General features: G+C 69.9%; 50 protein-coding genes, 1 tRNA gene and 1 riboswitch (2 of these 52 cut by a window edge). Of the genes, 13 read left to right on the forward strand and 38 right to left on the reverse strand.

Features of this window, described 5'->3' with window-relative positions; genetic code table 11:
• Positions 1 to 1192, reverse strand: partial view of a 30S ribosomal protein S1 gene (gene rpsA / locus JLI01S_RS00260; RefSeq protein WP_068258372.1) — the 5' portion only. 326 nt of this gene lie to the left of the window's left edge; the window shows 1192 of its 1518 coding nt (coding positions 1-1192); it begins with the start codon at positions 1190 to 1192; the stop codon falls past the left edge of the window.
• Between the two features lie 148 nt (positions 1193 to 1340).
• Here rpsA and JLI01S_RS00265 point away from each other — a divergent pair, with 148 nt between their 5' ends.
• Positions 1341 to 2168: a class I SAM-dependent methyltransferase gene (locus JLI01S_RS00265; protein WP_068258373.1), complete on the forward strand. Its 828-nt coding sequence runs from the start codon at positions 1341 to 1343 to the stop codon at positions 2166 to 2168.
• A 4-nt stretch (positions 2169 to 2172) separates the two neighbouring features.
• Here JLI01S_RS00265 and JLI01S_RS00270 read toward each other — a convergent pair whose 3' ends face one another.
• From JLI01S_RS00270 to JLI01S_RS00290, 5 genes are read right to left on the reverse strand one after another with little or no spacing between them, the layout of a single operon-like run.
• A complete protein-coding gene (locus tag JLI01S_RS00270; protein WP_068258375.1) occupies positions 2173 to 3168 on the reverse strand; it encodes a UDP-glucuronic acid decarboxylase family protein in 996 nt (331 codons plus the stop codon).
• 12 nt (positions 3169 to 3180) lie between these two features.
• A complete protein-coding gene (gene pgfA / locus JLI01S_RS00275) occupies positions 3181 to 4338 on the reverse strand; it encodes a cell envelope lipid trafficking protein PgfA (RefSeq protein WP_084349066.1) in 1158 nt (385 codons plus the stop codon).
• Positions 4307 to 4876 (reverse strand): D-glycero-alpha-D-manno-heptose-1,7-bisphosphate 7-phosphatase, encoded by a 570-nt coding sequence (locus JLI01S_RS00280; protein WP_068258379.1) that lies wholly within the window; start codon positions 4874 to 4876, stop codon positions 4307 to 4309. Before JLI01S_RS00280 ends, pgfA begins: the two co-directional genes overlap by 32 nt.
• A gap of 29 nt (positions 4877 to 4905) precedes the next feature.
• Positions 4906 to 5508 carry a D-sedoheptulose-7-phosphate isomerase gene (locus JLI01S_RS00285; protein ID WP_068258381.1) on the reverse strand — a complete coding sequence of 201 codons (603 nt, stop codon included), beginning with the start codon at positions 5506 to 5508 and terminating at the stop codon, positions 4906 to 4908.
• Entirely contained in the window at positions 5505 to 6548 is a 1044-nt protein-coding gene (locus JLI01S_RS00290) for a GHMP family kinase ATP-binding protein (RefSeq protein WP_068258383.1), read from the reverse strand. The genes JLI01S_RS00285 and JLI01S_RS00290 overlap by 4 nt, the downstream gene beginning before the upstream one ends.
• Before the next feature lie 55 nt (positions 6549 to 6603).
• On the opposite strand from JLI01S_RS00290, the gene JLI01S_RS16535 reads away from it, so the two are divergent.
• Positions 6604 to 7803, forward strand: coding sequence for an acyltransferase family protein (locus JLI01S_RS16535; protein WP_169797262.1), 1200 nt, complete (start codon positions 6604 to 6606; stop codon positions 7801 to 7803).
• Here JLI01S_RS16535 and JLI01S_RS00300 read toward each other — a convergent pair.
• From JLI01S_RS00300 to JLI01S_RS00310, 3 genes are read right to left on the reverse strand one after another with little or no spacing between them, the layout of a single operon-like run.
• Positions 7694 to 11740 (reverse strand): alpha-(1->3)-arabinofuranosyltransferase domain-containing protein, encoded by a 4047-nt coding sequence (locus JLI01S_RS00300; RefSeq protein WP_068258395.1) that lies wholly within the window; start codon positions 11738 to 11740, stop codon positions 7694 to 7696. The two genes, JLI01S_RS16535 and JLI01S_RS00300, sit on opposite strands and share 110 nt — an antisense overlap.
• Positions 11737 to 12459 carry a class I SAM-dependent methyltransferase gene (locus tag JLI01S_RS00305; protein ID WP_068258583.1) on the reverse strand — a complete coding sequence of 241 codons (723 nt, stop codon included), beginning with the start codon at positions 12457 to 12459 and terminating at the stop codon, positions 11737 to 11739. The genes JLI01S_RS00300 and JLI01S_RS00305 overlap by 4 nt, the downstream gene beginning before the upstream one ends.
• 13 nt (positions 12460 to 12472) lie before the next feature.
• The gene (locus JLI01S_RS00310) at positions 12473 to 13285 is read right to left on the reverse strand and encodes a class I SAM-dependent methyltransferase (RefSeq protein ID WP_245634472.1); all 813 of its coding nucleotides are present in this window, start codon (positions 13283 to 13285) and stop codon (positions 12473 to 12475) included.
• 115 nt (positions 13286 to 13400) lie between these two features.
• Here JLI01S_RS00310 and JLI01S_RS00315 point away from each other — a divergent pair, with 115 nt between their 5' ends.
• On the forward strand, positions 13401 to 14639 hold the full coding sequence (locus tag JLI01S_RS00315) for a glycosyltransferase family 4 protein (protein ID WP_068258402.1): 1239 nt from the start codon (positions 13401 to 13403) through the stop codon (positions 14637 to 14639).
• 74 nt (positions 14640 to 14713) lie between these two features.
• On the opposite strand, the gene JLI01S_RS16815 is transcribed toward JLI01S_RS00315, so the two are convergent.
• From JLI01S_RS16815 to JLI01S_RS00335, 5 genes are all read right to left on the reverse strand, one after another.
• The gene (locus tag JLI01S_RS16815; RefSeq protein ID WP_157074763.1) at positions 14714 to 14869 is read right to left on the reverse strand and encodes a DUF2613 family protein; all 156 of its coding nucleotides are present in this window, start codon (positions 14867 to 14869) and stop codon (positions 14714 to 14716) included.
• A gap of 90 nt (positions 14870 to 14959) precedes the next feature.
• On the reverse strand, positions 14960 to 16633 hold the full coding sequence (locus tag JLI01S_RS00320) for an MmpA family trehalose lipid delivery protein (RefSeq protein WP_157074764.1): 1674 nt from the start codon (positions 16631 to 16633) through the stop codon (positions 14960 to 14962).
• Positions 16634 to 16655: 22 nt separating this feature from the next.
• Entirely contained in the window at positions 16656 to 17765 is a 1110-nt protein-coding gene (locus JLI01S_RS00325) for a glycosyltransferase family 4 protein (protein ID WP_068258406.1), read from the reverse strand.
• Complete coding sequence (locus JLI01S_RS00330; protein WP_068258407.1) at positions 17762 to 18592, reverse strand: glycosyltransferase family 2 protein; 831 nt, start codon at positions 18590 to 18592, stop codon at positions 17762 to 17764. Before JLI01S_RS00330 ends, JLI01S_RS00325 begins: the two co-directional genes overlap by 4 nt.
• Positions 18579 to 22805, reverse strand: coding sequence for an alpha-(1->3)-arabinofuranosyltransferase domain-containing protein (locus JLI01S_RS00335; protein WP_084349069.1), 4227 nt, complete (start codon positions 22803 to 22805; stop codon positions 18579 to 18581). Before JLI01S_RS00335 ends, JLI01S_RS00330 begins: the two co-directional genes overlap by 14 nt.
• A 125-nt stretch (positions 22806 to 22930) precedes the next feature.
• Between JLI01S_RS00335 and JLI01S_RS00340 the strand changes: the two genes are divergently transcribed.
• Positions 22931 to 24181, forward strand: a complete 1251-nt coding sequence (locus JLI01S_RS00340) for an MATE family efflux transporter (protein WP_157074765.1) — start codon at positions 22931 to 22933, stop codon at positions 24179 to 24181.
• A gap of 19 nt (positions 24182 to 24200) precedes the next feature.
• Here JLI01S_RS00340 and JLI01S_RS00345 read toward each other — a convergent pair whose 3' ends face one another.
• Positions 24201 to 24881 carry a hypothetical protein gene (locus tag JLI01S_RS00345; RefSeq protein WP_157074766.1) on the reverse strand — a complete coding sequence of 227 codons (681 nt, stop codon included), beginning with the start codon at positions 24879 to 24881 and terminating at the stop codon, positions 24201 to 24203.
• A 65-nt stretch (positions 24882 to 24946) separates the two neighbouring features.
• Here JLI01S_RS00345 and JLI01S_RS00350 point away from each other — a divergent pair, with 65 nt between their 5' ends.
• Genes JLI01S_RS00350 through JLI01S_RS00360 form a run of 3 tightly spaced genes read left to right on the forward strand, consistent with a single transcriptional unit; the run spans position 24947 to position 28892 of the window.
• Positions 24947 to 26980: an acyltransferase family protein gene (locus JLI01S_RS00350; RefSeq protein WP_084349070.1), complete on the forward strand. Its 2034-nt coding sequence runs from the start codon at positions 24947 to 24949 to the stop codon at positions 26978 to 26980.
• On the forward strand, positions 26980 to 28014 hold the full coding sequence (locus tag JLI01S_RS00355) for a nucleotidyltransferase family protein (protein ID WP_068258419.1): 1035 nt from the start codon (positions 26980 to 26982) through the stop codon (positions 28012 to 28014). Before JLI01S_RS00350 ends, JLI01S_RS00355 begins: the two co-directional genes overlap by 1 nt.
• Positions 28011 to 28892, forward strand: a complete 882-nt coding sequence (locus tag JLI01S_RS00360; protein ID WP_084349071.1) for an FkbM family methyltransferase — start codon at positions 28011 to 28013, stop codon at positions 28890 to 28892. Before JLI01S_RS00355 ends, JLI01S_RS00360 begins: the two co-directional genes overlap by 4 nt.
• 12 nt (positions 28893 to 28904) lie before the next feature.
• On the opposite strand, the gene polA is transcribed toward JLI01S_RS00360, so the two are convergent.
• Positions 28905 to 31571 (reverse strand): DNA polymerase I, encoded by a 2667-nt coding sequence (gene polA / locus JLI01S_RS00365; RefSeq protein WP_068258423.1) that lies wholly within the window; start codon positions 31569 to 31571, stop codon positions 28905 to 28907.
• Between the two features lie 84 nt (positions 31572 to 31655).
• On the opposite strand from polA, the gene JLI01S_RS00370 reads away from it, so the two are divergent.
• The 3 genes from JLI01S_RS00370 to JLI01S_RS00380 are packed head-to-tail and all read left to right on the forward strand — an operon-like array spanning position 31656 to position 34516.
• On the forward strand, positions 31656 to 32081 hold the full coding sequence (locus tag JLI01S_RS00370) for a PaaI family thioesterase (RefSeq protein ID WP_068258428.1): 426 nt from the start codon (positions 31656 to 31658) through the stop codon (positions 32079 to 32081).
• Complete coding sequence (locus tag JLI01S_RS00375; RefSeq protein ID WP_068258430.1) at positions 32082 to 33746, forward strand: hypothetical protein; 1665 nt, start codon at positions 32082 to 32084, stop codon at positions 33744 to 33746.
• Between the two features lie 17 nt (positions 33747 to 33763).
• Positions 33764 to 34516, forward strand: coding sequence for a DUF554 domain-containing protein (locus tag JLI01S_RS00380; protein WP_084349072.1), 753 nt, complete (start codon positions 33764 to 33766; stop codon positions 34514 to 34516).
• Between the two features lie 15 nt (positions 34517 to 34531).
• Here JLI01S_RS00380 and JLI01S_RS00385 read toward each other — a convergent pair whose 3' ends face one another.
• The 14 genes from JLI01S_RS00385 to hisI all read right to left on the reverse strand — a co-directional run bounded on the left by JLI01S_RS00385 (position 34532) and on the right by hisI (position 50547).
• A complete protein-coding gene (locus JLI01S_RS00385; RefSeq protein ID WP_068258587.1) occupies positions 34532 to 35131 on the reverse strand; it encodes an ANTAR domain-containing response regulator in 600 nt (199 codons plus the stop codon).
• A gap of 28 nt (positions 35132 to 35159) precedes the next feature.
• A tRNA-Leu gene (locus tag JLI01S_RS00390) sits at positions 35160 to 35245 on the reverse strand.
• Between the two features lie 45 nt (positions 35246 to 35290).
• Positions 35291 to 36787: a pyruvate kinase gene (pyk, locus tag JLI01S_RS00395; RefSeq protein ID WP_068258435.1), complete on the reverse strand. Its 1497-nt coding sequence runs from the start codon at positions 36785 to 36787 to the stop codon at positions 35291 to 35293.
• 73 nt (positions 36788 to 36860) lie between these two features.
• Positions 36861 to 38318 (reverse strand): glutamate synthase subunit beta, encoded by a 1458-nt coding sequence (locus tag JLI01S_RS00400; RefSeq protein ID WP_068258436.1) that lies wholly within the window; start codon positions 38316 to 38318, stop codon positions 36861 to 36863.
• On the reverse strand, positions 38311 to 42873 hold the full coding sequence (gene gltB / locus JLI01S_RS00405; RefSeq protein WP_439645556.1) for a glutamate synthase large subunit: 4563 nt from the start codon (positions 42871 to 42873) through the stop codon (positions 38311 to 38313). The genes JLI01S_RS00400 and gltB overlap by 8 nt, the downstream gene beginning before the upstream one ends.
• Before the next feature lie 130 nt (positions 42874 to 43003).
• Positions 43004 to 43879, reverse strand: a complete 876-nt coding sequence (gene lgt, locus JLI01S_RS00410) for a prolipoprotein diacylglyceryl transferase (RefSeq protein ID WP_068258438.1) — start codon at positions 43877 to 43879, stop codon at positions 43004 to 43006.
• Positions 43876 to 44679 carry a DsbA family protein gene (locus JLI01S_RS00415; RefSeq protein WP_068258439.1) on the reverse strand — a complete coding sequence of 268 codons (804 nt, stop codon included), beginning with the start codon at positions 44677 to 44679 and terminating at the stop codon, positions 43876 to 43878. The genes lgt and JLI01S_RS00415 overlap by 4 nt, the downstream gene beginning before the upstream one ends.
• Positions 44676 to 45158 carry a MauE/DoxX family redox-associated membrane protein gene (locus JLI01S_RS00420; RefSeq protein WP_068258442.1) on the reverse strand — a complete coding sequence of 161 codons (483 nt, stop codon included), beginning with the start codon at positions 45156 to 45158 and terminating at the stop codon, positions 44676 to 44678. The genes JLI01S_RS00415 and JLI01S_RS00420 overlap by 4 nt, the downstream gene beginning before the upstream one ends.
• Positions 45155 to 45952: a tryptophan synthase subunit alpha gene (gene trpA / locus JLI01S_RS00425; RefSeq protein ID WP_068258444.1), complete on the reverse strand. Its 798-nt coding sequence runs from the start codon at positions 45950 to 45952 to the stop codon at positions 45155 to 45157. The genes JLI01S_RS00420 and trpA overlap by 4 nt, the downstream gene beginning before the upstream one ends.
• On the reverse strand, positions 45949 to 47196 hold the full coding sequence (gene trpB, locus JLI01S_RS00430; RefSeq protein ID WP_068258589.1) for a tryptophan synthase subunit beta: 1248 nt from the start codon (positions 47194 to 47196) through the stop codon (positions 45949 to 45951). The genes trpA and trpB overlap by 4 nt, the downstream gene beginning before the upstream one ends.
• Before the next feature lie 11 nt (positions 47197 to 47207).
• Positions 47208 to 47999, reverse strand: coding sequence for an indole-3-glycerol phosphate synthase TrpC (gene trpC, locus JLI01S_RS00435; protein WP_068258446.1), 792 nt, complete (start codon positions 47997 to 47999; stop codon positions 47208 to 47210).
• Between the two features lie 9 nt (positions 48000 to 48008).
• A complete protein-coding gene (locus tag JLI01S_RS00440) occupies positions 48009 to 48599 on the reverse strand; it encodes a Trp biosynthesis-associated membrane protein (RefSeq protein ID WP_068258448.1) in 591 nt (196 codons plus the stop codon).
• Positions 48596 to 50167 (reverse strand): anthranilate synthase component I, encoded by a 1572-nt coding sequence (locus tag JLI01S_RS00445; RefSeq protein ID WP_068258453.1) that lies wholly within the window; start codon positions 50165 to 50167, stop codon positions 48596 to 48598. The genes JLI01S_RS00440 and JLI01S_RS00445 overlap by 4 nt, the downstream gene beginning before the upstream one ends.
• Positions 50164 to 50547 (reverse strand): phosphoribosyl-AMP cyclohydrolase, encoded by a 384-nt coding sequence (gene hisI / locus JLI01S_RS00450; RefSeq protein WP_068258455.1) that lies wholly within the window; start codon positions 50545 to 50547, stop codon positions 50164 to 50166. The genes JLI01S_RS00445 and hisI overlap by 4 nt, the downstream gene beginning before the upstream one ends.
• Positions 50548 to 50675: 128 nt before the next feature.
• Here hisI and JLI01S_RS00455 point away from each other — a divergent pair, with 128 nt between their 5' ends.
• On the forward strand, positions 50676 to 51314 hold the full coding sequence (locus JLI01S_RS00455) for a TIGR03085 family metal-binding protein (RefSeq protein WP_068258459.1): 639 nt from the start codon (positions 50676 to 50678) through the stop codon (positions 51312 to 51314).
• Between the two features lie 4 nt (positions 51315 to 51318).
• On the opposite strand, the gene hisF is transcribed toward JLI01S_RS00455, so the two are convergent.
• Positions 51319 to 52107, reverse strand: a complete 789-nt coding sequence (hisF, locus tag JLI01S_RS00460; RefSeq protein ID WP_068258461.1) for an imidazole glycerol phosphate synthase subunit HisF — start codon at positions 52105 to 52107, stop codon at positions 51319 to 51321.
• Between the two features lie 40 nt (positions 52108 to 52147).
• On the opposite strand from hisF, the gene JLI01S_RS00465 reads away from it, so the two are divergent.
• On the forward strand, positions 52148 to 52726 hold the full coding sequence (locus JLI01S_RS00465) for a nucleoside/nucleotide kinase family protein (RefSeq protein WP_068258463.1): 579 nt from the start codon (positions 52148 to 52150) through the stop codon (positions 52724 to 52726).
• Here JLI01S_RS00465 and JLI01S_RS00470 read toward each other — a convergent pair.
• The 4 genes from JLI01S_RS00470 to pnuC are packed head-to-tail and all read right to left on the reverse strand — an operon-like array spanning position 52713 to position 54973.
• Complete coding sequence (locus JLI01S_RS00470; protein WP_068258464.1) at positions 52713 to 53081, reverse strand: PH domain-containing protein; 369 nt, start codon at positions 53079 to 53081, stop codon at positions 52713 to 52715. The two genes, JLI01S_RS00465 and JLI01S_RS00470, sit on opposite strands and share 14 nt — an antisense overlap.
• A 53-nt stretch (positions 53082 to 53134) precedes the next feature.
• Positions 53135 to 53974 (reverse strand): ATP phosphoribosyltransferase, encoded by an 840-nt coding sequence (gene hisG / locus JLI01S_RS00475; RefSeq protein ID WP_084349073.1) that lies wholly within the window; start codon positions 53972 to 53974, stop codon positions 53135 to 53137.
• 10 nt (positions 53975 to 53984) lie between these two features.
• Positions 53985 to 54248 carry a phosphoribosyl-ATP diphosphatase gene (locus JLI01S_RS00480; RefSeq protein ID WP_055995812.1) on the reverse strand — a complete coding sequence of 88 codons (264 nt, stop codon included), beginning with the start codon at positions 54246 to 54248 and terminating at the stop codon, positions 53985 to 53987.
• A gap of 11 nt (positions 54249 to 54259) precedes the next feature.
• A complete protein-coding gene (gene pnuC, locus JLI01S_RS00485; RefSeq protein WP_068258466.1) occupies positions 54260 to 54973 on the reverse strand; it encodes a nicotinamide riboside transporter PnuC in 714 nt (237 codons plus the stop codon).
• 16 nt (positions 54974 to 54989) lie between these two features.
• Positions 54990 to 55120, reverse strand: a riboswitch (FMN riboswitch).
• A gap of 76 nt (positions 55121 to 55196) precedes the next feature.
• On the opposite strand from pnuC, the gene JLI01S_RS00490 reads away from it, so the two are divergent.
• A complete protein-coding gene (locus JLI01S_RS00490) occupies positions 55197 to 55823 on the forward strand; it encodes a hypothetical protein (RefSeq protein ID WP_068258469.1) in 627 nt (208 codons plus the stop codon).
• A 175-nt stretch (positions 55824 to 55998) separates the two neighbouring features.
• On the opposite strand, the gene rpe is transcribed toward JLI01S_RS00490, so the two are convergent.
• The 3 genes in view from rpe to JLI01S_RS00505 are tightly spaced (at most 23 nt apart) and all read right to left on the reverse strand, a layout consistent with a single transcriptional unit that may run on beyond the window.
• A complete protein-coding gene (gene rpe, locus JLI01S_RS00495; RefSeq protein WP_068258471.1) occupies positions 55999 to 56655 on the reverse strand; it encodes a ribulose-phosphate 3-epimerase in 657 nt (218 codons plus the stop codon).
• A 23-nt stretch (positions 56656 to 56678) separates the two neighbouring features.
• Positions 56679 to 57062, reverse strand: a complete 384-nt coding sequence (locus JLI01S_RS00500; protein ID WP_068258474.1) for a VOC family protein — start codon at positions 57060 to 57062, stop codon at positions 56679 to 56681.
• Between the two features lies 1 nt (position 57063).
• Positions 57064 to 57671: the end of an RsmB/NOP family class I SAM-dependent RNA methyltransferase gene (locus JLI01S_RS00505; RefSeq protein WP_068258476.1), read on the reverse strand. It continues 877 nt past the right edge of the window; only the last 608 of its 1485 coding nucleotides appear in the window; the start codon falls outside the window, past its right edge; the stop codon is at positions 57064 to 57066.

The raw sequence follows: 57671 nt of genomic DNA on the forward strand, positions 1-57671 counted from the left end.
GGTACTTGTAGTTGCCCTGCTCGTCGTACTCGGCAGCCATGCCGTAGAGCGTCGGGTCGAACTCCGTGAGGTTGGCGCCGTCCTCGTTGGCCTGCTTGAGGCTCAGCGAGATGCGACGACGCTCGAGGTCGATGTCGATGACCTTGACGAAGATCTCCTGGCCGACGTTGACGACCTGCTCCGGCAGCTCCACGTGGCGCTCGGCCAGCTCGGAGATGTGGACCAGACCCTCGATGCCGTCCTCGACGCGCACGAACGCACCGAAGGGAACCAGCTTGGTGACCTTGCCCGGGACGACCTGACCGATCGCGTGGGTCCGGGCGAAGTGCTGCCACGGGTCCTCCTGCGTCGCCTTGAGCGACAGGGAGACGCGCTCGCGGTCCATGTCGACGTCCAGGACCTCGACCGTGACGTCGTCGCCGACCTCGACGACCTCGGACGGGTGGTCGATGTGCTTCCAGGACAGCTCGGAGACGTGGACGAGACCGTCGACGCCGCCCAGGTCCACGAAGGCACCGAAGTTGACGATCGAGGAGACGACGCCCGTACGGACCTGCCCCTTCTGGAGCTCCTTGAGGAAGGTCGTGCGGACCTCGGACTGGGTCTGCTCGAGCCAGGCACGGCGCGACAGGACCACGTTGTTGCGGTTCTTGTCGAGCTCGATGATCTTGGCCTCGATCTCCTTGCCGACGTACGGCTGGAGGTCGCGGACGCGACGCATCTCCACGAGGGAGGCGGGGAGGAAGCCACGCAGGCCGATGTCGAGGATGAGTCCACCCTTGACGACCTCGATGACGGTGCCGGTGACGACGCCGTCCTCTTCCTTGATCTTCTCGATGGTGCCCCAGGCGCGCTCGTACTGAGCCCGCTTCTTGGACAGGATCAGTCGGCCTTCCTTGTCCTCCTTCTGGAGGACGAGGGCCTCGACGAGGTCGCCGACGGCGACGATCTCCGAGGGGTCGACGTCGTGCTTGATGGACAGCTCACGCGAGGGGATGACGCCCTCGGTCTTGTAGCCGATGTCGAGAAGCACCTCGTCGCGGTCGACCTTGACGATGTGGCCCTCGACGATGTCGCCATCGTTGAAGTCCTTGATCGTGGCGTCGATGGCAGCGAGAAGATCTTCCTCAGAGCCGATGTCGTTGATGGCAACCTGAGGGGCGGCGGTCGTGTCGACCGTGCTGGCAGTCATGTAGTAGGAACTCCGATTGTGGACAGATGATTGTGCGGGACGGGTGCATCGCACCCGCGTGCCCGGGTGGGCACACAAATACGCTCCCTCATCGTAGTGCTACCAAGCCGCAGGGAGCAAAGCCGGGTCGTCGGCTAGCGTCCGGCCCATGGATGAGTGGCAGGTCGAGTACACCGAGGCGGTCGCGCGCCGAGAGAGCAGCCAGGCGGAGACCGTCACGGCCAACCGTGGCTGGTGGGACCGGGAGGCCACCGACTACCTCGCCGAGCACGGCTCCTTCCTCGGGGACTGCGATCTCGTCTGGGGCCCGGAGGGCTGGACCGAGGAGGACCTCCACGTGCTGGGCGACCCGGCAGCGCTGGAGGGTCGCACCGTGCTCGAGTTCGGCGCAGGTGGCGCTCAGGGGGGCCGCTGGTGCGCTTCGCGAGGCGCGCGGATCGTCTCGACGGACCTCTCCGCCGGCATGCTCGGCACGGCCCGGACCATCGACGACCGCACTGACGGTCCCGCTCCCCTGCTCGCTCAGGCCGATGCCACGCGGCTGCCCTTCGCCGACGCATCCTTCGACATCGTCTTCTCGGCATACGGGGCCACCCCCTTCGTCGCCGACTCCGCGGGGCTCATGGTGGAGCTGGCCCGGGTGCTGCGACCCGGCGGGCTGCTCGCCTTCTCGACCACGCACCCGGTCCGCTGGGCCTTCCCCGACGTGCCGGGCCCAGAGGGCCTGACGGCCAATGCGTCCTACTTCGACGAGCGGCCGTACGTCGAGGCCTCCTGGGACGAGGCGAGCTATGTCGAGCACCACCGCACCATGGGGCACCGCATCGCGGAGCTGGTGGAGGCCGGTCTGGTGCTCCGTGCCGTGCACGAGCCGGAGTGGCCGCAGGACAACACCGAGGTGTGGGGCGGCTGGTCTCCCCTGCGGGGCCAGCACCTGCCCGGCACAGCGATCTTCGTCGCGACCCGTCCGGCCTGAAGGGTCAGTGCCCGGCGAGGATGTGCGCGGTCTCGCGTGCGTCGAGCGGGGGCTCGGTGATGTGCGCCGTGGCCACCTCGGCCCGGAACCAGTCGATCGTGCGCAGCAGGGCGTCCTCGATGGCGACCTGAGGCTGCCAGTCGAGCAGCTCCTGCGCGAGCGTCGTGTCGGGTCGACGCACGGAGGGGTCGTCCACCGGTCGCGGGATGTACTGGATGACCGAGGACGACCCGGTCAGCGAGATGATCCACTCCGCGAGGTCCTTCATGGAGATCTCGTGCGGGTTGCCGATGTTGACCGGCCCGGCGTGCCCGCTGTCAGCCATCGTCAGGATCCCGGTGACGAGGTCGTCGACGTAGCAGATCGATCGCGTCTGCGACCCGTCACCGGCCACGGTCACGGGCTCCCCCGCCAGCGCCTGGCGGATGAAGTTGGGGATGGCCCGCCCGTCGTTGGGGCGCATGCGCGGACCGAAGGTGTTGAAGATCCGCACGATGCCGGTGTTGACCCCGAGGGTGTTGCGGTGGGCCAGCGTCACGGCCTCGGCAAAGCGCTTGGCCTCGTCGTAGACCCCTCGCGGGCCGATCGGGTTGACATTGCCCCAGTAGGTCTCCGGCTGCGGGTGGACCTCGGGGTCGCCGTAGACCTCGGACGTCGATGCCAGGACGAGCCGGGCACCCTTGTCCTTGGCCAGCGCGAGGGCGTGCATCGTGCCGATCGAGCCGACCTCGAGGGTCTCGATCGGTAGCTCAAGATAGTCCACCGGACTCGCCGGTGACGCGAAGTGCAGAACCAGGTCGACGTCACCGTCGACGGTGACGTCACGGGTGACGTCGACCTGGTGCAGCTCGAAACGTGGGTTGTCCTGCAGGTGCGCGACATTGGCCGCAGCGCCGGTCACGAAGTTGTCGAGGGCGACAACTCGCTCCCCGCGCTCGATCAACCGCTCGCAGAGGTGGGAGCCGAGGAACCCGGCTCCTCCTGTGACGACGACGCGCATCTGCCTCGATCCTCAGCGACCGTGCAGGTCACGCCGCGGCGTGGTGTGGTCATCCGGACCCGCCGACCCGAAGACCGGGTCGTCATCGCGACGCTCGTCCTCACGCGGCGTCTCGGAGTCCGCCGAGCGGCGACGCCCGATGACCAGCGAGAGCAGCAGACCCGCAAGAAGCAGGAGGATGCCGAGGATCGTGAAGACCAGCGGGAAGGTCGAGTTGACCATGTGGAGCAGCGAGGACTTCGACTTGTACTCCTCGACGTTCTTGTCGACCGTCTCGGGGGTGAAGCGCGAGGTCGTCTCGAGGGCATTGAGGGACTTGCCGTTGTAACGGAACTCCTGCTTCTGCTCCTCGACCCGGTCCAGGACGACGCCGGTGACGGGGTCGACCCAGAAGGTGCGCTTGTTGGAGTAGTAGCGGTCTGCCTCGACGGCACCGGAGTCGTCAGCGCCACCGAAGAGGTTGCCCGGGAGCTCACGCGTCGCGTACTTGGTCTCGGGAACCACCTGGGTGAACTTGTAGGCGTTCATGCCCTGGAGGTCCTCCTCCCCCTCGAACTTGACGGGGAAGGACTTGCCGACCGTGCTGTCCCACCACGTGTAGGTGTCGACCGGCTTGGTGTCGAAGGGGAACTTCACGAGCAGGCCGTCACGCTTGACCTCTTCGCCGTTCTTGGACTCGCCGCAGCAGTTGACGGCTTCGCCGGTGTGCCGGTCGAAGACGAGCACCTCGGTGCTGCCGTCCATCGGGATGTTGTCACCGTTGTTGTCGCTGACCTGGCCGCTGTTCCAGACGGCGACGTCCTTGCCGGACTCCTCGGAGGCCTGCTTGGACGCCTCGGGGTCACCGATGATGCGTGCCGTGGTCGTCAGCTCGCCCTGGCCGGGCTTGACGTTGTCCGCGTCGAAGAACTTCGCGTCGGCGTCCTGGACGATCTGGGTGGTGTTCTGGTCGTTGGGAACGACCGCCAACCGCGGGTAGGCATAGAACTTGAAGAGCAGTCCCATGGTCAGAATGAACGCGCCGACACACATGATGATTGTCGGCAGCAGGTACTTGCGCACGAGAGAACCCTCCTTGGACCTGAATAACTTACCGGACAGTAGCACCTCGTGAGCGCCGCTTCCGTACGAGCACAGACTAGGGGACGTGGCCTTCGCCACGTCGGACATCGCACGCCGTGCCCCACGGACCGTCGTCCCCGAGGAGCCGGGCCACGGCGCGTCGGATCGGCTCGTCCTGCCGGACCTGCTGAGTGCGCATCCCCAGACCGTCGGCGGGGGCGAGGTCCGAGGGCATGTCCCCCACCATGACGCTCCGACGTGGGTCCGCCCACGGAGCTCGCGAGAGGACCTCGCGGAAGAGCCCGTCCAGGGGCTTGCGGCACTCGCAGGCGTCACGGTCGTGCGGGCACACCACGATGGCGTCCAGTCGACCGCCCTCGAGTGCGAGCAGGTCGTGCAGGCGTTGGTGGACCGCCTCGAGACCGGCGCGGTCCAGCAGGCCGCGTGCGATGGCGCGCTGGTTGGTCACCAGCACGATGGGCATGCCTGCCAGGGTGAGTCGGGCCACCGCCGCGGCGGCTCCGGGAAGCAGCTCCAGATCGTCAGGCCGCGTGACATAGCCATCGGGGACGCGCACGTTGAGCGTCCCGTCACGATCGAGCAGGACGAGGTCGAAGGGGGTGTCCTCCCCCGGCGCGGTCAGCACCGGGGGCCCGAACCACCACGGGCGAGGGGTCAGGACTGCTCCTGCATCGCCAGGTCGACCGCCTCGCACCAGGCGTGCGCCCAGAGCATGTGGACCTCCTGGATCCGCGGGGTCTCGCTGGAGGGCACGACGAGCAGGTGATCGGCGAGGTCCCCCTGCCCTGCGCCCTTGGTCCCGGTCATGAGGATCGTCGCCAGGCCACGCAGTCGGGCCTCTGCCAGCGCCGCGACGACATTGGGACTCGTCCCGGACGTGGACATGGCGATCAGGACATCGCCGGGCCGGCCGAAGGCCTGCACACCGCGGAGGAAGACCTGGTCGAAGCCGTAGTCATTGCCGATCGCCGTCAGCGAGGAGTGCGACTCCGCGAGGCTGATGGCGGGCAGCGGGTGGCGGTCCTGGATGCACTTGCCGAGGAACTCCGCCGCGACGTGGCTGGCGATGGCGGCCGAGCCGCCGTTGCCGGCGACGAGGAGCGTCCCCCCGGCACGCAGTGCCTCGAGCACCGTCTGACCGGCCGCCCCGACGCGCTCGCGCATCTGCGGCGCCGACACCTGCTCCGCGAGCGCTGCCCACGCAGCGATCCCGGCATCGAGCTGCTGAGCCACCAGGTCGGTCTCGGTGGATGTCATTGCTGGCCCTTCCAGGTCGTGACGCCGTGCTTGGTGAAGGTGAACTCGGAGACCGACAGGCCCAGCCGGATGAGCTCGTCAGCGACGACGTGCCGCTTCTCGAACTCACAGATGAAGATCATGTGGCCACCGCCTCCGGCACCGGTGACCTTGCCGCCGAAGGCACCACAGCCGAGTGCCGTGTCCACGGCCTCGGCGATGAGTGGGGTGGTGATGCGTGAGGACATCTTTTGCTTCTGCTGCCAGGCCTGGCCCAGGAGATGCCCGATCTCGTCGACCTTGCCCCGCAGGAGGGCCACCCGCATCGCGTCAGCGAGATCGCGCTGTGCCCGCAGTCCCGCCACGGCGTCCTCGTTGCCCATCTCGTACCGCGAGACCTGGTCCTCGATGATGTGGTCGCTGACCCGGGTGCGGCCGGTGTAGGCGAGCAGCATGTTGTGCTCGAGCTCGTGGACGGTGTCCGGTCGGATCCGCAGAGGATTGACCACGACATCGCCGTCCTGGCGGAACTCCATGAAGTTGAAGCCGCCGAAGGCGGCTGCGTACTGATCCTGGTACCCGCCGGGGATCTGCAGGTCCTCACGCTCCAGGCGATAGGCCAGCTCGGCGATCTCGTGCGGCCCCAGATCCAGGCCGCAGTGCCTGGCGACCAGGTCGATGACCGCCACCATGACCGCGCTGGAGCTGCCGAGGCCCGAGCCGGGTGGCGCGTTGGTGTGCAGGAAGAGGTCGAAGCCGTCGGAGCGGATGGCGCCCTCGAGCGTCATGATCCGGGCGATGGCCGCCTTGGGCAGGTCCAATGTCCCGTCGAGCACGAGGGGCGTACCCACGTCGTACCCGATCGAGGTGCCGTAGTCGTGAGACTCGACCGTGATGTGTCCGTCGGAGCGGGGCCGCAGGGTGGCGTAGGCGTAGCTGCCGATCGTCGCACTGAGGACGGCTCCCCCTTCGCGCTGGGGAAATGGGGCGACATCTGTGCCGCCACCAGCGAAACTGACCCGCAGGGGCGCGCGTGCGCGCAGCACCGGACGCACGGTCATGGATGTCCTCCCCAGAGTGAAAATCAGCGATTATTACCGAATGGTAGGCGACGACTTGAGTACGAGGCACCGTCCGGGACGCATCCTGGGTCTCGACCTGCTGCGTGCTGTCGCCGCGTGGCTCGTCCTGCTCTCGCACGTCGCCTTCTGGACCGGCGCGGGGGCACAGGGCACTCTCGGGGGGCTGGCCGTTCGGGGCGAGCTGGGGGTGGCGGTCTTTTTCGCGCTCTCCGCCTTCTTGCTGTCCGCCCCCTTCGTCCGTCGAGGGCTCGGCGGAGCGGCCCACTGGTCCGCACGTCGCTATCTCACCCGTCGTGCGGCGCGCATCCTGCCGGCCTACCTCCTCGCCCTCGCAGCGGTCGTGGCCGTCGCCGCCTTCCTCGGTGGGGCCGCTGCCAGCGGGCTCGACGTCCCCACCGTGCTCGTGCACCTCGTCATCGGCCAGGGGTGGACGGGGAGGACCTTCCAGTCCTTCACCCAGTCGTGGAGCCTGACCACCGAGGTGACCTTCTACGTCCTGCTGCCCCTCATCGCGGCGGCGGCCGCGCCGCTCACGCGAGCGCCCTCCCCCGTCCAGCGAGCACGTCGGATGCTCCTGCTGTGCGCTCTGGTCGCCGTCGGTGGGCTCGCCCTCCAGACTGTCTCCGCCCTGGTCGCGGATCCTCACTGGGCCGGGGTGCTGGCGACGAGCGCAGCCGGGCACGCTGCATGGTTCGCCATCGGGACGGCGGTCACCGTCCTCGTCGAAGCCGACCGGGCGGGCATCGAGGTCAGCTCCCGACCAACCCTGGCCGTCGTGCGCACCAGTCCGGGAACCCTCGTGCTCCTGGCCCTCGTCCTCTGGGTCGTCGCCTCGACCCCGGTCGCCGGACCGCGGGGCATCGATCCCTCCACCGCGAGCGAGGCACTGGCCGCCGAGCTGCTCTACGGAGCGGTTGCCGCCTGTCTGCTGCTCGCGGCGACATCACGCGGACTCACCGACGCGCTCACGTCCTCGCCCGTCGCGCGCGGGCTGCGCTGGCTCGGAGACATCTCCTATGCCATCTTCCTCTGGCACGTCCTCGTGCTCCAGGTGGTCTTCGCGGCACTGGACCTGCGACTCTTCGCCGCGCCCTTCGCCCCGACCCTGCTGCTTGTCACGATCGTCAGCATGGGTCTGGGTCACCTGTCGTGGGTGCTGCTGGAGAGTCCGGTCCTGGCTCGGGCCCACCGCGGGACGGACGCACCAGCGCCGCAACCAGCACCCCGAGGGTGAGGGCCCCGAGGAGCTGGGAGGCGAGCGAGCCCGTGGACTGACGGTCCGCGACCCCGAGCACGGCCAGGACGACACCAGCGCCCGAGAGGACGAGGGCGACCGCGAGCGCACGATGTCGCGCCGAGACCAACGCGCCGACGGTCGCCACCAGCATCCCCGCCGGACCGGCCACGAGGAGCCCGACCGCTGCGGCACCGAGGAGCGCGACCATCCACAGCCCACGGCCCCTGCTCGGCCGCGGTGCGGTCGAGGCGGCATCGGTCACCTCCTCCGGCTCCTGGTCCGACGCGATGGTCCCGGCGATCCTGCCGCGACGCCCCAGGAGGAGCTCGAGCAGGGCCCACAGGCAGAGGACACCGATGAGGAGCGCCCCTCCGGCGAGTGCCAGCCGGTGCTGGGTGTTGGGTGCGAACTCCACCAGGACCCGGGACCGGCTCCCTGCCGGCATGACGAAGGCCTGCCGCCACCCGTCGACCGTCACCGGCTCGAGGCGGTGACCCTGCTCGTCCGTGGCCCGCCATCCGGCGTTGGCTCCCTGGCTGAGCGCCAGCACGGATCGCTCGCCGGAGCCGACGTCGAACACCCACCGGCCGACGTGGTCACGGTGGCTCGTCACCGTGCGATCGACCGCAACCTCGGCGCGGGTCCACCCGGTCGGCACGAGCGAGACCGATTGGGGGACCAAGCCGGCGACGGCACGAGCACTGATCCGGCCGTCACCGGCGGGGAGGTCTCCGCAGGCTGTCGCCGCCACCGGGTCCCCCGCGATCAGCGACCGTCGCGCTGCCGTGAGGGACAAGCCGATGCGTCCGTCGTCCCGGCCGACCTCCCCGGCGCCGCTGCAGGGCAGGGTGAGTGACTGCGTGGGTCCGGCGAGGCCCGCGAGACGCACCTCGGGTGCCGACCACGCCGCTCGTCCGGGCGGGCGGGTGAAGCTCAGCGAGATGCTCCGGGTGCGCTGTGGGGGGATCTGCAAGGTCGTCCCGCTCGCAAGGACGTACCTCGCAGTGTCGGTGGCGACCGTCACGGGGCCGACCGCCCGGTCCAGGGTGATGGTGCCGACCTGGGTCTCCTCCCCCAGGTCGATCGCGAGCACGGGTTCGGCGGCACCGGCGGAAGGACGCCAGCGGGTCGACGGGTCTCCGTCCACCGCCGCAACCGGCCACGCGGTCAGGCCGCGGGCGGTCTCCGAATCATCGGGCGGGGTACTGCCGGACAGGCTCCATGGAGCGGAGACGACGGCCTGGCCGGACTCGTCCGTGCGGACCCGGACGGACGCCGCCACCCGGGTGGCCGGCAGCGGCCCCACTCGGCGGACGAGGTCGGACGGGTCCTCCCCCAGGCCCGGGCGCACGGCACCGCGAGGATCCCGGGTGAGCAGGACCGGGCCGGGTCCTGCGGGAGCCGTCAGACCGGTCGACAGGCTCGGACCTCCCTCGAGCTCGACCTCACGCACCCCGATGGCCGGCGGGTCCTCGCCCTCGCCGGGCGGTTGCCCCGTCAGCGAGATGGTCAGGCTCGAGCGCTCCCGCCCGTCGAGCGAAACACGCCACGTCATCGACCCGTCGGGCAGGTGACCGACGCTCCCGTCGACCTCGACCGCAGCGAGTCGGCCGATGTCCCCACCCCAGGCCTCGTGGACCAGCACCGCGTTCGGGCGGCTGCCCGCAGGGAGGTCGAGGGTGATGGTCTGCGCCGGCGAGCCGTCGCCACTCACCCATGCCGTGCGCGAGTCCCCGTCGAGCATCGCGGCCGGACCGCTGCCGGCGCCCAGCCATGCGGGGGCGAAGGGGTCGGCGGCACTGGAGCTCGTGTGGAGACCGTCCAGCCCCTGGTAGAAACGAGTCGTCCTGGCAGTGTCGGCACCACCCGGTTGCAGGTCGCGTGTGCCGACCACCGCCGGGCGGCGATCCCCTGCAGGCAGCGTCGGGCCGTGGCCCCGGGCGGGTGGTCGTCCGGAATTCAGGGCCTGCCAGCGCAGGGTGTCGGTGCGGATGTCAGCACCTGAGCCGTCGGACAGGGTGGTGACCGCATCGGGGTCGAGCAGTCCGGATGCGACCAGCGCAAACCAGGCCTCGGGTGCGCCGGCCACGGGGATGACTCCCTGGCTCGGCACGAGAGCCACGGGCTCGGCGGGCTCGTCCAACCGCCACACGCTGATCCGGTCGGCGCCCTCGCCCACCGAGCTGGCGAGACTCACGCCCGGGCTCGCCGCGAAGGTGGCCGCCACCTGTCGGGAGTCGGCCGCGCCCACGTCCGGGTCCAGGCCTCCACGGACGACGACCCGCGAGACGCCCAGACGGCGCAGCCCTGCAGCGAGCTGGGGCTGGCTGCGGCCCGTCGCCGTCAGGTCATCGAGGCCGTCGAGGATGCGCGTGGCGCCGGGGTGCCCGAGCGGAGCGGCCGCTCGGACGAGGACCGGCGAGCTCGCGAGTGCGGTCAATGGCTCGTCGGTCAATCTCCCCCAGGTGAAGTCCGCAGTGCGGGCGCCGGGCAGGACGAGGGTGCTGCCCCCGTCGACGGCCGCCATCTCGTCCACCTCGGCGGCGACGCCCTGCCACACCGTCGGCACACCGTCGGCTGCCCAGGCATCACCGACGCGGGAGGCCCACAGCGGCGCCAGGGAGCCCACGAGAGCCAGCACCGTCCCGACGACGACCACCTGACGAGCAAGGGCTCCGGCACCTCGCTCGACACGAGTCGCCCAGTGCGCGAGCAGACCGACACCGATCGCGATCGGGAGACGGATGAGGAGGTCAGCCTTGTGCACATTGCGGAAGGGAGCCAGCGGCCCGTCGAGCCATCCCTGGACGGTGCTCGCCAGCGGACCCGAGGCTGACCCTGAACGCCCCGCGGCCATGACGACGACACCGACGAGGACGAGGACGAGCGCCCATCGCGTGAGGTGGCGTCCCTCCGCTGCCGCAGGACCATCGCAGGCGTCGTCATGGCCGGAGCGGCGACGCACGAGACCGGCGAGCCCGAGGCCGGCCACAGTGGTCGTCGCGAGGATCCCGGTGAGCGACTGGGCCAGCAGCCAGCCGCTCTGCCACGTCGGGTGATCCCCGTCGGTGAGGATGTACGCGATCCAGTGGTTGGCCCCCCTCAGGACATTGGTGACGGAGGCGACCGCCGTCGTCGTCGACGCCAGCTCGATGTGGTCGAGGAAGGGGTAGGAGTAGCGCCCGAGGACGAGCAGTGGGCCGAGCCACCAGGCTGAGCCGAGCCCGGCACCCAAGCACCACCACGCCAGGGCCCGGCCACGGCGACGCCCGCCCGGCGAGAGCATGATCCACGCGGCCGCCGGCACGAGCGCGACGAGCGAGACGGTCGCATTGACGCCACCGAGGCTGGCGGCCAGCAGGCCCGTGGCGACAGCCATCCGCCGACGGTGCGATGGTCGCCCTCCCGGGGCCACCCCCCTCGCTGCGACGAGGACCAACCAGGGCGCGAGCGCCTGCGGCCACACCTCGACCGAGATCTCCGACAGGACCGTGAGCACCCGCGGCGACAGCGCAAAGACCGCCCCGACGAGGAGCGCCGGGACCGTGGGCAGGCCGCCGACCCGACGGGCCAGCCGTTCGGCACCGACGAAGGAGACGACGAGGATGAGCATCCACCACACGCGCTGGGTCGCCCAGCCCGGCAGTCCCACGGTGTCCCCGGCGAGGAAGATCGGGCCCATCGGCCACAGGTACCCGTAGGCCTGGTTCTGCAGCTCTCCGATCCCGGTGTGGTCGTTCCATGCCCACAGTGCCCGTCCGAGGTACCTCCCCGGGGAGAGGACGAGATCGCTCTTGGTGTCCGGCTGCAGCAGGCCCGGGGCCACGAGCCACGGGAGCACAGCGACCAGCAGGGTCGCGACGGCCCTCTGCAGACGCTGGCGTGCAGCCCCCACCACGGACGTGCCGGGGGTCGGGTCGCTCCCCTCGGTCATCGGCGACGCAGGATGAGGAGCAGGTTCCAGGTGACGACCTCACGCAGGCCCGGCACCCGAAGGATGTGCGCTGCGGCGTCCGGAAGGTAGCGAGGGCGGGCAGCAAGGATGTCGGCGTCCGCACCGTGGGCCCAGTCGAGCCCCTGGCGCACGCTCACGCGGTAGAGGGTGTCACCCACACGGTTCTTGGGCGGGTGCCCGTGCTTGCGCTCATAACGAGCGATCGCTCGCTCCCCACCCAGCCAGTGCCACGGGGAGGTCTCGTGGCCACCCCAGGGGGAGAGCCAGTTGGTGTACGAAAGGAAGACGAGGCCGCCGGGGCGCGTGACGCGCAGCAGCTCGTCGGCCACCGCCTCGGGATCGGGCACGTGCTCCCACATGTTGCTCGAGAAGACGATGTCCACACTGCCGTCGGCGAGCGGCAGACGCATCGCGTCCCCGACAAGGCCACCGTCGCGGACCGACGGGACGCCGGCATCGTGATCGACCGGCACATAGTGTGCCCCCGCGCGCCGGAAAGCACGGGAGAACTCGCTCGGCCCGGCACCGACGTCGAGCACCGTGCGGCCCGCGAGCTCCGTGTGCTCGCGCAAGAGCGCGATCGAGTCCCCGGCGAGCGTGGAGTAGAACCTCTGCGGATCGGTCTGCTCGACGAGGAAGGAGCGGAAGAGACGCACGGAGCGACGCAGGCCCCTGCGCATCGGCTGGGCGGGAGTCATCGACACTCCCCCATCATGGACGACGCGCGATGAGCTGCAGGGTCGGCCGGCTCCGCTGCGCGACCAACCGCTGAGCAACGACGAAGGGGACGCTGGCCACTGCGGCGGCGAGCACCGGCTTGGACCCGAGGACACCTCGGGGTCGTGCCCCGGGACGCACGGCGCGGGCCAGGCTGGCTGCGTCGACGCTCAGGCTGTCGAGCAGCAGGCGACGGACCTCGATGTCGACGAACCCGGCGGCTGCGGCGGCTCTGGACAAGGACTCCGCCGAGAAGAACCGGATGTGGGTCGGGTCCTCGAGCATCCACCAGGCGGCGCCATAGCGGTCCAGACCGGAGCTGTCACCCGCCGGCGTGATGAAGCTGGCCCGCCCGCCGGGACGCAGCAGCTCCCACGACGAGCGCAGAGCCACGTGCGGGTCGACGACGTGCTCGAGCACGTGGATGCCGTACACCAGGTCCTGATCACCGGGGAGCCGGGAGGCATCCTCGATGCCTCCGGTCCGCAGGTCGCCGCGGGCGCGGACGACCTCATCGACCCTGACACCCAGCTGGTCCGGATCGACGCCGGCGACCTCCGCCCCGGCGTCGAGGAAGCGCCGCAGCATCGAACCGGCTCCGTAGCCGACCTCGAAGACCCGGGGCGGCACGCCATCGCGCACGAGCTCCCGGTAGGTGAGGTCGAGCCGGATGCGGTCCAGCGTCGGCTCACCGCCGTACGCCAGGTCGCGGTGGTCGGCAGGGCACCGGTCCAGGTCCCGCACGATGTGCCCGCAGCGCTCGCACCTGTCGACGATGCAGCTGCCACGGATCGCCTGCCCACGCACGACTGAGCCGCACACCTCACAGCCGACGTGCTCACTCTCACCTACCGTTGGGTAACTCACAGCGTTAGCCTATCCGTCGGTGCCGCGACAGCCGCGACGCCGACGAGGAGTGACGATGACGCCGAGCACGGCAGACCCGAAGGAGCGCCTTCGGGTGCTCTACCTCTCCTGGCGCGATCGGGAGAATCCCGAGGCCGGAGGAGCCGAGACCTTCACCGAGCGAACCTCGGAGGTCATGACCCAGGCGGGGCACGAGGTGACGATCTTCACCGCGTCCTTCCCCGGGGCGAGGCCGCGCACGCAGCACGGGGACGTCGAGGTGGTCCGTCGCGGATCGAAGTTCAGCGTCTACCTCCACGGCTTGTGGCATGTCCTGCGGCACGGCCGTGACTACGACGTCATCCTCGATGTGCAGAACGGCGTGCCGTTCTGGTCCCCCCTCGTGACCACGGTGCCGGTCATCAACATCGTCCACCACGTCCACCGCGACCAGTGGAGCGCCGTCTTCGGCGCGAAGGTGGCGCGTCTGGGGTGGCTCCTGGAGTCGCGGCTCGCACCCTTCGTCTATCGCCGCAGTCGGTATGTCACCGTCTCCAAGTCCACCAGGGCCGAGCTCGAGGAGCTGGGGGTCGACGCCGACCGGGTGGACCTCGTCTACTCCGGCAACGACCGCCCTGCGGACCTGGACCGGTACGCCCGTCTGGAGCGCACCGAGGCGCCGACGATGCTCTTCCTCGGCCGGTTGGTCCCCCACAAGCACGTCGAGCAGGCCGTCGACATCCTGGCCTCGCGCGCCGAGACCCACCCCGACCTGGAGCTGCACGTCGTCGGCGGTGGGTACTGGGAGTCCGCGATCGCTGACCACGCGCGAGCTCGCGGCGTCGCCGACCGGGTGCACCTGCACGGCTTCGTGGAGGAGTCACGCAAGCACGAGCTGCTCGCGCGCGCGTGGATCGTCGTCATGCCCTCGCACAAGGAAGGGTGGGGCCTGACCATCGTCGAGGCCGGCCTCCACGCCACGCCCGCCGTCGCCTACAGCTTCGCCGGTGGTCCCAGCGAGTCGATCGTGCACGGCCGCACCGGACTCCTGGCCGACTCCGTCAGTGAGTTCGAGGCACATGTCATCACCCTCGTCGATGATGCGGCCCTGCGACGCTCCCTCGGCCGTACCGCTCGGCTGTACGCCAGCTCCTTCGACTGGACGCGTGCCGGCCACCGTCTGGAGTCGGTGATCCGCTCGGTGCTGGGTCTCACCGACCGCTACCGGGACGACGTCATCGACCTCGACGCCCTGATCGCCCACCGCGCCGGGGACGAGACCCCGAGGGGGCAGCTGGAGACCATGGCCTCCTGATCTCCACCATCCACGCACGGAGGGGGCGTCCGCTCGATGAGCGGACGCCCCCTCGTGTGGGGTCTTGGGTCAGATCAGCTGTTGTAGTTGATGATCTGCTGGTTTTCCTGGGGCATCGAGGCGCTGCTCTGCACCTGGACGATGCCAAAGATGGCCAGGGCCGCCAGGAGTGCGCCGAGCACGGTGCCGCCCACGTTGTAGGCGATCTTCTTCGAGGCGTCGTTGTTCACTGAGTGTCCTCCATAGGGCGGATGTGATTCGGGTTCACTGTATACCGACGAGTCACTTGTGGCGAGTCCGTCCAGCGTGTTGCGCTCGTCTCATCTGCGACGACGTCGGCAGCCCGCCAGGAGCACGACGCTCAGGACCACCGCGCCGAGGGTGCCCACGAGACCGAGCGCCCGCCACGCGTCGCGGGGAGGCGTGCTGAGCGTGCTCGGACCGAGGTCATGCACCTCGAGGTCGCCGACCGTGGTGCTCGGGATCCCTGCCAGATCCGGCATCGTGCCAGCCGGTGCAGGCTGGTCCTCCTGGACCAGGACCCAGCGGACCCCGAGCGAGCGCAGGACCCCGACGGTGGCGCCCCCTTCGGCCAGCGCTGTGGTGACCTGGTCAGCGGCATCGTCCTCGCCGCGGACGGTGCCCTGCCGCAGGGGCAGCCGGTCGTCGGAGAGCACGTCCTGGGGCAGCAGTCGGTTCCACGGGTCGAGGACCACGCGATCGCCGTTCCAGTCGTATCGTCGATAGGTCGACCACGGAAAGACAGCGACCGGGTCGCCGGAGCGAGAGAGCTCGTGGGCCACGGTGCGCACGTCCTGCGGGTACTCCACGCTCCCCCACGTCGAGGCATGTCCCCAGGCGAGGGAGGGCAGTGTCGCCACCGGCCAGAGGATCGCGACGACCATCGGGAGGCTGGGCCTGCGCCCGGCCGCATACCGATCGACGACCGTCGCCGTGGCCACCGTGAGCAGGAGGACCCAGAGGGCGACGAACTTCTGGCCGTCCCGCAGCAACCCCCCGCCCGGGACCTGTACGACGATCAGCTCGAGGAGCCCACGGCCGCCGGGGATCGCAGCCAACGCCGCAAGGAGCAGACCGATGACTCCGGCCGCCGTCGCCCCCCGTGCCACCGGATCGGCCCACCAGGTGCGGCGGGGCACAGCGAGCACGAGCACGACCAGGACGGCGAGCAGCGCGGCGACGGCGAGCGGCCACGTGGTCCGCTCGAGGAACCACGTGCGGTCGTTCCACAGCCCGCCTCCGAGGACGAGGGAACCCACGACGCCGAAGGGAGTGTCGGCCGCGGACGCGAAGGCGGACGTCCCTGACGCGTCGGCCGCCTTGGAGGAGGCGCGCAGGAAGGGCCACCACCAGGACGCGTTGGCGAGCAGGACCACGCCGACCACGACGGCGAGCATCCGCAGACGCCGGGCAGGCGGCCCAGCGACCGCGACGGTCACGACGGCCACCAGCGCAGCCAGGACTGCGGGCGTCGAGCCCCCCAGGGCTGCGCCAGTGAGCGCGGCCACGAGCAGCGCCCTCCCCCGGCGCTCCCCCGTCCGCGCAGCACCCTCCAGCACCCATGGCAGAGCGGCGAATCCAAGGAGATATCCCCAGTGCCCGATGCCCAGACGCTCGCCGACCCAAGGGTTCCACGACCACAGCATTGCGGCCGCCACGGCTCCGGTCGCGGTGTTGGCCAGACGCCCGGCCCCGGCTCCCCCGACGACGAACGCGCCGAGCAGGAGGATCTTTTGCACCAGCCACCCGGGCAGAGCCAGTCCCAGCAGAGCGACGACGAGGTCATTGGGCACGGCCCGGGGCACGCTGCCGTCGGTGCCGAGCGTCCTGGCCGACATCGGGAGGTCCGGCACGAAGACGAGGTCGTAGTGGAGCGTGTACCCCGGCGCCAGCGACGGCCCGAGGACGAGCACTCCCAGGACCGTCCCCACGGCCGCACCGACGGCTGTGATCCGGCCCTTCCCCTGCGTCACCTTCCCCTGCGCCAGAGCCATCTCAGGCCCGGTGGAGGGCTTCGACCTCGGCGAAGGCGGACCCCATGGCCGCGCACTGGGTGGGCAGGTCGTGGTGGGTCACCGCATGGGTCCGGTTGGCAGCGCCGACCTGCGCGCGCAGGCGTGGGTCGCCCAGGAAGTGCAGCAGCGAGTCGGCCAAGGCCTCCGCGTCGTCCTCGACGAGGCGGTTGGGCGGCTGCACGGCCTCGTCATTGGTGCCGCAGCGCGTGGTGACGATCGGCAGACCACAGGCCAGTGCTTCGAGATAGGCCAGGCCGAGCTGCTCGGTCCATTTCCACGTCGGGCGCGGCGCCGTGGCGAAGACGGCCGCGGAGCGCATGAGGTCGGCCACGCCCGCTGCGTCGAGGGAGCCGACGATCTCGACCCCGGAGCGAGGGTCCTCTGCCGCCGACCGGACGAGGTGCTCGAGAGGACCGCGACCGGCGACCTTGAGCCGGGCCTGCGGGATCTCACGCCGCACGATCGCCATCGCCTCGAGCACGCGGTCGATGCCCTTGTTGTCGGCGAGCGGGGAGGCGAAGACCACGATGGGCTCGGCGACCGGCTCGGCTGCCGGGTGGAAGAGCTCGGTGTCCACCCCGGGCTTGACCACGCGGATGAGCTCGTCGTCGAAGTCGTTGGCCAGCAGGTGGTCACGTGCCGCGTCGACCATGCACAGGAGCAGGTCCGCGTCGCGGCAGGAGTTCAACGCCTGGCGGTAGGGCGGAACCTTGTAGAGGGGCTGGTCCGGTAGGTTTTCCCAGGTGATGACGGCCTGCAGGGGCCTGCGGGCGCCGCCCGCACGTGCGGCACGACGCCACCGCGAGGCCTGACCGGTGACGAGCGAGCACAGCTCGAGCGAGGTCACCCAGTCGTACTCAGCAGGGTCCTGCTCAGGCAGACCTCGGACCCAGGCCAGGGCCCCTGCCTCGACAAAGCGCTTGATGGGACGCCGGTAGGTGCTCGGGATCCAGTCGATGTCGCCCACGGGCTCCTGCTGTGCCATGGCCTTGACGGCGGTGTCCGGCATCCTGGACATCCAGTACAGCTCGCGACGGGCGCGTTGGTCGGGCAGGGACACCCACAGCATGCGGCGCAGGGCGTCGCTCATGCCGCGTCCCGGTCCCGGCGGCCGCGGCGGGCGCCCCAGGCGTACCCGCCGGCCTCCATGGCGCGCAGCGCAACCATCCCCGCAGCATGCGCCGGGTCCCGAAGGAGGCGCCGATGATTGCGCAGGTAGGACCTCAGCACCGCCTTGCCCTGAGCACCCACCGCGCCCTCGTGCTGCTCGGCGAACGCGGGAATGCTGCGTCCGTAGTAATAGCGCTTGCTCATGACGTCGCGGACCGTCAAGCGGCCCTCGTCGTGGTCGATGATGATCGGGGCCAGCTCGATGCCTGCACCGGACCGACGCATCTTCATCCGTAGGTCCGCGTCCTCCGGGCCGGACATGTCCGTGTGGAATGCTCCGTCGCCCAGCAGGTAGTCCCGGCGGACGAGTCTCGGGTTGTGCAACCACGGGTCGTCCAGGTAGCACTCCCGCTCCAGTGCCCGGCAGGCCGTCCAGAAGCCGTCTCCGATGGTGCGCTCGGGCAGGGCGATGCCGGTCGCGCCCGTGGCCAGGGCGGTCTCGATCGCCAAGGCGATCGTGCGCGGCGGCAGGACCATGTCGCTGTCGAGCCACAGGACCCACTCCGAGCGCGCTGCCTCGATGCCGGTGTTGCGTTGGGCCGAGCGCTCCGGACCGGCCGTGATGACGCGATCAGCGAAGCGCTCGGCGACCTGTGGCGTCCCGTCGGTGCTGTGGTTGTCCACGACGACCAGCTCCACGCCGGGGTGGGTCTGCGCGGTCACCGACCGCAGGCAAGCCTCGATGGTGCGGATGTTGTTGCGGGTCGGGACGACGACGGTCACCGATCCCGCGTCAGACCGGGTCATGACGCTCCTTGAAGGTGAGTGACTGCAACTGTTGCTCAGAGTGCAGGAGTGCGCCCAGCACTGCGAGGGCCAGTCCACCACCTGCCAGACGGTGGGGCCACAGGCTCGCAGAGATCGCGTCCGCGCTGACCTGACCACCGGTGTTGCCCGGGCCCACGACGAACCACACCGCCGCCAGGATGATGAGGACGACGCCGCCGTCGATCAGGCGCTCGGGCCGGATCGGACGCCACCGCATGAGGGCAACCGCCCCGGCGGCGACGATGAGCCCACTCCATCCGACGAGGAGGCCCGCGGTGAGGACGGTGAAGACCTCCAGCGCGACCCGACGGCGACTGCGTCCGTGACGCGATGCTCGGGTCGAGCCGGCGAGCGGGTCGTTGGCCGGGTCCTCCTCGACCTGCGAGACCACCTCTCGAGAGGCCTCCGTGTCGTCGAGGGGGACGCCCGAGGACTCGACCGCGGCCGGGTCCTCTCCCTCGGTGCGTGGGCGACGAGTCGTCCACCAATATGCGGCCAGCAGATAGAGAGCAGCGACCAAGAAGGTCGTGGAGACGAGGAGTGCGATGGTTGCCGCTCGCTGGGGCCCGAAGGAGATGTTGATCTCGTGCGGAGAGGTGGCATCGTCAATGATCCACCCCACCGAGTACCCGTCGAGCTGGACCGGCGGGCCGAGGTCCTCGCCGTCCATGGTCGCCTTCCACCGGGGGTCGTAGCCCTGACCGAGGACGACGGCGTACGGGGACTTGGAGGACCCGGTACGGACCTGTGCGCCGCCGTCCGACCTGGTCTCCACCTGTGAGGTGGGTGCGGGGCTCTGCCCGGAGGGCTCGAGCCCGGCGACATCCCGCAACGAGAGGCTGTCGAGGGTGACCTCGTCCACCGGGCGGAGCTGGTGCTCGCCCCAGCTGACATCGAGGCGATCACAGCCGACCCATGAGGCCCCTGCCGAGTCGGCGACGGCGACGGCGGCCGAGTCAGCCGGACGCATCTTGACCGGCTTGCCGTCCAAGGTCGCCACGGTCAGGCAGCCGTCTGCAGCATCAGTGGGCGTCGCCTGCTCGATGCCGGTGTCGATGCTCGTGAACCGCGCATTGGTCGCGTCGTCCCCGCCCTCGGTGCCGGTCACCTCGACCCGGATGCGCTCGCCGCGGACCGGACGGTCCAGGACGATGGTCGACGTGCCCTTGTCGACCTGCCCGGAGCCGACCGTGGTGCCATCCACCGTGATCTCGACATCAGTGGCGAACCGGGTCCCCTCCGTGTCTGCCCCGAACCCGTCCCGCTGGGTGATGCTCACCCGGTCGAAAGTCGTGGGTGAAGCGGCCGTGGCCTGCCACCACTCACCGTCCATGCCGCCACCCGGGACCCATGCCGTCCCGGTGTCACCGTCCGCGGCCCGCGAAGCGCGCAGGTCAGCGTTGTTGAAGAAGACGCTCGCCGATCGGAAGGTCGGACCCTGACGCACACCAGCGAGGCGGTCATAGGTCGTCTCCCAGGACCCGTCCAGTCGGATGTCTGCAGAGGCCTGCATCCGCCGATCATCCGGCACGCTGAAGTCACGGCGCAGGTCTGCCTCCGTGTCGTCCCGAGAGGACGGCGTGTTGAGGACACGCGTCAGGTAGATATCCAAGGGGACCGTGGCGAAGTCCTGGCGTTCCCTGGGTGTCAACCGGCTGTACATCTGGTCGATGCTGCGCGGCAGGCGAGCGGTGCGCTTCGCGATCTCCTCCACCCCGAGGTCCACCTCGGAGATCCCGACCAGGTTGAAGCCTTCGCCGCGCACGCTCTTGACGCGCAGGCTGACATCCGTGGCCGAGACTCCGCCGAGGTCGAGGTGCGCCTCGCCGGACTTGGAGAAGGTCCCGGTCACCGTCCGACCGCCCGCCGTCATCTCGACCTCGTCGACGGCCACGGGTCCGAGATCCGCCTGGGTGATGGTCACGTCGTCGAGCGTCTCCGCCCGGGGCAGGGTCAGGTCCAGCTCCATGCCGGGCGCGCGACGGAAGTCACCGAACATCCACGACGTCGCGGGATTGCCGTCCACGGCATTTTCGGCGACGGCGTTGGGCATCTCGAAGAAGGTTGCCCCCTCTTCGGTGGCTGAGGCCAGGATGCCCGATCGACGCAGCACCGTCTGGTCGTCCGCGTCCCCGAGCGCCCTCGTCAGGTCCGGCGTCTCGTCCGGCGTCAGCAGGGCGCCGTTGCCCGCAGTCAACCGGTTGGTGATCGAGGCTCGGCGACGGTTGGTGTCGGTGAGGACGATCCGCCCCGAGTTCTCGACAGCCGTGGGGAATGCCTCGTCGTCGAGATCACTCGTGTAGCGGAAGAGCGGCGTGTTGCGCATCAGGCCGGCGTCCGCGAGGGGCGGGATCGACCAGGCATCACCGGCGATGAGGAGGGATCCGCGCACGGGGGCGACCCGGACGGTGGGGACCGGCTCGGTGACGTCGTACAGCTGCACGGGGCTCAGCAACCCCTCCCGGTAGTCCTCGGGCGGGATGGTCGGCGGCAGGATGTTGCGCCCGGCCTCGCCGAAGTTGGCCTGGCCGAAGAGTCCGGGGTCTCCGGCGAGCACCCGTGCGGTCGCGCCGGGCCGGGCCCCACCGGCGTCCTCCCAGACAGTGTCGTGGCGCAGCAGGATCTGGTCGACCCCGAGGTACCGGGCATAGGTCGAGATCGCGTTGTCGACGCTCGACTCGCTCTGCAAGGTGTCATCGAGCGCGTTGAGGAGGTTGGCACCTCCCGCAGACGTGCTCGACGTGGTCTCGGGGATGACGGTGTCCCGCGTGAAGAGCGAGTTGCTCACGTCGTCCGGGCGCTCCTGGCTCCACCGGTAGTGAGGCCGGACCTGCCCCGGGAGGAGGAGGACGCGGTTGGTCCTGGGGTTGTCGTTGACCCGCTCAGCCGCCTGGTGCCAGTAGTCAGGGACGTCGAACTCGGAGATGTACAGGTTGCCGGTGAAGGCCGGCGCCGCCCACGCGATGACGAGGACGAAGGCACCGGCAGCCGAGAACTGCCGCAGCCCCGGTCGGGACCTCAGGCGCCGGCCGATGTGATGCGCCCCGACACCGATGGTGAGCGTGAAGGCGAGGGTGAGGACCGCCCCGATCTTGTTGGAGGTCCGGAAGGCGACCGTCCCGGGTATGTGCTCGAAGGCCCACCCCATGACCGCGCCGGCTGGCGAGGCCGGGTCCCCGGGAAAAAGGCCGACCATGATGACGGCTGCGACCGCGACACTCACGGCACAGATGCGCGTGATCGTCGGAGGGGTCCAGCGCATGGACCACAGCGCCAGCGCCGGCCACAGCACCGTGAGGAGGACGACGAAGGCGGCGGTGATGTAGATCGCATACTGCGGAACCCACGGACCGGCGTCCGAACGTCCGTACAGCGTCCACATGCCGAGTCCGCGCAGCACCTCGAGGTACGAGCTGACCTTGGCGATGCCGTCGAGGGTCTCCGACCCCCTCACCACCTGCGCGCCGGTCCCTTGGGCTACCACCGACGGAACCAGCCAGTACATCGCCAGTCCCAGGACGAAGAAGGCACACTTGCCGACCACGGCGCTGACGGCCGACCACGGCAAGGACCAGGCTCGTCGCAGCACCAGGACCACGGGGATGGCCATGAGCAGCTGGTAGATCGGGACGACGGCGACATTCATGCCGCTCATCGCGAAGAAGATCAGGCCCACGGCGGCCGGCCAGGCCCAGGACTTCGGCGCACGCAGAGCCCTGATGAGGGCGATGAGCATCCACGGCAGGAGGCACATCGGCAGGGCGATGGCGAGCGTCGAGCCACCCGTGATCGTGTACGGGTTGGCCAGGAAGACCACGCTGGTGATGAAGACCGACCAGGGCGAGACCTTGGGCAGGAGGTGTCGCAGCAGTCTCCCTGCACCCCATGCACCGATGACCCACAGGACGAAGTGGAAGACCTTGAAGGTCATCTCCGGTGACAGGCCGATGAAGCGCAGCAGGGCTGTCCACACCAGGACCGGGACCAGCCCGACGTTGAAGTTGGCGGCTCCCAGGTACGGCGTCGCACTCCACGACGACAGGTACTGCTGCAGCATCCGTCCCGGTGAGACGTACACCTCGGGCTTGATGTCCGTGTGGAAGTGCCCGAACGCATTGCCGAAGACGACGAGCGCCAGCACCGCCAGAGCCACCAGGTGGGCCACGCGCAGCGTGGTCAACCGAGCATGCACAGGCTCTCCATCGGGCAGGGGACATGGGGGACGCGAGCGTCCTGTGGCGAGCAGCCTAACGCGCCGGGGCCAGAATCGTACTCACAGGTAAGGTTCGGAGCGTCCGCGGTGGAGAGGGGATGCACGTGAGCGCCTCGGCGGCGGAGAAGGCAAGTCCGGTCAGCAACGGTGGCTGGCTCCTCGGCGTGTGCATGGGCCTGAGCAATGTCCTGGGCTACGCCTTCGTCCTCATCGTCTCCCGCTCACTCGGCCCGGCCGACTTCGGTGCCTTCTCGGCCGTCAACAACACCGCGATCTTCCTCTCGTTGCCGGCCAGCGCCTTCCAGGTCGTGGTCGCCGCACACCAGGCTCGCGGACACGCTCATCGTTCCGGGATCGGACTGGCCCTCCTCGTCGGTGGAGCGCTCATGCTCGTCACCGCGGCCCTGTCCCCCGTCGTGGCCGACCTCTTCCACCTCGGGTCCCCCGTGTCGGTGCTGCTCGTCGCGCTCATGATGCCGGCGTACACCCTGACGGGCGCGGCGCAGGGCCTGCTCCTGGGGCACCGACGCCTTGCGGCACTGGCCGGCGTCTATGTCGCCATCTCCGCGGCGCGCGTGGTGTCGGCAATCGTCGCTGCAGCGCTCGGTGTCGGCGTCGTCGGCGTCTTCGCATGGCTGCTGATCGCGGCGTGGGCACCGGCACTGATGGCCCTGTGGCTGGCCCGTCATCACGTGCAGAAGTGGCGTCGCTTCGAGCTCGGCCTGGTGCAGGAGCTGCTGACCTCCAACGGCACCCTGGCCGTCCTGCTGGCCATGACGAGCACGGACGTGCTCCTCGCGAGGCACCTGCTGTCGCCGCACGAGGCCGGCGCCTATGCCTTCGCGGGCCTCTTCGGCAAGGTCGTCTTCTGGGGGACGCAGTTCGTCGCACTCACCCTCGTGCCCATCGCCAGCCGTGGGGCCGGGCGCCGGCCCGTGGCGGGCGCACTCGGTCTCGTGCTCAGCATGGGGCTCGTCGCGGTGGTGGTCGTGGCCGCCGTGCCCACACAGCTGGTGCAGATCCTCGGCGGCAGCGAGTACCTCGATGCAGCCGATGTCCTCATCGCGTTCACGTGCCTGGGCACGCTGTGGGCGCTGTGCCAGGTGCTCCTCTTCGCGGAGATGGCCCGCGGACACCGAGGTCTGACGGTCGTCGCCCTGGCCGGGACCGCCGTCGGCGCGGTCGCCGTCCTGGTGCTCGACGTGCACACGACCACCGCCATCGTCACGACCTATGCAACGGTCGCGGCCGTCGTCGTCCTCGTGGGAAGCGGCCGGTTCCTCCTGCGTGCAGGAGGACCGGGCGCTGAGGTGATCAACACTGAGGTGATCGACCCCGGGCCCACGGGTCTGTGACCCCCACGGGGGGGGTCGATCAGAAGTCGTCGTCCCTACGGCGACGCGACCGGCGCGGTGGCAGGTCGTCGACCTCGTCGTCGAGGAAGTCGTCATCGCGGCGAGCGGTCCGACCGGGCGTCTCATCGGCGACAGCGTCCTCCCAGTCGTCGGTGGACCCGCGACGCGACGGCGCCGGCTCGTCATCCACGTCGTCCGCAGCGACCCGGCTGACCGGCTCGTCACGGCGGGCTCCCCGCAGGGTGCGCGAGTCCTCTGGACGTTCGCTCCGCGAGGCCCGGCCGGTCGTGGTCCTGCGCTCGGCGGGCGTCTTGCGCTCGGCGCGACGCTCACCCCGACGCGTCTCGTCGTCCTCGCGGTCGGCGAGGTCGATGTCCTCGTCCCAGTCCTCAGAACGGGGGGTCCGGAAGATGAGGTACCCCGCCAGCAGGGTCACGACGGCTCCCCCGAGGAGGGCATAGGTGCGGAACTGATTGACGACGGCGGACTCCTGGCAGGCGCCGAACTGGAAGCCGTCCTTGTCAGCGCTCGGCGGGTTGGAGGCACTACCGCAGCCGAACACACCCTCCTTGGACGCGACGTGCACGGGAACGAAGTAGTAGTAGACGGCCGCGACGAGAAGGAGCGCCGCGAGGAGGAAGACGAGGCCGCGAATCACACGCAGCGACTCCGGTCCCTTGGGGGTAGTGTCAGTCACCATGCGCCCATGCTACTCACGAGTTGTGTTCTGATTCGTCGAGTGCAGCAGACCGAGACCTTCCTTCCATGAGACGTCCTGACCTCCACGCGCTCCGGCGCAGCGCCCTGCAGGTCCCCAAGGCCGCAGGGTCTCTGGGCGTGTCCACGCGCAAGGCAGAGGGCCACATCCCGCTCACCTACCGCCCGGCCATCGACGGCCTGCGGGCGATCGCCGTGGTCGCCGTCATCATCGGCCACGCCAACGAGTCGTGGTTGCCCGACGGGTGGCTCGGGGTCGACATCTTCTTCGTGATCTCCGGCTTCCTCATCACGAGCCTGCTCCTGCGCGAACGCACGAGCACCGGACGGATCGACCTGCTGGGCTTCTGGCTGGCCCGTGCGCGACGACTGCTCCCGGCGGTCTTCGTGGTCCTCGCCGCAGTGATCCTGGCCGCCCGATTCATCGGGTTGCCAGCCCGCCGCGAAGCAGTGAGCGGAGACCTCCTCAGCACGCTCTTCTACGTCGCCAACTGGCGGATGTACTTCAGCGACGAGGCCTATTTCGCCACCCTCGCCACTCCGTCGCCACTGCGTCATGCGTGGTCGCTGTCGGTGGAGGAGCAGTTCTACATCATCTATCCGCTGCTCCTCCTGGGCCTCTTGGCCCTGCTGCGCAAGCGGATGCGGCTCGTGGCGGCGCTTGCCGCCTTGGCGGCGCTGTCGGCCGTCCTCATGGCGGCGCTCTACACACCCGGTCACGAGCCGTCCCGGGTGTACTACGGGACCGACACCCGCGCCTTCGAGCTCTTCGTGGGCGCGGTGGCCGGCGTGCTGGCCCTGCGCAGTGGCACCTCGCGGGCACCTGCCGCCATCACGGACCGGACCGATCGCGTCTGCCGAGCCCTGGCTCCCTTCGCCCTGGTCCTCGTCCTGGCGGCACTCGGCGCTCGCGGGCAGTCCCCCGACGTCCTCTTCCGCGGCGGGCTGTTCGTGCTGTGCGTCCTCGTCGCCGTCGTGGTCGTCGCGGCGGCCAGCTGGGAGACCAACCTCGTCCAGCGCATCCTCTCGTGGGAACCGCTGCGTCGCGTCGGCCTCATCAGCTACGGGTTGTACCTGTGGCACTGGCCGATCATCGTCTACTCCAACCAGCTGCTCCTCGAGGTCGACCCACTCGTGCGGATGTACATCCAAGTCGTCGCGTCCTTCATCGTTGCCACGTTCTCGTACCTCTTCATCGAGCGTCCGATCCGGCAGCACGGGCTCAAGGTGCTGCTCCCCCGATTCCCCCGGGTGTCCGTCGTCGTCGGGTCCGCGGCCGCAGTCTCTGTGATCGGGGCCGCCGTGGCGCTGCCCGTGGGGGCGGCCCAGGAGGTGGTCAGCGGTGACGTCACGTCCAACATCGCGTACACCGCCCCGCCCTACATCTCGGGCGAGACCACCCGCCGGGCCCTGCTCCTGGGCAACTCGATCCCGGCCAGCTACGCCAAGTACTACCCCAAGGGGACCTACCCGGACCTCACGGTCGGGTCGTACACCAACCCCGGGTGCGACCTCTTCCCAGAGGCTCGCTACCGCGGCAAGCGGCCTGACCCGGTCAACCCTGATTGTGAGGACTGGCGCGATGGCCTCACCGAAGGGATCGCCGCCGACAAACCCGATGTGGTCGTCGTCTTCGTCAGCCAGAGCCTGGTCTCGGACCGTCACGTCGACGGACGGCGTCTTGACTTCAACTCTTCCGGGTACGAGACCTACCTCGACCGAGGCTTCGACACGCTGCGCGATCGCATCAAGGCGGCACCGGGCGACCCTCGCATCGTCTTGCTCAATCTCTCCTGCCACCGGGTCCCTGACTTCGGGGTCGATGAGGAGGTCACCCGCTTCAACGACGACATCGCGGTCGCCAGGGTCAACGAGCTGGCGACGTCGTGGGCCCACGACAACGGGATCGACGTGATCGACCAGAGCTCCTTCCTCTGCGGCGACGGGTACCACGACGGCATCAACGGCACGCCGCTGTACGAGGACTACCTCCACGTCACCAAGGACTCGGGACCCCAGGTCTGGTCCTGGCTCGCTCCCCGGGTGCGGGATGCCGCCAACGGCGCACCCCAGCCGCAGTGATGGCCGCTCGCACGGCCGTCCTCCTCGTCGGAGGCCTCGGCACCCGCATGCATCCCCTCACGCTGACCCGCCCCAAGCACCTGCTCCCGGTCGGTGGGGTACCCGTCCTGGACCTGCAGCTCCGCCGACTCAGCGAGGTCGGTGTCCGTCGCGTGGCGCTGGCCACTGCTCGGCACGCGGACCTCGTGGCGCGTCACGTCGCGGCACACCCGGTGACTGGCCTCGAGGTGGTCATCAGCGACGAGGGCACCCCCCTCGGCACCGGGGGCGGGTTGCTCGCTGCCCTCGATGTGCTCGCCGCCGACGCCGACGAGCCGGTGGCCATCGTCAACGGTGATCTCCTCACCGGGCACGACCTCCGCGCCCAGACGGCTGCCTGCAGTTCTGGTGTGGACGTCGTCCTGCACGTGCGCGCCGCCGCCGACCCGGCCCCCTTCGGCACCGTGGATGTCGCACCGGACGGACGTCACGTCATCGGCTTCCGCGAAAAGGTACCCGGCCCGGCAGGCACCCTGGTCAACGCGGGGACCTATGTCGTGCGTCCGAGGATCGTGGCCGGACGGGCGAACGGCCGGGAGCAGTCCTGGGAGCGCGACCTGCTGCCGGCACTCATCGACGACGGCGCCGAGGTCATCGCTCACCGCGACGACGCCTGGTGTGCCGACATCGGTTCCCCCGCAGCACTCCTGGCAGCCACCCGCGCTGCCCTCGACGGGACGGCACGCTCTGCGCTGCCGCAGGACTTCGACCCCGCGACCGCGATCTCGCCCAGCACGACCCTCGAGGAGGGCGCCCTCCTCGAGGACAGCACGACAGGCACCGCTGTGCACGTCGCCGCGCACGCTGTCGTGCGCGGTTGTGTCCTCCTCGACGGCGTGCACGTGGGAGCAGGGGCACAGATCACCGACTGCGTCATCGGCGAGGGCGCCGTCATCGACGATGGTGTGACCCTGCGCGGAGTCACCATCGCCGACGGCGCCCGGGTCCGGGCCGACCAGGACGCCGCCGCCGACGAAGGGAGCACCACCCGATGAGCAGCACCACCCCCCGGACGCGTTGGGGACGAGCAGCGTTGTGGCTGCGCTTCTACGTCGGACGCTCCGTCGCGCTCGACCGGGAGACCGTGCGGCTGCACCGGTGGTCGCCCCGTGACCGAGCAGCCTTCCTGGCCAGCAAGACCGCTGCCCTCCCGACCATCCAGGCCGGACGGGCTGCCGATGTCCGTGCCGGCCACGTGGTCTTCCGCGCCACGAGCGCCGTCGACCTCGGCACCTTCCAGTCCTGCCTGCTCGACGTGCACGACGAGGTCGTCGTCGCCGGGCTCCTGGACGGAGTCGCTGAGCCGGTCGTCGTCGATGTCGGCGCCAATGTCGGCCAGTTCGCTGCGGCGGTGCGCACCTTCGTCCCCACCGCCCGCATCGTCTCGGTCGAGCCCGACCCCGACACCCATGCCAAGCTCGCACACAACCTGGAGCGCATGGGCCGCGCCCGGTCGCACCAGGTCGCGGTGGGCGAGCGGCGCGAGGTCCTCACCCTGCACCGGCACCACGTCTCGGTCATGGCGACACTGCGCCCCGGAGAGGTCGAGGACTACGACCCGGCGCTGACGATCGACGTCGACGTGGTCCCCATCGACGAGCTCACGGCGGACCTCGAGCAGATCGACCTGCTCAAGATCGACGTCGAGGGGTTCGAGGTCGAGGCCCTGCGCGGGGCCCGCAAGACCCTGCAGCGCACGCGCTACCTCCTGATCGAGATCGGTCTCGGCCGTGAGGCGTCAGGTGCCAACCTCGAGGCGCTCGCCCTGGTGCGCGAGATCACGCCCGCAGCGAGGATCGTCCGCTTCGGCCGGCCGCTCGGCGGGGTCGAGGACCCGATCTGCCAAGACGTCCTCATCGACCTCGGCCACTGAGCAACCCCTCGGTCAGTGCGCGGCTTCGTGCCAGCTACGACCTCGCCCGACCGAAACGTCGAGAGGGACATCCATCTCGACGGCGCTGCCCATCTCGCGACGGACCAGCGCCTCGACGGCCGCATCCTCGTCCTCGGTCACCTCGATGACCAGCTCGTCATGGACCTGGAGCAGCACACGCGAGCTCAGCCCGTCCTGCGTGAGGGCACGGTCGACCCGGAGCATCGCCATCTTCATGATGTCTGCCGCCGACCCCTGGATGGGGGCGTTGAGCGCCATCCTCTCGGCCATCTGCCGACGCTGGCGGTTGTCGCTCGTCAGGTCCGGCAAGTAGCGCCGACGCCCGAGCATCGTCTCGGTGTAGCCCGTCGCCCGTGCCCGATCGACGATCTCCTCCAGGTAGTCACGGACACCGCCGAACCGCTGGAAGTACTCCTCCATCAGGTCGGTGGCCTCACCGGTCGAGATCCCCAGCTGCTTGCTCAGGCCAAAGGCGCTCAGACCGTAGGCCAGGCCGTAGGACATCGCCTTGACCTTGCTGCGCATCTCGGCGGTGACGCCCTCGGGCTCGACCCCGAAGACCTTGGCCCCGACGAAGCGGTGCAGGTCCTCGCCGGTGCGGAAGGCCTCGATGAGCCCCTCGTCACCTGACAGATGGGCCATCACCCGCATCTCGATCTGGCTGTAGTCCGCAGACATCAGGGACTCGTAGCCGGTGCCGACCACGAAGACCTCACGGATGCGGCGTCCCTCCTCGGTGCGGATCGGGATGTTTTGCAGGTTGGGGTCGGTCGAGGACAGACGCCCGGTGGCAGCGATCGTCTGCTGGTAGGTCGTGTGGATCCGCGCGTCATCCGCCACGGACTTGATCAGGCCCTCCACGGTGACGCGCAGACGAGTGGCGTCACGGTGTCGCAGGAGGGCCTCGAGGAAGGGGTGCTCTGTCTTGGCGTACAGATCAACCAGGGCGTCGGCGTCCGTCGTGTAGCCCGTCTTGGTCTTGCGTGTCTTGGGCAGACCCAAGGTGTCGAAGAGCACCGCCTGCAGCTGCTTGGGCGACCCGAGGTTGATCTGCTCGTCGCCGATCGCGGCCCACGCGTCCGTCTGGGCCGTCGCCACCTTGGCGGCGAAGGCGGCCTCCAGCGTGGACAGCGCACCGGAGTCGACGGCGATCCCATGGGCTTCCATCTGGGCGAGGACACCCACCACGGGGAGCTCGACCTCACGCATGAGATGGGTGCCGCCGGTCTCCTCCACCTGCTCCTCGAGGACCGGGGCGAGCTCGACGGCGGCGGCCGCCCTGATCATCGAGGAGCGTCCTGCCTCGGAGTCGTCGGCGGAGAAGTCGAGCATCCCCTGGTCAACGGCCTCCTCGCCGCCCGACAGGTCGCGACCCAGGTGGCGTACCGCCAGGTCGGCCAGGTCATAGGACCGCTGGTCGGGCCGCACGAGGTAGGCCGCGATGGCGGTGTCGACGGCCAGCCCCTGGAGCGGGAGCCCGGAGGACGCGAGCGCGAGCAGCGGCCCCTTGGCGTCGTGGAGCACCTTGGGACGCTCGCTGTCAGAGAGCCAGGACCGCAGCGCGTCTTCGTCGGGGCCGGCGAGTGAGTCGACGTCGATGAAGGCAGCGACCCCGGCAACCGTCGCGAGCCCCAGACCGGTCACCTCTCCGCGGCCTCTGCCCCACTCCCCCACGACGTCCACTCCGAGACGGCCGACGCCGTGCTCGTCGAGCCATGGTCCGACGGCGCCTTCGCCCAGGATGCTCCCGTCGATCTCGACCCCACCGCTCACCTCGGACTCGGCAGTGTCGAAGGTGGCGAAGAGGCGATCGCGCAGGACCCGGAACTCCAGGCTGTCGAAAAGGGTGTGGACCTTTTCGCGGTCCCACTCCCTGCGCTCGAGGTCGGCGATGCCGACCGGCACCGGGACGTCACGGAGCAGGCCGTTGAGGCGCCGGTTGCGCAGGACCTGGTCGATGTTGTCCCGCAAGGACTGGCCGGCCTTGCCACCGATCTGATCGATGGCCGCCACGATCCCGGAGAGGTCGCCGTGGGCGTTGATCCACTTGGCTGCCGTCTTGGGACCGACGCCGGGAACGCCCGGCAGGTTGTCGCTCTGCTCGCCGACGAGCGCGGCGAGGTCGCTGTAGAGGTGCGGGCCGACGCCGTACTTGTCGGTGACTGCGTCCGGCGTCATCCGCGCCAGGTCCGACACTCCCTTTTTGGGGTAGAGGACGGTCGAGCGCTCATCGACGAGCTGCAGCGTGTCCCTGTCGCCGGAGCAGATCAGGACGTCCATCCCCGCCTCACGACCCTGCGTGGCCAAGGTGGCGATGACATCATCCGCCTCGTAGCCCTCGAGCTGGACGTGGCTGATGTTCAGCGCGTCCAGGACCTCCTGGAGCAGTGGAATCTGGCCGGCGAAGGCGTCGGGCGTCGCGCTGCGTCCGGCCTTGTACTCCGGGTACTCCGCACTGCGGAAGTTGGCGCGAGAGACATCGAAGGCCACCGCGACGTGGGTCGGCTCCTCGTCCCGCAGCACATTGATGAGCATCGCGACGAAGCCGTACACACCATTGGTGTGCTGGCCCGTGCTCGTCGAGAAGTTCTCCGCGGGGAGCGCGAAGAAGGCCCGGTAGGCCAGGGAATGTCCATCCAGAAGCAGCAGTCGACTCACGCTCGACACCCTATGCGCTTGGTCCGACAGGACTGCGTCGTGGCAGGCTGTGCGAGACCTTGGACCACTGCACAGGAGACTCACATGACCCAGTCGTTCGCGCCGAGCCTCGACGAGCTCAACGGCAACCGGGGCCCCCTGGCCGAGACGATGGGCATCGAGGTCCTCGAGGCCACCAGCGACAGGGTCGTGGCGCGGATGCCCGTCGAGGGCAACACCCAGCCCTACGGGATCCTCCACGGGGGCGCCAGCGTGGTCCTCGCCGAGACGATCGGCTCGATCGGCTCCGCTCTGCACGCACACGCCCTCGGCAAGATCGCGGTCGGGCTCGACATCAACGCCACCCACCACCGTGCTGCGCGCTCGGGGTGGGTCACCGCCGTCGCCGTCCCCGTCACCCTCGGCGGGAGTGTGGCGTGCTACGAGGTGACGATCAGCGACGACGAGGGTCGTCGTACCTGCACCTCACGCATCACCTGCATCCTGCGCGACCTCCCGCCCGGCGCCTGAGTGGGACGCGCCCTCCCTCGCCTCGACCTGCGTGCGCTCGCCCGTCAGTGGGACCCACGGTTGTGGACGACCACGGATCGGCTCGTCGCGCTCGCGGTCGTGGCAGTGCTCGTCGGACCGGTCCTGGCCGCCCTCCAGGCCATCACGCACGGCTGGCAGCCCAACGGTGATGACGCGACCATCGCGCTGCGCACCGCCGGCATCCTTGACGGGCACCTTCCCGTCACGGGGATGCGCAGCACCTCCGGAGACGGCATCGACGAGAGCCTGTCGACGCACCACCTGGGGCCGCTCCAGTTCTATCTGCTCGCGATGCCTCTGGCGCTGAGCGGCGGGTCGGCCTTGGGCATCGCAGCCGGCGGGGCCATCATCGCGGCCACCGCCTCGGTGCTCAGCGTCGTGTGGGCGCGCCGTCTCGGGGGCGCTCTCGGCGTCATCGTCTTCACCAGCGGGGTCCTGCTCACCCAGTGGGCCATCGGGACCGAAGCGATGTTCCGGCCCTTCAACCCCTACGCCCCTTTGCTGCCCACCTACCTCTCGCTCGTGCTCCTGTGGGCACTGGCACGCGACGACCGTCGGGCGCTGGCTCCCTTCGTCGTGGCGGTCTCGCTCATCGCACAGTCCAATCTCGCCTTCCTCCCCCTCGCGCTGGCCCTCACGGTGATGGCCGCCAGCCTGCTCCTGTGGCCCCGCCGGCGGACGCCGTCCCGGGCCGTGGGCCGCCAGCACCGATGGGCCCTGGGCCTCGGCGTCGCCGTGTGGCTCCCGAGCATCATCGAGCTCCTGGTGCATCACCCCAACAACCTCACCCAGCTGATCAGGTGGGCCACCTCGGGCACCGGCACGCCGATCGGCTTCGTCGCGGGTGCCAAGCACCTCAACCTCATCGCCCCCGGACCGGGCGGCTTCCGTCGGTCCACGCAGGACCTGCTCGTCGACGGCACCGGACCGGCCACGGTGCTGGGTCTCGTCCTGCTGCTCCTCCTCATCGCGATCTCCACCGGTTACCGGGTCCCTCAGGGACGGGCGAGCAGCGCATGGCCGGCACGGGTGGCGCTCGCCGCCAACCTCGGGATGTTGCTGACCGCATCGCGCCTCCCGGAGTGGCCGCTGGCTCCCTACTGGGTGATCACCTGGCTCCCGGTGGCCGCCTTCACGTGGGCAGCCCTCGTCTGGCGCGGGCTGGCCTATCTGAGTACCGCCCGTCCGGATCTGCCGGCCCGAGTCGCCCTGCCCCTGGGTGGTGGTCTCGCGATCGGTGGGGTCCTGGCGAGCACCTTTGCGCTGTCGCCGGCATGGGCCGAGATCGACTCGATGACGCAGGTGGCCCGCACCACCGGCGACGACCTCGGGCCGGGCGCAGGGCGGCATGTCCAGATCAACGGGCTCGGCTTCGCGCCCACACTCGGTGCTGCACCAGCGGTGGCCTGGCAGGCCCACCGACAGGGCTGGCAGCCGCACTTCCTCACCCCGTGGCCCTTCCCCGAGGACAGCGAGGAGCTCTGGATCGAGACCACGCCCGAGGGGTCCGATCGTCTCTACATCTCCGACAGCACCCAGCCGGAGCTCCTCAAGGACATCTCCGCCTCGGCACAGCACGTGGGCACGATCCCCTTGCAGCACCGAGAGGGCGAGCTCAGCGTCTATCGTGACCTCGGCAGCTGACGAGACAAGGAGACACCGTGGACTTCATCGGGGCCGGCACGGTGCTCAACGTGCTCACGGTCGTTGCCGGGGCGCTGCTCGGCATGGCCATCGGAGGTCGACTCCCCCAGCACACCCGTGACGTCGTCACCGACTGCCTCGGCCTCGTCACCCTGCTCATGGCGGGCCTGTCCGTCATGGACGTCACCTCGCCGGCCCTCGTCGATGCCGTCGGGTCCGGCACACCGGTCCTCATCGTCCTGGGCTCGCTGCTCATCGGCAGCGTGGTGGGCTCGCTCCTGGGCATCGAGCGGTGGCTGGGCACCCTGGCCGGTCGCGTCCAGACCATCGTCGGTCGAGGCAACAACGACTCCGAGGGGCGCGAGCGCTTCATCGAGGGCTGGCTGACCGCGAGCCTGCTCTTCTGCGTCGGGCCGCTCACCATCCTGGGGTCCCTGGACGACGGGCTCGGCCGAGGCATCGACAAGCTCGCGCTCAAGTCGGTGCTCGACGGCTTCGCGGCCCTGGCCTTCGCCTCGACCTTCGGTGTGGGCGTCCTGCTCTCGGCCGTGAGCGTGGCCGTCATCCAAGGGTCGCTGACGATCCTCGGCGTCGGTCTCGGCGCCCTGCTGCCTGACGCACACATCGCCGCGCTCACGGCGACGGGCGGCCTGATCCTCGTGGGGATCGCCCTGCGGTTGCTGCGGATCCGTCAGATCCCCGTCGGGGACATGCTGCCCGCGTTGATCGTCGCTCCCCTGCTCACCCAGCTCGTCATCACGCTGGGTTGAGCCGGACGGGAGCGCTCAGGCCTTGTCCATCCCCGCGACGACGGCATCGGCGACCTCGCGCATCCCCAGACGGCGGTCCATCGCCGTCTTCTGGATCCAGCGGAAGGCCTCGGCCTCGGTGATCTTCAGCTTCTTCATCAGCACGCCCTTGGCCTTCTCGACGGCCTTGCGCGTCTCGAGCCGCTCGCCGAGATCGGCGACCTCGGACTCCAGTGCCTTCAGCTCCGCCCAGCGGGAGGTTGCGACCTCGATCGCGGGCGTGACATCGGAGACGGTGAAGGGCTTGACGATGTAGGCCATGACGCCGGCGTCGCGCGCCCGCTCCACGAGCTCCTTCTGCGAGAAGGCCGTGAGCATGATCACGGGGCAGATGCGCTTGTCACCGATCGTCTCGGCTGCCGTCAGCCCGTCCATGACGGGCATCTTGACGTCCATGATGATCAGGTCCGGGCGCAGCGAGTCGGCGAGCGAGACTGCCTCCTCGCCGTTGCTGGCCTGGCCGACGACGTCATAGCCGGCGTCGGTGAGCATCTCGGCGAGGTCGAGACGGATCAGCGCCTCGTCCTCGGCGAGCAGCACCCGCAGGCCCTGCTGGCTCTCGGTGTCCGCCGTCATGGTCGATCCTCCGTCGTTGGTGAACATCTGGTGCCGAGGGCGGGACTTGAACCCGCACGCCCTTGCGGGCAGAGCATTTTGAGTGCTCCGTGTCTGCCATTCCACCACCCCGGCGGGAGTGCGCCGCAAGCATACCGACCGAAGGGGGGTGCTCCCGACTCAGCCCATCCCGCCGGGCAGCGCGCCGACCGTGTCGTCCGGGATGTCGTCTGCTCCGTCCTGGTAGGCGATGGCCGTCTTGTTCTTGGCGTCGCCGATCCGGTGCACCCGCATCGCATTGGTCGACCCGGGCACGCCGGGGGGTGACCCGGCGACGATGACCACCCGGTCACCCTCCTGGGCCCAGCCGAGCTCGAGCAGCCGCTCGTCGACCATCAGTGCGTACTGGTCGGTGTGCGTCACCGCCGGAGTGAGGAAGGTCTGCATCCCCCACACCAGCGACAGCTGGGAACGGGTGTCCTGCACCGGGGAGAAGGCGAGCATCGGCAGCCCCGAGCGCACCTGTGCCAGACGGCGCGCGGAGCCACCGGTCTGGGTGAAGGCGATCAGGTACTTCACGCCGAGGGCCTCGCCTGCCTCGGCCGCCGCAGCGGCGATCACCCCGCCCTGGGTCGTGGGCGGCCCCATGAGGTCGCGCATCCGGCTCAGGCCCTCCTCCTCGGTGGTCTCGATGATCTTGGACATCGTCTTGATCACCTCGATGGGGAACTTGCCGACCGCGGTCTCCCCGGAGAGCATGAGGGCGTCCGCCCCATCGAGCACCGCGTTGGCGGCATCACTGGCCTCCGCCCGGGTCGGTCGCGAGTTCTCGATCATCGACTCCAGTACCTGCGTGGCGACGATGACCGGCTTCGCCTTCTGCCGGCACAGCTCGACGGCCCGCTTCTGCACGATCGGGACCTGCTCGAGCGGCAGCTCCACCCCGAGGTCGCCTCGGGCGACCATGATCCCGTCGAAGGCGTCGATGATCTCCTCGAGGGCCTGGACCGCCTGCGGCTTCTCGATCTTGGCGATGACGGGCAGACGTACCCCGACCTCGTCCATGATCTCGTGGACGCGGGTGATGTCCTGTGCCGACCGGACGAAGCTGAGCGCGATGTAGTCGGCACGCAGACCGAGGGCCCACCGCAGGTCCTGCTCGTCCTTGTCCGACAGTGCGGGGGCGCTCACGGCCGCACCGGGCAGGTTGATCCCCTTGTTGTTGGACAGCGGGCCGCCATAGACGACGACACAGCGCACGTCGGTCTCGTCGACGTCGTGCACGGCCAGGGTGATCTTGCCGTCGTCGACGAGGATCGTGTCGCCGGCGCTGACGTCACCGGCGAGGCCCGGATAGGTCGTACCGACGACCTCTTGGTCACCAGGGACATCCCGGGTCGTGATGGTGAAGTGGTCTCCGGCGGACAGCACGATCGGACCGTCCGCGAATCGCCCGGTACGGATCTTGGGTCCCTGGAGGTCGACGAGGATGCCCACCGCGTGGCCGGTCGCGTCGCTCGCCTCCCGGACGCTGCGGTAGTTGGCCTCGTGGACCGAGTACTCACCGTGCGAGAGGTTGAGCCGGGCGACGTCCATGCCGGCAGAGACGAGCTCGCGGATGCGCTCTGGGGTCGAGGTGGAAGGGCCGAGGGTGGCTACGATCTTGGCGCGACGCATGCTTCCAGCCTATGACCATGACGAAGGGAGCGGGACCACCGCCGCGGTCACGCCCCCTTCGTCATCGGTGCTCTCAGGCGATCAGCGGCCGATCGCTCGGGTTGATCGGCCGCGGCAGCTGCGATGTGCCCATGAGGTAGCTGTCCACCCCGTGAGCGGCCGCGCGACCTTCGGCGATGGCCCAGACGATGAGCGACTGCCCGCGACCCGCGTCGCCGGCGACGAAGACGCCGTCGACGCCGGTCTGGTAGTCGGTACCGCGCACGATGTTGGAGCGCTCGTCGGTCTCGACACCCAGCTGGGCGACGACGCCGGCCGGCTCGGGGCCGAGGAAGCCCATCGCCAGGAGCACGAGCTGCGCCGGCAGGACCCGCTCGGTGCCCTCGACCGGCGCGAAGCCGGAGTCGGTGCGCTCGACCTCGGTCAGACGCAGGCCGGAGACCGCGCCGTCCTCGTCACCGATGATCTCCGTCGTGGAGACGGCATAGACCCGGTCACCGCCCTCCTCGTGGGCGGAGGCGACCCGGAAGAGCATCGGGTAGGTGGGCCAGGGCTGGTTGCCCGGACGGTCCGCACCCGGCTGGGGCATGATCTCGAGGCTCGTGACCGAACGGGCACCCTGCCGGATCGAGGTGCCGAGGCAGTCGGCTCCGGTGTCACCACCTCCGATGATGATGACGTCCTTGCCTTCCGCGGTGACCTGTCCCTCGACCTCTTCACCGAGTGCGACCCGGTTGGCCGGCGGCAGGAAGTCCATCGCCTGGAGCACGCCGTCCAGCTCACGACCGGGGACCGGCAGGTCGCGCGGGACGGTCGATCCGACGGCCAGGACGACCGCGTCGTACCGGTCGCGCAGCTGCTGACCCGTGATCTCGGCGCCGATGTCGACGCCTGAGCGGAAGCGGGTGCCTTCGGCCTTCATCTGCTGGATGCGGCGGTCGACGATCCGCTTCTCCATCTTGAACTCCGGGATGCCGTAGCGCAGCAGTCCGCCGGGCTTGTCCGCACGCTCGTAGACGGCGACGGTGTGTCCGGCGCGGGTCAGCTGCTGCGCGGCGGCCAAGCCGGCCGGTCCGGAGCCGACGACGGCGACGGTCTTGCCGGTGAGACGGTCGGGGATCTGCGGCGGGACGTCACCGCGACCGAAGGCCTCCTCGATCGTCGTCACCTCGATCTGCTTGATCGTGACGGCCGGCTGGTTGATGCCGAGCACGCACGCGGTCTCGCAGGGGGCCGGGCAGAGCCGACCGGTGAACTCCGGGAAGTTGTTGGTCGCGTGCAACCGCTCGATGGCGTCATGCCAGTCGCCGCGCCACGCGAGGTCATTCCACTCGGGGATGAGGTTGCCCAGGGGGCAGCCCGAGTGGCAGAAGGGGATGCCGCAGTCCATGCAGCGACCCGCTTGTCGCTGCAGCTGTCCTGCCTGCTGCTCCTCGTAGACCTCCTTCCAGTCCTTGATGCGCACGTCGACGGGTCGACGCGCGGGCAGCTCGCGCTCGCGAGTGGTGAGAAAGCCGGTCGGGTCAGCCACGGGAAGCCTCCATGATCCGGTCCCAGACCTGCGTGCCGTCGAGGTCGAGGCCCTCGGCCTCGGCAGCGGCACGCACGTCGAGGACGCGCTGGTAGTCGCGGGGCAGGACGAGCGAGATGCGGTCGTAGGCCGCCTCTCCCTCGTCGAGCAACCGCTGGGCGACGGCGGAGCCGGTGTGCTCGAGGTGCTGGGTGAGCAGCTCGAGCACGACCTCGCGGTCGGCGGTGCGAAGGGGGGTGACGTCGACGAGGTCGGGGTTGACCAAGGACTCGTCGAGGTCGAGGACGAAGGCATTGCCTCCGGACATGCCGGCCGCGAAGTTGCGGCCGGTGGGGCCGAGGACGAGGACCGTGCCACCGGTCATGTACTCGCACCCATGGTCACCGACGCCCTCGACGACCGCGGAGGCGCCGGAGTTGCGCACGCAGAAGCGTTCGCCGACGACGCCACGCAGGAAGAGCTGACCGGAGGTTGCGCCGTAGCCGATGACATTGCCGGCGATGACATTGTCCTCGGCGACATAGCGCGCGTCCTCGGGCGGACGGACGATGACCCGGCCGCCGGAGAGGCCCTTGCCCACGTAGTCGTTGGCGTCACCGACCATCGTCAGGGTGATGCCCCGGGGCAGGAAGGCCCCCAGGCTCTGACCGGCCGACCCGGTGAAGGTCAGCTCGATGGTGCCGTCGGGCAGTCCCTCGGGGTGCTGCTTGGTCACCTCGTGCCCGAGCATCGTGCCCAGGGTCCGGTTGACATTGCGGACCGGGAACTCACCCGTGACGGTCGCGCCGTCCGCGAGAGCGGGCTGCGCGAGCTCGATCAGCTGGTGGTCGAGCGCGGCGTCCAGACCGTGCTCCTGGCCCTTGGTGTGCCGGACCCCGGAGCCATCCGGGGAAGCGACCTTGGCGAAGATCGGGCCGAGGTCGAGGCCGGAGGCCTTCCAGTGGTCGATGGCCTTGCGGGTGTCGAGCAGGTCGACGCGTCCGATGGCCTCCTCGAGCGTGCGGAAGCCCAGCTCGGCGAGCAGCTCTCGCACCTCCTCGGCGATGTACTCGAAGAAGGTCTCGACGAACTCGGGCTGGCCCGAGTAGCGCGCGCGCAGCTCGGGGTTCTGCGTGGCGATGCCGACGGGGCAGGTGTCGAGGTGGCAGACCCGCATGAGGATGCAGCCGCTGACGACGAGCGGGGCGGTCGCGAAGCCGAACTCCTCCGCCCCGAGCAGGGCGCCGATGATCACGTCACGCCCGGTCTTGATCTGACCGTCCACCTGCACGACGATCCGGTCTCGCAGGCCGTTGAGGACCAAGGTCTGCTGCGTCGATGCCAGGCCGAGCTCCCAGGGGCCGCCCGCGTGCTTGAGCGAGGTGAGCGGCGAGGCGCCGGTGCCGCCGTCGTGACCGGAGATGAGCACCACGTCGGCGTGCGCCTTGCTCACGCCGGCCGCGACCGTACCCACCCCGATCTCGCTGACGAGCTTGACGTGCACGCGCGCCTGCGGGTTGGCGTTCTTTAGGTCGTGGATCAGCTGGGCCAGGTCCTCGATCGAGTAGATGTCGTGGTGCGGCGGCGGGCTGATCAGGCCGACGCCGGGTGTGGAGTGCCGGGTGCGCGCCACCCACGGGTAGACCTTGGGACCGGGCAGCTGCCCCCCTTCGCCCGGCTTGGCGCCCTGGGCCATCTTGATCTGGATGTCATCGCTGTTGGTCAGGTAGGCCGACGTGACGCCGAAGCGACCGGAGGCGACCTGCTTGATCGAGCTGCGACGCTCCGGGTCCATGAGGCGCTCGAGGTCCTCACCGCCCTCACCGGTGTTGGAGCGGGCACCGAGGCGATTCATCGCCACCGCGAGGGTCTCGTGTGCCTCCTGGCTGATCGAGCCATAGCTCATGGCGCCGGTGGAGAAGCGCTTGATGATCGCGCCGATCGGCTCGACCTCGTCGATGGGGATCGAGGGACGCTCCTCGCCATCGGCGAGGGCGAAGAGCCCACGGAGGGTCATCAGTCGTTCCGACTGCTCGTTGACCCGGGCCGTGTACTGCTTGAAGATGTCGTAGCGGCGGGCCCGCGTGGAGTGCTGGAGCCGGAAGACGGTGTCGGGATCGAAGAGGTGTGGCTCGCCCTCACGGCGCCACTTGTACTCGCCGCCGTCCTCGAGCTTGCGGTGCGGCGGGCGCATCCCCTCCGGCGGGTAGGCCGTGGCGTGGCGGGCCGTTGCCTCGGCGGCGATGACGTCGAGACCGACCCCACCGAGCTGGCTCACGGTGCCGGTGAAGTACTCGTCGACGAGCTCCTGGCTCAGGCCGAGCGCCTCGAAGACCTGTGCGCCACGGTAGGAGGCGACAGTCGAGATGCCCATCTTGGACATCACCTTCAGCACGCCCTTGCCGAGTGCCTTGATGAGGTTGCGGACCGCGGTCTCCTCGTCGACCTCGGTGATGACCTCACGTCGGACCATGTCCTCGACGGACTCCATCGCGAGGTAGGGGTTGACCGCCGCTGCGCCATAGCCGATGAGCAGCGCGACGTGGTGGACCTCGCGGACGTCACCGGCCTCGACGATGAGGCCGACCTGGGTACGGGTCTTCTCGCGGATGAGGTGGTGATGCACGGCCGAGGTGAGCAGGAGCGAGGGGATCGGCGCCAGGTCCCGACCGGAGTCCCGGTCGGACAGGACGATGAAGCGTGCGCCCTCGGCGATCGCCTCGGAGACCTCGGAGCAGATCCGGGTGAGCTCCGCTCGCAGACCCTCCTCGCCAGCCAAGACGTCGAAGCGGCCGCGCACGACGTGGCTGGCGCGTCCCGCGTGGTCACGGTCGGCGTCGATGTGGACGATCTTGGCCAGCTCGTCGTTGTCGATGACCGGGAAGGGCAGCACGACCTGGCGGGCGTGCTGCGGGTCGACCGAGAGGATGTTGCCCTCCGGCCCGATGGCCGTGCCCAGCGCGGTGACGAGCTCCTCGCGGATGGAGTCCAGCGGCGGGTTGGTCACCTGCGCGAAGACCTGGGTGAAGTAGTCGAAGACCAGCCGGGGCTTCTGCGAAAGGACGGCGATGGGTGTGTCGGTGCCCATCGACCCGAGAGCCTCCATGCCCGTGCTCGCCATCGGCGTCAGCAGGATCTTCAGCTCCTCCTGCGTGTAGCCGAAGGTCTGCTGGCGTCGGGCCACGGACGCCGGTGTGTGCAGGATGTGCTCGCGCGGCGGAAGGTCGCCGAGCATGATGCGGTTGGTGTCGAGCCACTCGCCGTAGGGGTGCTCCCCCGCCAGCTGGCCCTTGATCTCCTCGTCCTCGATGATCCGTCCTTCGACGGTGTCGACGAGGAACATCCGGCCCGGCATGAGCCGGCCCTTCTGGACCACGTGCTCGGGATCGAGCTCCAGGACCCCCGACTCGGAGGCAAGCACGACGAGTCCGTCATCGGTGACCCAGTAGCGGCCCGGTCGCAGGCCGTTGCGGTCCAGGACCGCACCGGCGTAGCGGCCGTCGGTGAAGGTGACGCACGCGGGCCCGTCCCACGGCTCCATGAACATCGAGTGGAACTCGTAGAAGTCCTTGAGCTCCTGGGGCATCGTCGCGTGGTTCTCCCACGCCTCGGGGATCATCATCAGCACCGAGTGCGGAAGGGAGCGACCGCCCAGGTGGAGCAGCTCCAAGACCTCGTCGAAGGACGCGGAGTCGGAGGCCTCGGGCGCGCAGATCGGCATGATCCGCTGCAGGTCGCCGGGGATGATGTCGCTGGAGAGCAGCGACTCCCGCGCCCGCATCCAGTTGCGGTTGCCCTTGACCGTGTTGATCTCGCCGTTGTGGGCGATGAAGCGGAAGGGGTGGCTGAGCGGCCAGCTCGGGAAGGTGTTGGTGGAGAAGCGCGAGTGGACGAGCGCCAGCTCGCTCTCGAAGCGCTCATCGGACAGGTCCGGGTAGAAGGGCTCGAGCTGACCCGTCGTGAGCATCCCCTTGTAGACCATCGTTCGCGCGGAGAGCGAGGAGAAGTAGACACCGGTCTCGCGCTCTGCCCGCTTGCGGGTCACGAAGGCCAGCCGCTCCAACGTCAGGCCGGAGACCTCGCCACCGGGCGCTGCGACGAAGAGCTGCCAGAAGTCGGGCATGCAGTCGCGGGCCATCTGACCGACGATGTCGCGCTGGACGGGGACCTGACGCCAGCCGAGGACCTGCAGGCCCTCCTCCTTGGCGATCGCCTCGATGCGCTGGGTCATCGCCTCGCGCTCGGCCGCGTCGGTCGGCACATAGGCCGTCCCGACGGCGTAATGGCCGGGCTCGGGCAGGGCGAAGTCGACGACCTCGCGGAAAAATCGGTCGGGAACCTGCGACAGGATGCCCGCGCCATCACCAACGAGCGGGTCGGCGCCGGTGGCGCCACGGTGCTCGAGGTTGGTCAGGGCCAGCAGTGCGTGCTCGACGATGTCGTGACCCGCGTGGCCACGCATGGTGGCGACCATGGCCACACCACAGGCGTCCTTTTCGGCGTCCCGCCGGTACAGGGCGGTGTCAGGGGGAAGTGCCGACCAGCGCTCATAAGGGGAGAAGGACTTTGGGGTCACGTCGGTCACCGTCCTCGGTGTCTGGGATCGAGAAGACACCCGGCATTCGCGTGGCGAACGACGGGCGCTTCGTCATGGGTGGGCGCGGACGTCGACGGCCGCGGTGCGCTGAGTGTACAGCGCGTTTGTCTTACCTAGTGAGAGTTGAATTCTCACTAGGTGAGATGTTCGCCTCTGCACTCTCTCCGGTCCTACGACCGAAGGTGATGTAGAAAACCACACCGAGGGCGAAGACGATGATGCTCGTCCAGATGTTGACGCGCAGGCCGAAGATCGTGTTGGCCGCATCCGTGCGGATCATCTCGATGAACAGCCGCCCGACGGGGTAGCCGGCGATGTACAGGGCCATGACCTGCCCGGGCACGAAGCGGATGCGTCGATCCAGGGCGAGGATGAGCACGGCGAGCGCGAGCAGGAAGAGCGACTCGTAGAGGAAGGTCGGGTGGAAGGTCCCCAGCACGATGGGATCGCCGGCCGCGTCCACAGCAGCCCGACCCGCGCCGCTGTCCCACCGGTGGATCTCCAACCCCCACGGCAGGTCGGTCCTGGGACCGTAGATCTCGTTGTTGAACCAGTTGCCCCAGCGGCCGATGGCCTGGGCGACGAGGATGCCCGGCACCACGGCATCAGCGAAGGTCAGGAAGCGCACGCCCTCCTTGCGGCAGCCGATCCAGGCGCCCAGCGCACCGAGGGCGACGGCACCCCAGATCCCGAGCCCGCCGTTCCAGATCTTGAGCGCGTCGATGGGGCTTCCCTCGTCGCCGAAGTACGGCTGGGGGGTGGTGATCACGTGGTAGAGCCGGCCACCGATGATCCCGAAGGGGACGGCCCACATGGCGATGTCCAGGACGACACCGGGCTCTCCCCCACGGTCCTGCAGGCGCCGGTCACCCATCCAGATGGCCACGAAGATCCCCGCGAGGATGCAGAGCGCATAGGCATGGATCGTCAGGGGGCCGAGCTCGATGACCCCGACGCTGGGCGAAGGGAGGGCTGCCGGGATCACTGCTTCTGCACCAGGTCCGCGGGGACCGTGCCGGAGGTGAGGATCTTGGTCAGCGTGGCCGTGTCCGCCGTGCGGGTGTTCGGGTCGACGAGAGCGCCCCAGCTGAGCTTGGTGCCGTCGACCTCGATGACCGGCGTGCCGGTGATTCCGGCCTTGACCGAGGCGTCGTCGACACTCTTGACGTAGTCGACGTACGTGCCCTTGTCGGTGCACTCCTGCCAAGCGGTGAGCCGGTCACCGGAGAGGCCGGCGTCCTCGGCCGCCTGGGTGTAGTCCTCCGTGGGGAAACCGGCACTGGTCTCCTGCGCGGGCTGGAGCGCGAAGAGCGCCGAGTGGTACTCCTCCCAGGCGCCCTCGTCGGCCGCGCACACCGCGCTGGAGCCGGCCACCGCCGACGACTCGCCACCGGTGTTGGCATCGATCACGGTCTTGAGGTGGACCCGCAGACGGATCTTGCCGTCCTGGGCCAGCCGGTTGATCGTGCCGCCCATCGACTGCTCGAAGACCTGGCAGATGGGGCAGCGGAAGTCCTCGTAGACGTCGACGACCGGGGCGTCCTTGGCAGGCTTGGCCGCAGCGAAGGGCTCGATCGGCTCCCCCTTGGTCACGCCGTCGGGCAGTTGGCTGGCGCCCCCCGCGGTGCCGCCACCGGTGTCCCGGGCGGACCAGATGACGCCACCGACGATCAGGGCGATCGCCAGGACGACGACGATGCCAGCGACCACGATGACATTGGCGCCCCCGCCTGCTGCGGCCTTGCCGGCTGCCTGCGCCTTGGCCTTGCGGTCGTTGGTGGTCATGCTGACTCCTTGTGGGCAGGGAAGAGGGCCCGGTCGAGGCCCAGGGTGGATGCGGGTCGGACGACGAGCCACGCGCCGCACAGGGCGAGCGCCAGGTCGCGGGCGATCTCCCGGCCGTACTTGGTCTGGCTGGCATCGATCTGGCCACCACCGCCGAAGCAGCCACAGTCGATGCTCAGGCCCCGCGCCCACGCCTGGGCGATGCCGATGACGAAGGCGACCATGAGCAGCGTGCCGATGGTGGCCGAGACCCGGGTGAACAGGCCGAGGACCAGGAGGACACCAATGACGATCTCCACCCACGGGAGGGCGTAGCCGACCCAGCGCGCCACCTCGAAGGGCATGACGTCGTAGGCCTGCACTGCTCTGGCCGCCCCCAGCGGCTTGCCGACCTTGAGGCCACCGGCCACGAGGAGGACGACGCCGAGGACCAGGCGTGTGACCAGACCGATGTGGTCGCGCACCCGGGCAGCGGTCACGCTCGGCCTCGGACGCCCTCGGCGAGCTCTTCGGTGAGGACGCGCAGCGCGGCCAGCCCCTCGTCGCGGCCACGGTCGAGGAGCGTCGCCACCAGGGCGGACCCGACGATGACGCCGTCGGCGAAGGAGGCGACCTCGGCCGCCTGTGCGCCATTGCTCACGCCCAGACCCACGCAGAGGGGCAGGTCGGTCGCCTCACGCAGCCGGGCGACGAGCTGGGGGGCGCTGCTGCCGACGCTGCCGCGGGTCCCGGTGATGCCCATCGTGGAGGCCGTGTAGACGAAGCCACTACTGGCCCCGGTCACCACCGACAGTCGCTCCGTCGTCGAGCTCGGGGCGACGAGGAAGATCCGATCCAGGCCGTGGCGCTCGCTGGCCTCGCGCCACTCACCGGCCTCCTCGGGGATGAGGTCCGGCGTGATCATGCCGACCCCACCGGCGGCCGCCAGGTCAGCCGCGTAGCGGTCGACGCCGCGTCGCAGGACGAGGTTCCAGTAGGACATGACGACGGGGACGGCACCGGCGTCGCGGACCGCGGCGGTCGCGCGGAAGACGTCGTCGACCTGAACCCCCTTGGCCAGGGCCTCGGTCGCGGCCCGCTGGATGACGGGACCGTCCATCACGGGGTCGCTGTAGGGCATGCCGACCTCGACGATGTCGGCGCCGGCCTGCGCCAGAGTGGCCATCGCGGCGAGGGAGCCCTCGACGTCGGGGTAACCGACGGGCAGGTACCCGATGAGGGCGGCGCGGCCCTCGGCCTTGCAGCGGTCGAAGACCTCGCTGAGCGCGCTCATGCGTCTGTGTCCTTGTCGACCAGGCCGAACCACTCGGCCGCGGTGTGCATGTCCTTGTCGCCGCGCCCCGAGAGGTTGACGAGGAGCAGGGCGTCCGGGCCGAGCTCCTTGCCCACGTCGAGCGCCGCGGCGAGGGCGTGCGCGGACTCGAGCGCCGGGATGATGCCCTCGGTGCGGCAGAGCAGCTGGAAGGCGTGCATCACCTGCTCGTCCGTGGCGTAGCGGTACTCGGCCCGCCCGCTGTCGCGCAGGTAGGAGTGCTCCGGCCCGACGCTGGGATAGTCCAGACCGGCCGAGATGGAGTGCGTCTCCAGCGTCTGACCCTCGTCGTCCTGCATGAGGTAGCTCATCGCGCCGTGCAGCACCCCGGGCTCCGCCGTGGCGAAGCGGGCAGCGTGACGCCCGGTGTCGATGCCGTCGCCGCCGGCCTCGACCCCGATCAGGCGAACACCCTCGTCGGTGACGAAGCGGTGGAAGATCCCCATGGCATTGGAACCGCCACCGACACAGGCGATCACCGCGTCGGGCAGACGGCCGGTCAGCTCGAGGACCTGTCCGCGGGCCTCCTCGCCGATGATCTTGTGGAAGTCGCGGACCATCTCGGGGAAGGGGTGGGGTCCGGTGACGGTGCCGAGCACGTAGTGCGTGTGGTCGACATTGGTCACCCAGTCGCGCATGGCCTCGTTGATGGCGTCCTTGAGCGTCGCGCTGCCGTGCTCGACGGCCACGACGGTGGCGCCGAGGATCTTCATCCGCGCGACATTGAGGGCCTGCCGCTCGGTGTCGACCTTGCCCATGTAGATCGTGCACTCCAGGCCCATGAGCGCTGCGGCGGTGGCGGTGGCCACTCCGTGCTGCCCGGCCCCGGTCTCGGCGATGACCCGACGCTTGCCCATGCGCTTGGTCAGCAGCGTCTGGGCGAGCACGTTGTTGATCTTGTGGCTGCCCGTGTGGTTGAGGTCCTCGCGCTTGAGGATGATCCGGGCACCGCCGGCGTGCTCGGCGAAGCGCGGGACCTCGGTGATGATGCTCGGGCGACCCGTGTAGGTGCGGTGGAGCGTGGCCAGCTCGTCGATGAACTCGGGGTCGACCAGCGCCTTCTGCCGGGCCTCGTCCAGCTCCTCGAGCGCGGGGATGAGGGCCTCGGGGACATATCGCCCACCGAAGGCTCCGAAGCGGCCCGGGACGTGGACCTGCGCGGGGGTGGCCTCTGGCTGCTCGGTCGCTGGCTGCTCGGTGGTCATCTCGTCCTCACTCATGCGCGGGTTGCCGCCTCGATCATCGACCGGACTCCGGCAGCGGGGTCGCCACCGATGACGAGGGCCTCACCGACGAGGATCGCGTCGGCGCCGGCCCGCGCGAAGAGCGCGGCCTCCTGCGGCCCACGGACGCCGGACTCGGCGACCCGCACGCACGAAGGGGGGATCAGCGGCGCCAGGCGGGCGAAGGTGTCGGTGTCGACGGCCAGCGTCTTGAGGTTGCGGTTGTTGACCCCGATGACCGTGGCACCTGCGTCGACCGCTCGCGTCGCCTCGGCCTCGTCGTGGACCTCGACGAGGCAGGTCATGCCGAGCGACCCGGCGAGCGCCATGAGATCGGCCAGGCGTCGGTCGTCCAGTGCCGCGACGATGAGCAGGATGATGTCCGCGCCGTGGGCGCGGGCCTCCCACACCTGGTACTCGCTGACCATGAAGTCCTTGCGCAGGACCGGCACATCGACCGCCGCACGCACGGCGTCGAGGTCCTCGAGGCTACCGTTGAAGCGGCGCTGCTCGGTGAGGACGGAGATGGCACTCGCTCCCCCGGCCTCGTAGGCACTGGCGAGCGCGGCGGGGTCGGGGATCTCCGCGAGCGCGCCCTTGCTCGGGCTGGTGCGCTTGACCTCCGCGACGACGGAGAGTCCGGGGCTGCGCAGGAGCGCCTCCGCGTCCCGCGGGGCAGGCATCCCGTCGCACTGCCGCTGCAGGCGCTCGAGCGAGGTGTGGGCCTCGCGTCCGGCGAGGTCTTCACGGACCCCTGCGATGATCTGGTCGAGGACGCTGGGCATGACGACAGGCTAGTCGACGCTCGGGTCGTCCCCGAGGGTGACCCGGTCCCAGTCGGAGTCCACGCGCTCGCCGCGCTCTCCGCTGACCGAGTCGGCGTCCGGATCGGTACCCGGCCGCTCGTACTTGCGGCCCAGACCGCCCCAGCGGCGCCCGCCGACGATGCCGCCCACGAGGGCGAGCAGCAGGATCAGTGCCGCCAAGATCGCGATCCATGGCCAGGCCGTGGCGGAGCCCGTGGACTCGAGGGTCGCCGTCCCACCGGAGTGGGTCGCGGCGGCGGTGCCGAGCACGTGCGGCGCATCGACGATGGCACGGACCGACAGTGCGGCCACCCCAGCGGCAACCAACCCCAGGATCGCCAGGGAGATCCAGCGCGCCACCCGGCCCGAGGTCGTCGCCGCGATCGCGGCGGCCATCGCCACCAGCGCCAGGCCGGCCAGTCCCGGCGCGGCCTCGGTGCCGATCGCAGAGGTGCGCACCGGTCCGGCCACCCCGTCGACGGTGCCGGTGATCCACTCGGCGCGGCCGGCGGCGAGCAGCACGATGCCGCCGGCGATCGCCAGCAGCACGACGACGAGCTTGCGACCCAGCAGCTTCATCGGGCGTCTCCGACCGGGCGGACCGCTCGCGCGGACGCGACCGCAGCCAGGGCGCTCCCCGCCTTGTGGACGGTCTCCTCCTGCTCGAGGCTCGGCACGGAGTCGGCGACGATCCCGGCGCCTGCCTGCACGTGGGCGACGCCGTCCTTGACCAGCGCCGTACGGATGGCGATCGCCATGTCCATGTCGCCGTGAAAGTCGAGGTAGCCGACGACTCCCCCGTAGATGCCGCGGCGACTGCGCTCGTACTGCTCGATGAGCTGGAGGGCACGCGGCTTCGGCGCCCCGGAGAGGGTGCCCGCCGGGAAGGTGGCCACGAGGACGTCGAAGGCGTCGACCCCCTTCGCCATCTCGCCGACGACGGTCGACTCGAGGTGGATGACATGGCTGTAGCGACGCAGGTTCATGAACTCGACGCAGTCGACCGTGCCGGCCGTGCAGACCCGCTGGAGGTCATTGCGTCCCAGGTCGACGAGCATGACGTGCTCGGAGCGCTCCTTGGGGTCCCCGATGAGGTCCTCCTCGAGCTGCAGGTCGTGCTCGAGCGACTTCCCGCGCGGACGCGTGCCCGCGATCGGGTGGGTGATGGCCCGCCGGCCCGTGACCTTGACGAGGGCCTCCGGCGAGGACCCGACGACCTCGTAGACCGAGCCGTCGGGGTGCGGCAGCCGCACGAAGTACATGTAGGGGCTGGGGTTGCTGCGGCGCAGAGCGCGGTAGACCTCGAGCGCGTCGACCGGGCAGGGCATGGAGAATCGCTGGGAGAGGACGACCTGGAAGACCTCGCCCGCGCGGATGTCCTCCTTGGCCTGCTCGACGATCTCCTCGAAGCGTTCGACGCTCACATCGCTGGTCACCTCGGTCCGGGCCGCCGCGACCAGGTCCGGGTCGACGGTCGCCACGGTGCTGGGTGCGGGTGCGGCCAGCCGCTCGGTCATCGAGTCAAGGCGCTCGACGGCGTCCTGCCACGCCTCCTCGACCCGCTCGTCGGTGTCGTCGTAGTTGACGACATTGGCGACAAGCAGGAGCGAGCCGTCGCTGTGGTCCAGCACTGCCACATCGGTGGCGAGCATCATGCCCAGCTCCGGCACGCCCAGGACGTCGGGGAGCTCGGACGGCACCTTTTCCCAGCGACGGACGGCGTCGTAGGAGATGGCACCGACCATCCCACCGGTCAGCGACGGCAACCCGTCGATCGGGTCGGTGGACAGTGCCTCGAGGGTGGCGCGCAGGGCTGCGGTCGGGTCGCCGTCGGTGGGGACACCGACCGGCGGCTCGCCGATCCAGTGGGCCTGCCCGTCGAGCTCGGTGAGCGTGGCACGGCTCTGCGCGCCGATGATCGACCACCGCGACCAGACCCCACCGTGCTCAGCGGACTCCAGCAGGAAGGTGCCCGGTGCGTCACCGGCGAGCTTGCGGTACACGCCGACGGGTGTCTCACCATCGGCGACGAGGCGCCGCACCACGGGCACCACCCGGCGATCGCGCGCCAGGACCTGGAAGGTGTCGAGGTCCGGCCAGGTACGCCCGGGCGTCAGGTCGGGCAGCGCCGTCTCAGCGGCGGTCATCGCGACTCCCCCACGACGGCCCCGAGGTCCCCGGCATCGAAGCAGGTGTGGTCGCCGGTGTGGCACGCGGCGCCCACCTGGTCGACCCGCACGAGCAGGGCATCCCCGTCGCAGTCGATCGCGACCGAACGCACGTGCTGGACGTGCCCGGACGTGTCCCCCTTGCGCCAGTACTCCTGACGGCTGCGGGACCAGAAGGTCACCCGCCCGCCGGTCAGGGTGCGGTGCACGGCCTCGTCGTCCATCCACCCGAGCATGAGCACCTCACCGGTGTCGTGCTGCTGGATGATGGCCGCGACGAGGCCGGCGGAGTCGCGGCGCAGCCGGGTCGCGAGCTGCTCGGGCAGGGGCGAGGACGAAGGGGTGGACACCCTTGGCATTCTGGCACTTCCTCCACAGGCGACGACGAACCGCCCACGCGGCCACCCTTCCCGCGCATCGCCCTGCCGTCCGCTCGGGGTTACGCTGCACAGTCAGTCACCACTCCTCTCTCCCTCTCGGAGGCCCGATGATCCGCCACGCCCGCGCCGAGCGCTCTGCCCTGTGCGACACCCTCCTGCGGGTGGGGCCGGACGTCTCCACGCTGTGTGGCGACTGGACCAGCGCCGATCTGCTGGCCCATCTCCTCGTCCGGGAGGGCCGACCTGACCAGGCCGCCGGGATCCTCGCAGCGCCGCTCGCAGGCCGCACCGAGGCAGCGATGGCCGCGCTGCTGCGGGACAACGACTTCGAGACGCTCGTGGAGCGGTTGCGCAAGGGACCGCCGCGCTGGCATCCGATGAGCCTCCCCCTGGTCGACGAGCAGGCCAACCTCGTCGAGATGTTCGTCCACCACGAGGACGTCCTGCGGGCGGATCTGGGCGCCCCGCGGCGCTCATTGGACCCGGCCATGGTCTCCGCGTTGGGTGACCGCCTCGCCGTCATGGCCAAGATGCTCTTCCGCCGGACCACGGGTGCCGACCTCGAGCTCGTCACGGCCAAGCGCCGCACGCGGGTCGGGTCCGGCAAGGGTCCGGTCGTGGAGATCCACGGCCGCCCCGGCGAGATCATCCTCTTCGGTTTCGGCCGCCAGGCCGTGGCGGAGGTCGAGCTCATCGGGCCTCCGGAGGCCGTCGAGGTCGTGCGCACCACCCGCTACGGCGTCTGACCCCTCAGTCGGCTCGTCCCCGACGCACCGGGTAACCGCTGGCGTCGAGAGCGTCCTTGGCCTCACCGATCGAGACCTCGCCGAAGTGGAAGATGCTGGCGGCGAGGACCGCGTCGGCGCCCGCCTCGACTGCGGGCGGCATGTGCGCGGCCGAGCCGGCACCTCCGCTCGCGATGACCGGGATGCTCACCTCGGCGCGCACGGCCCGGATGAGCTCGAGGTCGAAGCCTGCCTTGGTGCCGTCGGCGTCCATGGAGTTGAGCAGGATCTCGCCCGCCCCCAGCTGCGCCGCGCGCGCGCACCACTCGATGGCGTCGACGCCGGTGCGCGTCCGTCCGCCGTGGGTGGTGACCTCGAAGCCTCCTGCGAGGGAGCCGTCTGCGGCGGTGCGACGGCGCACATCGGCCGAGAGCACCAGGACCTGGGCACCGAAGCGGTCGGCCACCTCGCTGATCAGCTCGGGCCGGTTGATCGCGGCCGTGTTGACGCCGACCTTGTCCGCGCCACAGCGCAGGAGTCGGTCGACGTCCTCGACGGTGCGCACTCCCCCGCCCACCGTGAGCGGGATGAAGACCTCCTCCGCGGTGCGGGTCACGACGTCATAGGTCGTCGAGCGGTCGGAGCTGCTCGCGGTCACGTCGAGGAAGGTCAGCTCGTCGGCGCCCTCGCGCCCGTACCGTCGAGCGAGCTCGACGGGGTCGCCCGCGTCACGCAGGTTTTCGAAGTTGACGCCCTTGACGACCCGTCCGGCGTCGACGTCGAGGCAGGGGATGACACGCACGGCGAGAGACACACGGGCAGCCTACCGAGAGCGACGGATACGCTTCGGCGCGATGTCGCCCCTCGAGCAGATCCTCGCCCACGCCGCCGCCGGCCCACCCTCCTGCGGCGTCGTCCGCGTCATTGCGATCGACGGGCGCAGCGGGTCAGGCAAGACCTCGCTCGCTGGTGAGGTGGCTCGGGAGTGGGGAGCCCCGGTCGTCTCGATGGATGCGATCTATCCCGGTTGGTCGGGCCTCGCCGCCGCCACTCCCCTGCTGGTCACCCACGTCCTGCAGCCGCTGGCCGAGGGCGGGCACCCCGTCGTCCCCACCTGGGACTGGCTCGCCGACCGGTCGGGGCCGGTCCTGCCCCTGGGCGTCGACGATCGGTTGGTCATCGAGGGATGCGGGTCGAGCGTCGGTGCGGCAGCACGCCTCGAGGGCACGCGGGTGTGGCTCGACGGTCCCGCGGACCTGCGTCGCCAGCGTGCGCTCGACCGCGACGGCGCGGTCTTCGCCGAGCACTGGGAGATGTGGGCGGAGCAGGAGGCAGCCCTCTTCGCCGCTGATCGCACCCGCGAGCGAGCCCACCTCACGTTCGGGATGTCCCCCGCAGGGGGACCCGTCGACGATCGACCTACCGGCCGATGAGATCGGCGAGGCGCTGCGCCTCGTCGATGGACCCCGCACCGTCGGATCGCTGGATCGCCATGACCGCCACGTCCATCCCGTCGGCCAGGTCGAGCCGGGGCCAGGGCATCCCCTGGGAGAAGCGGACGGCCGTGATGTCCTCCCACGCCACCAGCTCGCCCGGGCCGAGGTTGCGCACCCAGAGCCCCTCGGCTGTCGGTCGCGCGTGGATCGTCGCGTAGCGAGTCATGAAGACGGCGACACCGCCCCCGATCAGGACACACGTGACGCGGTCCATGATCCCGAAGCGCTCAGGCATCGCGATGGCCAGCACGACCGAGCCCACGAGGATCGCCGCGCCGAGGGTGGCCGACACGACTCGACCTCGGGTGGGGCGGAAGGTGGGAGCGCTCGCCCTGTCCGGCAGTGTCAAAGTCGGCACGCGGAGATCTCGGTGACCAGGATCGCCCGCGCGCCCAGGTCGTAGAGCTCGTCCATGATCCGGTTGGTCCGACCCCGCGGGACCATCGAGCGCACGGCACACCAGCGCTCGTCGTGCAGGGTGCTGACCGTCGGCGACTCGAGGCCCGGCGTCAGCTGCACGGCCTGCTCCACGAGCTCCGCGGGGCAGTCGTAGTCGAGGAGCACGTACTCGCGGGCGGTCACGACACCCTTGATGCGGCGGTGGAGCACATCGATGCCGGCCTCGCTGGCGTCGCTGCGGCGGATGAGCACCGCCTCGCTGCGCAGGATCGGCTCACCGAAGACCTCCAGACCCTGCTGGCGAAGCGTGGTTCCCGTCTCGACGACATCCGCGATGGCGTCGGCGACGCCGAGCGTGATGGCGGTCTCGACGGCTCCGTCCAGACGCACGACCTCCGCGGTGACCCCCTTCGCCGCCAGGTGGTCACGCACGAGGCCGGAGTACGAGGTCGCCACCCGGCGCCCGTCGAGGTCGGCCGCGCTGCTCGCCTCACCGGGACGGCCCGCGAAGCGGAAGGTCGACCCGCCGAAGCCCAGGCCCATGACCTCGGTGGCTGCGGACCCGGAGTCCAGGAGCAGGTCGCGACCGGTGATGCCGGCGTCGACCTGGCCCTTGCCGACGTACAGCGCGACATCCCGCGGACGCAGGTAGAAGAACTCGACGTCGTTGTCCGGGTCGGCGACGATCAGCTCCTTGCTGTCGCGGCGGACGCGGTATCCCGACTCGCGGAGCATCTCGACGGCGGGTTCGGACAGGGAGCCCTTGTTGGGCACAGCGATGCGCACGGCGGTCCTCTCAGAGGTGGGTGTAGACGTCTTCGACGGTGAGGCCACCGTCGATCATCAACACCTGCAGGTGGTAGAGCAGCTGACTGATCTCCTCGGCCAGCTCCTCCTTGCTCTCGTACTCCGCCGCCATCCAGACCTCGGCGGCCTCTTCGACGATCTTTTTGCCGATGGCATGGGTCCCGGCGTCCAGCTGCGCCACGGTGCCCGATCCCTCCGGCCGCTCGGCGGCCTTGCGGGAGAGTTCGTCGAAGAGGGTCTCGAAGGTCTTCACGGGAGTCCAGCCTAGTTCGCTGGTGACGGTGCGCCGCCCGCGGGTTCACCGTCCGGACGCTCGATGCGTGAGGCGCGCAGCCAGACGAAGAAGCCGTAGAGCACGAAGGCGGCGTAGATCGCGTACAGGACGGCGGTGGGCAGGTAGTCGCTGTGCCACAGCAGGGGCACGCCGACGAGGTCGACCCCGATCCAGATGAGCCAGAACTCGTTCCAGCCCCGCGCCATGGCGTAGGTCGCCAGCAGCGAGCCCATGAAGATCCAGGCGTCGGCGACGTGGTACCACCTCGGGGCAGGCCAGCCGGCACCGAGCATGGAGAAGACCTGTTGCACGACGACGACCCCGATGACCATCGTCACCGCGAGCCCCACCCGCTCGGCCCAGGTCGCCCAGCGCGGAGTGATCGCGTGCGCGTGTCCGGAGTGGTCGGCCTGCTTGACCTGTCGCCAGCGCCACCAGCCGTAGAGCGAGGTGATGATGAAGAAGATCTGGCGGGCGGACTGCCCGAAGAGCGGCGCCTTGTCGTCGACACCCATCGTGACGCCGATGTAGACGAAGAAGAGGATCGCGTTGCCGACGATCCCGATGGGCCAGGCCCACACCTTGCGCAGCATCCCGCCGACCGCCGAGGCGAGGCCGAAGGAGATCCCGATGACCTCCATGAGCGAGAGGCGATAGCCGGCGATGTCGACGCCGGCCGAGTAGATCCATTCGATGATGGACATGCGTCGTCCTTGTCCGCACGCGCCGCTCTCATCCGGACTTTGACCGTCGGCCCCGGGGTTCTGGACCGGAGTTCACCGTCTGCCTCAGCAGCCGGGTCGCGGGCTCTCACCGCCGGTTCGGATTTTCACCGAGTCACGTGGCACGTGCAGGGATATTGTGCGAAGGGCGGGACCTCCAGGCAATTCCGCGGTTCCGTGATGCGCGACACGATAGGTTCGGCTGGTGGACCTGACCGAGGAGACCTTCCGTGATCTGGCCCGCACCTCACCGTGGCGCTGGCGCTCGGTCCACCTCGTCCGCGAGTCCGAGGGCCCCCCGAGCGTGCGCGGCGTGGAGGCCTGGATCCGGCGCCCCGACCTGATGCTCGTCGTCGACGAGGGGACCCACGTGGTGCGAGGCGCGACTGACGAGGTCGAGGCTGAGCGAGGGACCGATCCCATGTGGGAGTCCTACGACTGGGTCGCCATGCTCGCGCCCGTCGAGCTGGCCGATGGCGAGGACGACCGTCCCGGCACGACACTCACCGACCTGCGCCAGTCGCAGCGGCGTGGGCGGCTCACGTGGTGGACGAGGGCCGTGCCGACGGACGCCTACTGGCCGCGGTGCGGGTGCTGCCCCCTGCTGTGGTCGGAGGTCTCGGACCGCAACGAGTACGGCAGCGACGACACTCCCTTCGTCCCGACGGCGGACTACCCGACCTCCTACGAGGTGGCGCTCGACGTCGAGAGCGGTATCTGCGTGGAGGTCTCCCATGTCGGTGGGGACCGCCCGTCGCCCGACCTCGATGTGACGATCCTCGCCGTCAATGAGGAGTACCCGGACGCCCTCTTCGTGGGGCCGAGCATCTGACCCCACGGGGACCAAGGGTGTTCGTCCCCGTGGGCGGGGACCAAGGGTGTTCGTCCCCGTGGGCGGGGACCAAGGGTGTTCGTCCCCGTGGGCGGGGACCAAGGGTGTCCCCGCCCACCACCGTCAGCCCATCACACCGGGACGGAGCGCCCCCTTCGAGCTCCCGCCGGCGCGGTCAGTGCACGTGACGCTGGGCGAGCTCACGCAGCGCGTCGACCGCGGTGGCAGCCGACTCGGCCCCGTAGACCGCCGACCCGGCGACGAAGACATCGGCGCCGGCCTCGGCGCACTGCTCGATGGTCTTGGCCGAGACGCCGCCGTCGACCTGGATCCAGATCTCGCCGCCGTGCTTCTTGACCGCCTCGCGCACCTGCGCGACCTTGGCCATCTGGTCGGCCATGAAGGACTGCCCGCCGAACCCGGGCTCCACGGTCATCACCAGCACCATGTCGAGCTCAGGCAGCAGCTCCTCGTAGGGAGCGAAGGGAGTGCCGGGCTTGATCGCCATGCTCGCCCGAGCGCCCTGGGCCCGGATGTCACGCGCCAGCGTCACCGGGTCCTTGGCCGCCTCGATGTGGAAGGTGACGCTCTGAGCGCCGGCCTCGGCGTACGGCGGCGCCCACCGGTCGGGGTCCTCGATCATCAGGTGGCAGTCGATCGGGATGGGGCTGACCTTGAGCAGCGACTCGACGACCGGCAGGCCGAGGGTGAGGTTGGGGACGAAGTGGGCGTCCATGACGTCCACGTGCGCCCAGTCGGCGTTGCTGATCGCGCCCAGCTCGGACTGCAGGTTGGCGAAGTCGGCGGACAGGATGCTCGGGGAGATCTGCACGGGGGTTCCTTGTTGGGTGCGGGTCAGGCGGTGTGGATGGACAGGATGTTGCCGACGGTGTCGTCGATCTGGAAGTGCAGCCCGAGGACGTCCTTGGTCAGCTCCTCGTGGAAGGTCACATCGCCGCGGGCCGTGAGCCGGCGGTACTCGAGCTCGGCGTCAGGGACTCCCAGCATGATCGCGGAGTGGCCCTCACGGTGCTCCTGCTCGCAGTAGGCACGCGTCACGGGATCCACGATGGGCTCGAGGACGATCTGGCAGCCCTGCTCCCACCCGGTGCTCGGTCCGAGGATGTACAGCTCCTGGTCGGGCACGACGACGACCTCGCTCAGCCCGAGGACCTCGGTGTAGAAGGCATGGGCGCGGACCGGGTCGGTGACGTGCACGCCCGTGACGATGGGCCTCATCTCAGGCCTTCTTGCGCAGCAGCGCGAGGAACATGCCGTCGGTGCCGTGCAGGTGCGGCCACAGCTGCGCGTGCGGACCATCGCCGAGGCCGGTGAGCGTCGCGATGGCTGCCGCGGACAGCTGCTCACGCGCGTCGAGGACCTCGACATCAGCACGCTTCTTGAGCACATCGCGCACGACGAACGTCGTCTCCGACAGGTGCGGGCTGCACGTCGCGTAGGCGATGACCCCACCGGGCCGGGTGGCGTCGATCCCCGCTGTGAGCAGGTCTCGCTGCAGCGGGCCGAGCCCGACGAGGTCGCCGGGCTGCCGACGCCACCGCGCCTCCGGCCGACGGCGCAGGGCACCGAGCCCGGTGCACGGCGCGTCGACGAGCACCCGGTCGTAGGTCTGCGGTTCGTCCTCGCCGACCTCGCGCCCGTCGCCGGAACGCACGACGAGCTCACGACCGTGGTCCCTGGCCTTGACCATCGCAGCCCGCAGGCTCTGGCGCACCAGCTCCGTGCGGTGCTCGCTCACCTCGTTGGCGACGAGGTCGGCGCCCTGTCGCAGGGCGAGCGCGGCCAGCAGGCCGGCCTTGCCGCCGGGCCCCGCGCACAGGTCCAGCC

The sequence above is a fragment of the Janibacter limosus NBRC 16128 genome (assembly GCF_001570985.1).
Lineage (GTDB): Bacteria > Actinomycetota > Actinomycetes > Actinomycetales > Dermatophilaceae > Janibacter > Janibacter limosus.

Coding starts and splice junctions, on each gene's coding strand:
- JLI01S_RS00360 (WP_084349071.1), top strand. CDS start 28,011: ATGAGCAGCACCACCCCCCGGACGCGTTGGGGACGAGCAGCGTTGTGG.
- JLI01S_RS00500 (WP_068258474.1), bottom strand. CDS start 57,062: ATGAGGCCCATCGTCACGGGCGTGCACGTCACCGACCCGGTCCGCGCC.
- hisI (WP_068258455.1), bottom strand. CDS start 50,547: ATGCCAAGGGTGTCCACCCCTTCGTCCTCGCCCCTGCCCGAGCAGCTC.
- trpA (WP_068258444.1), bottom strand. CDS start 45,952: ATGAGCGCGCTCAGCGAGGTCTTCGACCGCTGCAAGGCCGAGGGCCGC.
- JLI01S_RS00305 (WP_068258583.1), bottom strand. CDS start 12,459: ATGACTCCCGCCCAGCCGATGCGCAGGGGCCTGCGTCGCTCCGTGCGT.
- trpB (WP_068258589.1), bottom strand. CDS start 47,196: ATGACCACCGAGCAGCCAGCGACCGAGCAGCCAGAGGCCACCCCCGCG.
- pnuC (WP_068258466.1), bottom strand. CDS start 54,973: ATGTCCATCATCGAATGGATCTACTCGGCCGGCGTCGACATCGCCGGC.
- JLI01S_RS00315 (WP_068258402.1), top strand. CDS start 13,401: ATGACGCCGAGCACGGCAGACCCGAAGGAGCGCCTTCGGGTGCTCTAC.
- JLI01S_RS00345 (WP_157074766.1), bottom strand. CDS start 24,881: ATGGTGACTGACACTACCCCCAAGGGACCGGAGTCGCTGCGTGTGATT.
- JLI01S_RS00455 (WP_068258459.1), top strand. CDS start 50,676: ATGATCCGCCACGCCCGCGCCGAGCGCTCTGCCCTGTGCGACACCCTC.
- JLI01S_RS00300 (WP_068258395.1), bottom strand. CDS start 11,740: ATGACCGAGGGGAGCGACCCGACCCCCGGCACGTCCGTGGTGGGGGCT.
- JLI01S_RS00415 (WP_068258439.1), bottom strand. CDS start 44,679: ATGACCACCAACGACCGCAAGGCCAAGGCGCAGGCAGCCGGCAAGGCC.
- JLI01S_RS00270 (WP_068258375.1), bottom strand. CDS start 3,168: ATGCGCGTCGTCGTCACAGGAGGAGCCGGGTTCCTCGGCTCCCACCTC.
- trpC (WP_068258446.1), bottom strand. CDS start 47,999: ATGCCCAGCGTCCTCGACCAGATCATCGCAGGGGTCCGTGAAGACCTC.
- JLI01S_RS00385 (WP_068258587.1), bottom strand. CDS start 35,131: ATGACGGCGGACACCGAGAGCCAGCAGGGCCTGCGGGTGCTGCTCGCC.
- JLI01S_RS00440 (WP_068258448.1), bottom strand. CDS start 48,599: ATGAAGCTGCTGGGTCGCAAGCTCGTCGTCGTGCTGCTGGCGATCGCC.
- JLI01S_RS00445 (WP_068258453.1), bottom strand. CDS start 50,167: ATGACCGCCGCTGAGACGGCGCTGCCCGACCTGACGCCCGGGCGTACC.
- JLI01S_RS00325 (WP_068258406.1), bottom strand. CDS start 17,765: ATGAGCGACGCCCTGCGCCGCATGCTGTGGGTGTCCCTGCCCGACCAA.
- JLI01S_RS00290 (WP_068258383.1), bottom strand. CDS start 6,548: ATGACCGTGCGTCCGGTGCTGCGCGCACGCGCGCCCCTGCGGGTCAGT.
- JLI01S_RS00350 (WP_084349070.1), top strand. CDS start 24,947: ATGAGACGTCCTGACCTCCACGCGCTCCGGCGCAGCGCCCTGCAGGTC.
- JLI01S_RS00465 (WP_068258463.1), top strand. CDS start 52,148: ATGTCGCCCCTCGAGCAGATCCTCGCCCACGCCGCCGCCGGCCCACCC.
- pgfA (WP_084349066.1), bottom strand. CDS start 4,338: ATGTCCGACGTGGCGAAGGCCACGTCCCCTAGTCTGTGCTCGTACGGA.
- JLI01S_RS00285 (WP_068258381.1), bottom strand. CDS start 5,508: ATGACATCCACCGAGACCGACCTGGTGGCTCAGCAGCTCGATGCCGGG.
- pyk (WP_068258435.1), bottom strand. CDS start 36,787: ATGCGTCGCGCCAAGATCGTAGCCACCCTCGGCCCTTCCACCTCGACC.
- JLI01S_RS00330 (WP_068258407.1), bottom strand. CDS start 18,592: ATGACCCGGTCTGACGCGGGATCGGTGACCGTCGTCGTCCCGACCCGC.
- JLI01S_RS00370 (WP_068258428.1), top strand. CDS start 31,656: ATGACCCAGTCGTTCGCGCCGAGCCTCGACGAGCTCAACGGCAACCGG.
- JLI01S_RS00265 (WP_068258373.1), top strand. CDS start 1,341: ATGGATGAGTGGCAGGTCGAGTACACCGAGGCGGTCGCGCGCCGAGAG.
- JLI01S_RS00355 (WP_068258419.1), top strand. CDS start 26,980: ATGGCCGCTCGCACGGCCGTCCTCCTCGTCGGAGGCCTCGGCACCCGC.